Source organism: Aliidiomarina haloalkalitolerans, from assembly GCF_003987315.1.
GTDB classification, from domain to species: domain Bacteria; phylum Pseudomonadota; class Gammaproteobacteria; order Enterobacterales; family Alteromonadaceae; genus Aliidiomarina; species Aliidiomarina haloalkalitolerans.
In genome coordinates this window covers 57,672-115,342 of record NZ_PIPI01000004.1, presented here as the reverse complement: position 1 = coordinate 115,342, position 57,671 = coordinate 57,672, and the positions used below count along the sequence as shown (strand labels likewise).

Genomic DNA, 57,671 nt, shown 5'->3' with positions numbered 1-57,671 from the left:
GATCAGTTCTGCTTGCGAACGGGCACGCCTCAATCCAACCATAAACACCTCATCCTCTCTGCTGCGGACTCGCCCCGCAACTAAACATGCATGGTTGCTACTATAGCAAAGGCATGCGGACAAATGCAGTGACAGTAAGCTTAGGCTTCAGAATATTTCTGCATAATTAATAATCAACAAAAAGCCGTGGCGACTTCAAAATCTGCGGTGTATACTTGTTTTGCTTGTAAGCAGCTCGTTTTGAACGCTGGAACGATATCTTCTTGGAAGTCCTCGTCTATAGCCTCTCAATCTAGCTGTCGAACAGCATTAAGTTCGCTGGCTTATCGTCAGCAGTTTCATTTTAAAGAAAGTTAGGAAAGGCTATGTCTGATATCGTTACTGGTACCGTTAAGTGGTTCAACGAATCGAAAGGTTTTGGGTTTCTTGAGCGCGCCGGCGGTCCAGATGTGTTTGTTCACTTCAGCGCCATTCAAGGTGACGGTTTCCGCACTCTGACTGAAGGCCAGAAAGTTCAGTTCACTATCACGCAAGGCCAAAAAGGCCCACAAGCTGAAAACGTAACTGTTGTTTAGTCATGTCATTGTTTGACATGACCGTTTTAACATCAGTCAGTCAACAACGTTTACAGACAAACAATTCAAATAATGGTCGGCGTTCAGCCGACCATTTTTTTATGCAGTGTCACCACTCTTCCCGGTCAAGAATGCGACCAAGCGCTCAGCGACGCCATTAACAATCAAGTAGAAGGCAGGCACGACGAATAGAGTCAGCAGCATCGCACTGAGCAGGCCACCAACCACGGTTAATGCCAGTGGGTGCATAATTTCTGCACCTTCGCCAATACCTAGCGCCAGCGGCAACATGCCGAGCACGGTCGTTAGTGTCGTCATTAAAATAGGTCGCAAGCGCACACTCGCCGCTTGCAGCACCGCCTCATGCATCGACAGTTGCTCGTCGCGACGACCTTTCTCAATATATTCAACTAGTAATATGGCGTTATTGACGACAATCCCAATCAACAAGACCACGCCGATAAGTACTGGCGCTGACAAGGCTGTGCTTGTCAGTTTTAAGATGCTAACAACACCAACTAGCGCCAGCGGTGCGGCAGTTAAAATCACGAAAGGATTGGTTAAACGCTCATATTGCACCGCCATGACCACGAACACCAAGAACAGCGCCAAGAGAACCACAGTTCGCAACTCGCGATTGGTTTCTTGGATGGTTTGCCACTGACCGGCATAAATCAAACTAAATGACTCCGGCAATTCGAAACCTTTCATGCGGGCGTCGACTTCTGCCATGATACTGGCCACGTCATTGACTGCCGTATTGATATCACCATTAATTCGAACAACTCGATTCTGATTTTCCCGCTCAATATGGGCTGGCCCCTCACCAAGCTGAAAACTCGCAACATCACGCAGCAATACCGGCGCACCTTGCACGCGATCAAGCAGCAAATTGCCTAAGACTTCTTCGTCATTGACCTGATCGCGCGGTAAACGCACGCGCACATCGTATTCATATTGACCATCGCGGAAGTACGACGGTACGGCACCGTCGACCGCGAGTCGAACCGCGCGACCAATTTCCGAGACCCGTAAACCTAAATCTGCGGCACGCTCGCGATCGACAATAATGCGCATCAATGGGCTTTGATCTTCACGGCCTACTTCAACCCCTTCGAGCCCCGGAATACCTTGCAGCAGCGCTGCTATCTCGCGCGCGGTTTCGCGTAATTCACGCAATTCATCACCGACGACACTAATTGAGAAGTCCGCGCCACCTGGGCTAAATTGCAATCCGCGAATGGATGGCGGGCGCACACTGATACGGGCGCCTGGCAAGTCTAAAGCGTCGAGCCGCTGCTGCGCTTTGGCAACCCACTGCCCTGCGGTCATGTCCGGTCGTTCGCGCGCAGGCGTAAGTTGAATTCGAATATTACTGGTACCGGGCCGTTCGTTAATAATACCGCCACCTAAATGACCACCAACCAAAGCGAACATGGTTTCAACGTGCGGCATATCCATGATGACTGCTTCAATTTGGCGTGCCGCCTCGTCAGTTTCCAGCGGCGGAGTTCCGCTCGGTAGCACCAGACGCACACTCACGCCTCCGTCATCAACTTGCGGTAAAAACTCGTTCCCTAAGTCGCTACCAACATTCACAATCACAACCACACCGGCAATAGCGGCAGCGACCACCACGTAGCGCCAGCGCAGAAGTTTCGCTAATGCTTTGACATAAATGGTTTGTAACCAGCCAATAAAACGCGCAAACCCACGAACGAGCCAACTGTTTTCAAAACCGCTTTGCCAACTGATTTTGGCAAGCAAGGCCGCTAGTGCCGGAATAAGTGTCAGCGCTGCGGCCAAGGTCGCTAATATCGCGAAAGAAATGGTTAGAATTAATTCTCGGAAAATCATCGAGGCATAGCCGGTGATCAACAAAAACGGTAAAACCGCAGCTAAATTGGTTAAGGTGCCTGCTGTGATTGCCGAAGAAACTTCAGCCGCACCTTGTTCAGCGCTTGCATCAATGCTCTGCGATTCATCCTTTTGGTGGCGGAAGATGTTTTCTAACATGACGATGGCGTTATCGAGCAGCAGCCCAACCCCAAGCGCAAGCCCGCCTAAACTAATGACATTGAGAGTGAGGCCACTGGCGCCCATGAGGGCAAAGGTCGCAAGGACAGCAACAGGAATGGATAAACCGACAACAAAACTTTTGCGCAAAGAGCCTAAAAACAGCATAACCATGAGCATCGCTAAAACACCACCTAGAACGGCGGCGGTACCGACACTACTAATGGCGCCACGAATGAAGTAAACCGGATCGTCAATCGGTTGAAAGCGAATATCGGCAGGTAAAAAGCCGCTTCGGTCCAATTGCAGCATAAGACTTTGCACGGCTTCGACGACATCCACCGTATTCGCTTCCGGTAACTTGGTCAGCGAAACCTGCACCGCAGGAGTACCGTTTAAACGTGAAAATAGACGTTGCTCACGAAAACCGTCACGAACTTCTGCGACTTCACTGAGGCGAATACGTTGGTCGGAGCCGGGGACTTGTAGAAGCAGATTAGCGACATCAGCCTCTGAGGTCAGCATACCATCGGTTTTTGCCATCACATCAAAACTTGCGGAAGTCATCCAACCTGCCGCCACGTCGACATTTTCCATCGCTAACAAATCGACAATATCCTGCATGCGCAAGCCGAAAGCGCGGAGGCGCTGCTGGTCGACAATGACTTCCATTTCGCGCTGCAATCCACCCGCGACTTCGACACCTGCAACACCATGAATTGACACCAGTTGCGGCGTCAGCTGATTCACCACCCAGTCACGCACAGCGACTTCACTGCGCACCGTTGAGCTGAAGCCTGCTTGCCAAACTGGGTCTTGTGACGGATCGCGTTTATACAGGCGCGGAGGTTCGGCATCAGGAGGTAATTGTGTCCGTGCTAACTCAAGTAGTCGTCCGGCATCCTGAAGGGCTAGGTCGAGGTTGGTACCAAGCTCGAAATGTAAATTTACATTGGTTCTTCCTTCTGACGCTCGGCTATCAATGAGCACCAAGTTCTCGACGGCGGCGAGATTTCTTTCGAGCACGCGCGTCACTTGCTCTTCCATCACCTCAGGCGCAACGCCTGGATGATTCACAGTAACTGTAATTTGCGGGTATTCAATATGCGGCAGGAGGTCGACCGGTAGGCGCTGAACGAAGAACAAACCGAGGACAAGAATAACGGCTGTCAGTGACAGCGTACCGATTGGGCGACGAATGGCCTGACTGCTGAGCCCGCGCATCCGCTAACCTCGCCAATTCACAATGCGCACGCGGGTGCCGTCGCGCATATCAATCGGATTGGTTGCTAAGACTACGGCACCAGCGTCAATGCCATCGACCACTTCAGTCCACTGGCCACGGGTAATGCCAGTTTGAATGATCACGCGCGTCAAACGGTGATCGATCACTTGATAAACATAGCGGTCGGAGCCATCTTCACCAATCGCTGCTGCGGGCACCGCTAGCGAATCTGGACGTGAGTCAACAATCAAGGGTAAACGCGCCAAAAAGCCCGGGCGAACACCGCGTTCGTAACTATCACTCGGCAGCAATACTTCGACATGAATTAAACGACTCTCGGCATCTGCCGCAGGAAAAATACGACGAATGCTGCCGGTGATGATTTCATCGGGCAATGCGTCTAGCTGCACCGGCACTTCCTGCCCCACGGCCAAATGCCGCACATCGCGTTCGGAAACGCCCGGTAAGATCACTAACTCATCCATTTTCGCGAGCACAAACAATGGCTCCCGTGGCTCAACCGCCTCGCCTTCCTGAATATAGCGCGCAGTGATCACGCCGTCTGTGGGCGCGGTAATAACACCAAAAGAAAGTCGTGTTTGCCACAAATCCCGTTCTGCGGTAGCAGCGGCATAGCTAGCTTCCGCTCGCTCTAGTTCCGCCCGCGCAATCGTTTGGGTATCGCTGAGTTGACGAATACGCTCAAGTTCTAACCGCGCTTCTTGGGCTCGGGCTTGCGCACGATTCAATTCCGCTTGCTGCTCAGCGACATCGAACTCAGCTAACCGTTGACCTTGCGTGACATAGTCCGATTCTTCAACAGCAATCGAACTCACCATACCTTGTGCCCGACTATTGAGATTAACAACAACACGCGGTTGCACTGTCGCCGACAAATTTAATTGTCGAGACAGATCTCGTGGCACAACTTCGTAAGCTGCTATCGGCGTTCTAGGTTGTTCACCTGCAGAACTATTTTGCTCAGTTTGCTCGGAGCAAGCAGTCAACAAAAGCAAGGTTGCTGCTGCGCTAAGCAGAGCAATATGCAGAGCTAGTCGCCGAAATTTTTGCGTTCTACCTTTTAATATGGTCATAAACTCATTACATCGGTTTGCAGGAAATTGTTCAATTTTTTTAGACCTGTGCACCTTGCAACACGATGAGTTGTGTATTTGCGGTGACATTGACCTGCTCGTTTAACGGCGGATTCATCACAGTTCGGCCATCGGGTTGTTGGTAACCGAGTAACACGGCCTGCTGAGCGAGTGCATGTTCACGCAATTCCGCAATGGTCACCGAGCGCTGCAATGCGGGTGGTGCGTAGCGAATGCCCATGCGCGCTCCCTCGGAACTGAGTAGCTGCTCGTACACCGTATGCAGTTGCGGATAAACCGCGACTTGAGCAAGCACATGCGAAACCACCACGGAACTGACTAACACTTCGTTATGGCTGTGGTCGACATAGGCTTCATTGCTCGGGTCGTGTAGCTCGACCATGATGTGCGGACGGAGGTCTGGGTTACCCTGCGCCAGCAAGTAATCGAGCACCATGAATGCGACAATACTGCGAGCGTCGGCTTCCTCGCCTGTGCCTAGACGGTCACTACTAAACAGCATCACCGCGTCATATTGATGGAGCTTCAATTCTTTTAGCACGGCTTCAAGGGTGTAGTCTGCTTCGCGCCAATTGATCTGTAACGGCATTTCGTCATCGGCATTTAATCCCCAACGCTGCTGTAATTTTCGCTGGCGCTCGTCAATACTCGATGTCGACACCGACGTCACTGCGAATTCAGTCCGCTGATCGGCAATAAACTGCTCGAGAAGCGCTGGTACACGGTTGTTCCAGCCGAGTAGCAGCACCTTGCTTTGGCGTGGGCGCGGCGGTGTTAACAGCAACTGCGGCGTCGCGATTGGTTTATGCGTCGCTGAGCTATTACGATGTTGAATGTCGCGAACCCGACCGGCTAAATAAAGAATTTCATCACCGGCTTTAAGTATAAAATCTGCCGGCGGCGCCAAATAGGAGTACTGCTCACCATTCTCTTCACGCAAGACACCACATGGCGTCACGTACAAAGCGCTGGCATACACCTGTTGCCACTTTTTACCGACAAAGTTAGCCGCTGTAGCAGGAATAAATTGCGGCTGATCCGCATCGACTAGCAATGCATTCACGGCACCTGAAAGCCCTGGATACAAGGTACTACGCATCAAAATTCGTGCAATTAAGAGATCGGATGCTACCACTTCTAGCGGCCCACTGTAGGTGTGGCGAGCAATTGCAATTTTCTGTGCATCCTGTAACTCGATGATCACTCGCGGCGGTAAGTTCGTTAGCTGCCTTGCTTGCAATGACAACAACACTTTGATGGCATCGGCGTCCGCGCTCAAGGTTTGCTCTGCAAAATTACCTCGCGACGGCACAATAATGGTTTGCGCTTGCTGAATGGCCACACGCTGCAGATGGTCTGGATTGAGCAATGAGCCGGACCGCAATACCACACGGCGACGCTGTTTGGTCGACCAAGGTTGCGCGAGAACCTCTTCACTTGGACCTTCGGTAATATTATCGGCTAATACGGCGATGCGATTGACTAAAGTCGCGGGAACTTCTGGGTGAATCAACTCATTAACCACCGGAATTGAGCGCGATGTCCAACCGAGAATAACCGTGTGTTGGCGAAACGAAACCGGTGTCTGCCCAAGCTCAAACTGACGCATTTGCCGAAAGAGCCATTGGGTCATGATCGCGACCAGAGTACCCATGAACAACACATAGCCGGCGACGGTGAGGAGTGTGGAGATAATGCGACGAGAAGTGCCTTCATCGTCACCTAGGTAACCCGGATCGGTTAAACGTAAAAATGACCACCACAGCTCTTCGGCGATGCCTGCGTCACTGCGCGCAAACACAAAAACTAAAAGGCCTCCAAGGACAGCTACTGCAACAACGACTCCCCAAGCTAAGAGTAATTGCAAAAGCGCACCGCCACCGAGCATACGCTCAAGCCAATATTTCAATCGTCCAACCGTACCTGAACGCAAACTCATGCTGATTTCCTTAAGATTTTTCGCTTGACGATCAGTTTAGCAGGAAAATTAATCATTCAATTGCTAGTTTCTTAATTAATCTGGAGGCTCGCCAGATTTCAACTTGTGATTTCATTTCAGGGTGCTAGTGTAAATAGGTACTCAACCAGAATAATAAACGGTTGCCACAAGAAGGAGTCTTTGCATGACCGCAAAAAGCAATTCGCGTTGGAAGTCGATGCTGCTGATGCCGGTATTTATTCCCGCCGTCGCTGTCATTACCTTGTTAGTGATTGGCACATTGTCGAACCCGGAGTTGGCCGGTGAGTTTTTCTCAGCCACCCTTGCTCGTATTACCGAAGATTTCGGTTGGTTCTATATGCTTGCAGTTGCCCTGTTTTTAATGTTTATCGTCATCGTTGGTATTTCCAAATGGGGACGAATCAAGCTAGGGCCCGATCACGCTGAACCGGAATATAGTTTCTTGTCTTGGTTCGCCATGCTGTTTTCCGCCGGCTATGGTATCGCCCTGCTCTTTTTCGGTGTTTCCGAGCCGGTCTTGCATTATGCCAGTCCCCCAGAAGGCGCGGCACTCACCGTTGACGCCGCCAAACAAGCGATGCAAATCTCCTATTTCCACTGGGGTTTCCATATCTGGGCTATCTATGGTCTGGTGGGCTTGGTTTTGGCCTATTTTTCGTTCCGCCACGGACTACCACTGTCCATGCGCTCGACGTTATATCCGATCATTGGCGAAAAAATTCATGGACCAGCTGGTCATGCCGTCGATACTTTTGCGATTCTCGGCACCATGTTCGGTATTGCCACCACCTTAGGTCTTTCGGTTATTCAAATTAACGCTGGCTTGAATTACCTGTGGCCCGGAATCCCGGTCTCCACAATTGTCCAAGTCATTGTCATCTTTGTCATCACCTTGATGGCGATCGCCTCCGTTGTCGCGGGTTTGGACAAAGGGGTCAAACGCCTATCTATTGTGAATATGACCTTGGTCATGTTCTTGTTGCTATTCGTATTCTTTGCCGGACCTACCGTCCATATTCTTGAGACTTTCTTGCAGAACACAGGTAGCTATCTCAATTACATTGTTGAGCGTACCTTTAATTTGCAGGCCTATAGTCGCAGTGACTGGATCGGCAACTGGACCTTGTTCATCTTTGGTTGGACAATTGCTTGGGCACCATTCGTTGGTCTCTTTATCGCCAAAATCAGTCGTGGCCGCACCATTCGCCAATTTGTCTTTGGCGTCATGTTAGTCCCAACCATCTTTACCTTTTTCTGGTTCTCAGTGTTTGGTGACACCGCGTTACATATGATCATGAACGAAGGTCTCGACACGCTGATTGCTGACGTACAGGCTGACCAAGCCATTGCGCTGTTCAAACTGTATGAGAATTTACCAATGACGAGCATTCTCTCGTTTGTCACCGTCGTGCTGATCATGACTTTCTTTGTCACCTCGTCTGACTCAGGCTCGCTTGTCATCGATTCGTTAGCCTCTGGCGGTCGTATGGACACGCCTGCCTGGCAGCGCGTATTTTGGGCAAGTTCAGAAGGGATTGTCGCTGCCGTGCTGTTACTTGCCGGCGGACTCACTGCCCTGCAAACTGCGGCTATTGCCAGTGCACTACCTTTCGCCATTATCATGCTATTAGCGGCCGTTGGCATGTGGCGAGCGTTGGTTATTGAAGGTCACCAATTCGACAGTTTGAAGAGCGCTGCAAAAATTCACCGTCGTGGCGTTCATTCTGGTGCCAACTACTGGAAAAAGCGCTTAGCGGGCCTGGTTGACTATCCGAGTAAAGCCAAAGTCGAAACCTTTATTCGCGAAACCTGCAAAGACTGTCTCGAAGAAGTACGAGCAGAGCTTGAGTCACAAAAATGGCAAGCAGAAGTATCACTCGAAGAGGATCCGACTCGAGTTGTTCTTCACGTCGACCGTGCTGACGCTGATTTCACCTACGAAATCCGCATTCGTGGCTATGCCCGCCCCGAGTTTGCGATGTTGCAGAAGCGCACAGAAAGTGACGAATACTTCCGTGCTGAAGTGTTTTTACGTCAAGGTGGTCAGGCGTACGATGTCTATGGTTTCGAAAAGGCTGATATCATCAATGATGTACTCAACCAATTCGAAAACTACTTGGCATTCCAGCACCACTCACCAAGTTCGTTACCTTGGGACGTGGCACAACATGACGACGACCTCAATATTGACGAAGAGCCTGAGGTGAAGAGCTAGGCGCTGCTGCGCTGCGAACCTTGCGGCTGATGCGCTTAGCGTATTAGCTGCTTGGTTGAGAGCCTAGCTGCTTGTTAGCTGCGGTTGGAAGCGAGGCTGCTCGTTCTCAGAGTATATGAGGCATGGATGCCGATTATAAGCCCCCAGGGAGGATGGGTTTACGGCGTCTCTGAGAATGAGTAGGCCGATTCCGAACCAAGCAGCTAACAGGCTAAACGGCGCTACAACTTAGCCCAACCGGAGCTTATGGTAGTAAACGATAATCGCCAAATGCTGGGTAGGTTTCAGCAAGGTAATCTTCGGTTTTCCGTAGCTCAGTTAGACGTTGGCAAAAATTTTCGCTACGTGCTTCGATGTCTGCGCCCCAAGCTTCCATTTCGGTTTCAAGGTTCGCCGCCATGGTTTCCATGCGTTGCTCGAAGTCTTCGATACCGCGTTGCCCACGCAAAAGCATGCGACCAACCATCATCATCATCGTACCTTTCGCATTGGTGATGAGGTCTTCCATTTCTTCTTCAATGGTTTCACCAATTCGGTCGCCAAATGCGTCTAATTGTGAGCCCTGAACAACAAACGTGCCGTTGTCCTCATATGCGATGGAGGCTAAATCACCACGCAAACGATCAGTGAGTTTGTCCATACGGCGAACTATCCGATGCCGCTTACCGAACATTTCACCAAACGTCATGGTTAATGCGTAATTCGTCATTTCAAGTGCCTCGTCAATCACTTGCACGACAAACTGAGTTTGTTCCGCAAGGCCGTCTTTGTATGCAACAAAGTGAGCACGGTCAGCTTCAGCAACGTCGATTGCTGCGCCATTAACAAACACTTGGCCATCTGCGTGAATACGAATCACTTCAGCTCCAGCGTCGCGTAACGTCAGCGCTTGCGGGCTGATATATAAGTCTTTATCGAGGGTCATATTACAGCTTTGACCGTCGATAACATGAAACGCATTGGTGCTCGATTTCTTCACCGGCGCTGAAGGCGCTTCAATCGCTGGCATGCCGCTTAAGCCACTAACTAAAACCATTGCACTGATCATCTTAATGTCTTCATTCATTTTTAAGAATTGTTTTCCTAAGTGAACACAGCAAGCTTTATGCCAAAATCTGTAATTCTTTGTTTTAACTAAAAAAGCCACGGTTGCTCACCGTGGCTTTTAGTCAATTTCACTAACCAATAGTGATTTCTATCACATTCGTTAGGTCAGCTATCACAGACCAATTTGCGCTTTACCTTGGTTAAACACAATATCAACCGGAATGTTGGCAGCCGCCAAACGGTCAAGATCAGCTTGTAACTGTTCACCGACGCCACCCATGTCACGGAATAAAGCTGCAACACCTTCATAGTCACCGTCGCCTTGCAAGCGCAAAATCAGTTCCGACAGGCTATTCATGGCGTTACGCATATTTTCCATATCGACACTGTAATAGCCGTTTTCGTCATGAATAAACGCGCCCTTCTCAGCAAAATAGTTAAAGCGAATCATGTTGGCTTGCCCATGCGCACTTGACGCACCGAAGCGCACGGAGCGGAAGATTCCAGCAAGGAAAGTTACATAATAGTCTTCCAGTTGTCCTTCGGTTAGCACGCCAGCTTCGAGCAACTGGGTAACCATGTATAAGCCAAGAATATCCGCTTTGCCTTCTTCTAGCGGCGCTGCGTATTCACGCAAAGCTTGTCGCACTGTGCTGCGGCCATCAATGGTATTCTTGATCCCGAGTCCGTGAGCGACTTCATGGAACATGGTGTTCGCGAAGAACGCATCGAAGGTAATGTGATCACGCTGATCGGGATGAATCAGCTCATCTGCAATCGGCAACAAGATTTCGTCGAACTTGGCCCGCATTGCATTTTTCAGCTGTGAACGGCGAGTGCCTTTCGCCAACTGTACTTCTTCATCATTCGGTAGGTTCACGGCAATCGTTTTACTGCCTGCGTTGGAATGACCTGCGTAGTACACAATGTCATAAGCATTAAGCTGAGCTTCTGCGCCTGGCTCTTCAGCTTTATATTCGTCGGCAACTGGTAAACCACGTTGCAACGCTGGTAGATGCTCTGCATAGACCGCAAGACGCTCGCTCCACTCGAGGTCTTTGACTAATACATAAGCCTCAAACCCTGCCTTGTAACCGAACAAGCGATCTTCATAGGTTTCAATCGGACCAATAATCACATCAATCACACTGTCAGTGACATCCATCCAAGCATAATCAGACGGCTGATAGTCATCGGTTAAGAACGCATCGGCACGCATGATTAAGTACTCTGCGAATTTCTCATCATCAGCCACTGCAGCCGCAGCACGCAAAATTGCGGCTGCTTTTTCCAGTTGTTCGCGATATTTCTCCGAGTAAGCCACAGTATATAGCTCACCCGCGTCGTTACGACGTACCAAAGTGTATAAGTCATCCTTACCGGCAAGTTCGGCTGCATCGAACTCTTCACGGGTCATATCGGCTGGGTAATAATTGGCGCCAGCAGGCTTGGGTCCATAACCTTGCAAGAATGGCTGCATATTATTTAACCGGTCCCATGGGCCGTAGTTAATTTCGGCAAATTGACGCACTTGTGGGTCTGGAATACGCGCCAAAAATTCCTGACGGTCACCAGGGTAAGCCTGCATCCAAAAGAGTTCATCCATAATATCAGCAGCATCAATTAAGAGGCTCACCAGCTCTTTTTGTGCCTCAGATAAATGTGAAATATCGACACCCATTTCGACCGGAACATAGATGTCGAGGCGCTCTTGGGCCGATGGCATTAACACATAAGCTTCTGGTTCAGCTGACACGTCTGGGGTTTGCGGTGCTTGCCCGCAGGCGGTTAATAACAGTGCTGCGCCAACGGCTATTGCAGCACTAGAACGAGCAAATTTAGCTAGTGTACGCATGGGTTTTTCCTCTTGGTTGTTCCCATCTTCTATTTGTAATCACAACTCCTGCATGATACACAAAAACAACACGAAATATACGGGGGTTGGCGTGACAAAAATGACAACGATTCTAGTAATACTCATCATCGCTGTTGCGGTTTGGTGGTGGATTTGGTTAAACCCGTACAGTTTTAACTTCTCGGAAACCACGCTCGAAATCGACCAAGAAGCGGAACACCGGGTGTTTGCCTTCGGAACTTTAACCAACCCATTGGTTCGAACCATTGTCATTCGTGCTTATGTGCCAACTGAACCTGCGGAGCTTGAAGGTTATCGTCGCTATCGGTTAGATTTGTTGCCAGAAGACGATGCAGTGACCGAAGGACGAATTTTTTACGTTAACGCCACCCAATTGCGTCGTCTCGACCGTTACGAACGGGTTGGCGTACGTTACGAACGCTATTTGTATTACCTCGCTGATGGTAAACCAGCTTGGGTTTATCGACGCATCAGTGAGATTAATCCGCCCATCGATGCAGCTGACATGGAGTAATTGAGTATGGCTAAACCGGAACTGACGACCCCACCACAGCGACACAATGCGGAGGGTAACGAGCGGGCGGTCGGTGTTGAAATCGAATTCGGCGATCTCAGTTTGGATGCGACGACTGACGTTCTTTTAAAGTTTCTCGAGCGTCACTGTGACAACTGCGAAGTAAGTGCTCAAGGACGCTATGAAAAAACCATTCAAGGCGACGCTGCTGGTGATTGGGTTATCGAATTTGATTACAGTTATCTGAAGAAAATGGGACGTGAACAAGAACAAGATGATTTTCGAGCGGCCGCAGAGAAAAGCCTCGCTTGGGTTGCCGAAAGTGTGGTTCCTGTTGAAGTGGTAAGTCCGCCCTTGCCGCTTTCGCGGTTAGCGGAAGTGGAAAACTTAATGGATGATTTGCGTGCAGCGGGTGCCCGCGGCTCATCTGACAGTTTAGCCTATGCATTTGGTATGCAACTCAATCCAGAGCTACCCAGGCTCGATAGCGATACGATCATGGCGCATATCAAAGCATTTTTGTGTTTATACGACTGGCTGTTGGCACGGATTAACCCAGATATTTCTCGTCGTATCAGTAATTACATTGACCCTTTTCCAAACGAATATCTGCAACTGGCTCTCAACTCAGATTATTGGCCAGATTTAGAAACCTTAATGGATGATTACCTAAAACATAATCCAACCCGTAACCGCGCCCTCGATATGTTGCCGCTATTTCGGCATCTTGACGCGGACAAACTTGTTGCCGCTGTTGATAGTAAACTCGTCAAAGCCCGTCCCACTTTTCATTACCGTTTACCAGGGTGTGAAATTCATGACCCAAACTGGGGCTTGCATAGTGTTTGGAATGACTGGATAAAAGTGGAACAATTAGCCGCGAATAAAGAGTTGCTCGATAATTGTGGTCAAGCATTTCTAAAAAATCACAGTAAGTTATTTAGTAGCTTCGGTAAACAATGGTTACAACAGCTAGAGCAGGATTACCTGCCGCAACTTGACGAACGGACCAAGAAGAAATAAATGCTTAAACTCTCGGATTTTTTAGCCGTCTCGCGAGCGAAATTCCTAACGCTCACCCTTGTCTGCTTATTACTTGCACTTGCTGTCGGTTACTATTATTCCGGTTGGCCGCCACGCAGCACGCTGTTTTTAGTCACCGTTGTGGCGATTTTTGCTCATGTAAGCGTGAACGCTTTAAACGAATACATGGATTATCGCAGCGGGCTCGATTTCAAAACACGGAAAACCGCGTTTAGTGGCGGTAGTGGTGCGCTCGTCCGCAACCCGAGAATGGCTCGCTGGGCGTTAATACTAGCCCTAGCCAGCTTGCTTATCGTAATGGTCGCTGGCCTAACCATCGCAAACGAATACAGCTTTAGTTTACTTTGGCTCGGTATTCCAGGTGTCTTACTCATCCTGCTGTACACCAAGCCGCTCAATCAAGAGCCTGTCTTATGCTTGATTGCGCCAGGCGTTGGCTTTGGATTATTAATGACGCTTGGCGCCGCTTGGGTGTTTGCGCGGGAGCTCAATTTGATGATTTGGGTACTCGCCGTGGTGGTGATGTTGTTGGTGAACAACTTGCTGTTGCTGAATCAATTTCCAGATTGTGAAGCGGACGAGTCAGTCGGCCGTTTTCACTTTCCAATTATGATTGGCCGTCGTCGCAGCGCTTGGCTTTTCTCTGGTCAGTTAGTACTCGCTTACGCGATTGTCATCGTTGCTGTGTGGAATCAAGTCATTCCAGACTTAAGTATCCTCGCACTCTTTTCTGCGCTTCTAGCACCAAAATTAATCAAAGGCGTGCATCGATACGCCGATGACATCCCACAGCTCGTGCCGTTTTTAGGGCTCAACGTGGCACTCATCCACGCCTTTATTCTGCTACTCGCATTGGGGATTGCTTTGGACTAAAAGCAGCATTAAGAATCCGTCGGCATATACCGTGACCAAAAGTCTTGCATCACAGCCCTTGCCTCTGCATTGGGCAACATACCGCTCGACAAATAACCATGGCCAATCGTGAGTAATCCCCAGACGGTCGACGACTCATTCAGGTTGTACTCACCTAGTTTCTGCAAAGCCTCGACAAAGCGCTCTTCAGCAACCAAGGCACCAAAGATAACCCGTATTTCAGTCATGCTAGGTTGAGTACCAACAAGACTAATGGCCTCGTCGACATAACCAGCATCGATAAAGTCTTGAATGACAACAAATGGTGAAACCCGCCATGAACTGAGCAGCTCATCAAGTTTAGTGGGGTCGTTAAACAACGCTTGCAAATGACGTTGGCCACGCTCTTCTTCCCCAAGCATCCCGTATGCATAGCCCAAAGCGTAATGGAACTCAGGTTCTGGAATTCGCACTTCGTCATCGTTGATCTTTGCGGCTATATCGATCAACTCGATGGCATGTTGCTCGAGGCCTTGGTCAAGCATCTCCGCACTAAACGCACATAAAACCTCAGTGAAATAGTCGGGGTTCTGCAAATAGCTGTAGGTTCGAGCGAGAACATCTCGTTTTACCTCGGCGAACGTGCTTTCGTCACCCAGAGTGGCAAAAGCTTTTAAAAACGGGATGGACAAACGGACGTTAATCAACTCAAGCCCTGAAAACGAAGCCAACTGACGGTATGCCCGTAACAACGCATCACGCGCCTCGTCAGCACGCTCAAGCCGCAACGCCTGCTGCACTAAATCATTAAAAGAAATTATATTCCGGTAAAAGGTAAACTGATCCTCATCATAAAGCGCGGAAAATGCCCTATCAAACCCATCGAGAACAAAGGTCACCGCTTGCGATTCTCGATTTGCGAGTAAGAGCACGGAAACCCACTCAGCTGTGAATCCAAGCAACTCAGTTTCCATCAACGATAATTCATCGAGTAGACGCTGAGCCGCATAGCGATCATCGCGTTGCAAATATCGCTCAATCAGGATCAAGCTGAAGCGGGCAATATAATACGGCTCGTCGATTTGCTCTAAATGCCGTTCTACGGCGAGGAGGTTATCTTGCTCAAGGTAGAACTCCACCAGCCGTGCCCGCGAATTATCATCAATGATATGGAGTTCAAATAAGTCCTCAACGTGGTCGCGCAATTGCTTCGTGCGTTCTGTGTTGGGTGTGAATTGACTGACACGCAGTAAACGAAGATAGAACGTCCACTCATTTTGCGCGAAATACGGCTGTAAGCGGCTGATGTCATCAAAAGCCGCAAGTAAATTGTCAACTTCACGGTCGACAATCTCAGGTGCCGTTTCACTATCAATCAATGCCGCGGCAAATTGTAAAAGAAACATCGGACTGTTCTGTCGAAAATCGCTTTCAGCGAAGATAGTTCGCGCCAGCGCATAGGGATGTAAACGCGGATCTTCAAGGGCTTCGCGCAGCGAGCGTCGCTCAGTTTCAGTTTCGATAAGACGAACTTCCGCTGCTGCTGTATCGTGTTTTTGTAGCACCTCAATATCGGCATTCGAGCCCATATCTGAGCACGCTGATAAAATTGAAATCAGCGTGGCGTATGCAAACAAGCGAGATGTCACCTTAACGCGGCTCACAACGCAGAACCTCCCGATTCCATCGGCATATAGCGAGACCAATGTTGGGCCATGAATTCGCGGGCTTCGGCGTTTGGCAGTTGTCCTTGTTTGAGATAACCGTGAGCCACTTGCAGTAACATGACAATATCAAAGACCGGATCGATGCGTTGCTGAGTAATCACTTCAAGCGCTTCAAGATAGCGTTCTCTGGTAATCAATGCGTCAAACACCATCCGCGAATTTGTGAAACTCGGCGACCGACCGATCAGCGCTTGTACTTCCTCAATGTAACCTGCGTCGAGTAGATGAGTGAGCAGGACATTTTGACCGATCTCTAAAGACGTCATGAGCTGCTCTAACAAGGTGAAATCGTTCAAGAGCGGTTGTAAATAGGTTGCGCCTTTCTGTTCGTCACCCAATACACCATACGAATAGCTCAACAGAAAATACAGGACTTCTGGGGCAACGCGTTGTTCTTTATCGTTAAAGAGTGCGACTTGATCAATAAATTCGAGGCCCGCAGACTCTAACTCAAGCTCCTGCATGATGTTACTGAAGCCAAAGACGATTTGGGCGAAATTCTCGCTAGTTTCCAATAGTGCATATAACCGAGCAAACAAGTCCCGTCTCGCTTCGGCAAAAAGAGCGTCGTCATCAAGTGCTTTAAAACCTTGTAAATAAGGTAATGCACCGCGAAGCAGGTACCAGTCACCCGGTGAGTTTTCCAGCCCATAGCGATACCCCTGCACCAATGCTTCGCGTGCTTCCGTTTCGCGTCCGAGTGCCTGCAGGTTTTTAATAATCGTGGTGAAATTGTGCGCATGCGTAAAGAACATGCGTGGCGTATCGGACGTGAGTGTAGCGAGAATAGCGTCGCGACGGTCGAGTAAAAATGCAATTGCTTGCTCGCGACGGTTCGCATCCAGCAGAACTTTAATCCAGTCATCAATGAAATAATCGACCCCTTCCAGATCGCGACTGAGTTGGTCGATCAACAACTGGGCAGCACGTTCTTGCTCATGTGCAACATAGCCCTTAATTAACGGTAAGCCGAGTATAAATCGACCGAACCGGTCTTCCACTCGGTCATAATGACGGCGAGCATCGTCAAGCTGACCTCGTTCGATGTAAAAATCAATCAACTCGCCACTCGCATTGAGATCAAACGTATTCACTTCGGCGTAGTTTTCAATCTGTAAACGCAATCGCTCGGTGCGTTCGTGGTTGGCTGTCTGTTGGCTGAATCGCAACATGCGGATATAAAACATCCACGGACTTTGCGCGTAAAACTCTTGCTGACGACTGATCTCATCGAACTCCTGAATGAGTTGGTTAAGCTCCTTTTCGACTAAGTCAGGAGCTACTTCAGCGTCAAGTAACGTGGCCGCGAATTGGAATAGAAATGTTGGCGCCTGCGCTTTTAGTTCACTTTGCTCAAACATGGCTCTTGCCAAGGCATACGGATGCAAACGCGGATCGTCAAGCGCTTCACGCAACGAACTGCGGGAAGTCGCCGCTGCCAGTTGTTCCATGTCGCTACGCAATTGTTCTTGCTGTAATACTTCAATATCCGCGTCCTGAGACAAGTCAGAGCAGGCAGGTGTCAAAGTTATAGACAGTATCGCAAGACTGATTGGTAGGATTTTTTTCATCGCAGGATTCCTTGCTAAAATTATTCGTCCATTGGCATGTAACGTTGCCAGTTCAGCGCCATCACTTCCCGTGCTTCTGCGTTGGGCAGTATTTCTTGTTCCAAATAGCCTTTGGCAACCATTAATAGGAAGAATGCTTCGTTTATTGCGTCCATATCGAGTATCGCGATTTGCTCTAATGCGTCAACAAAACGTTGATCAGCAGTTAGTTTTTCAATCAGCATGTATTGCAGCCAGAATGAGTTGGTAGCGCCAATATAATCTTTTATTTCGTCCACATATCCAGCCTCAAGCAAATATTCCACGGCCTTCATTGAACTCGACAAAGTGCTCTCAAATAGAGTTTGAAACCGATATGAATCGTTCAATAAAGGCTGCAGATAGTAGTCACTGCGCTCAGAGTGGCCTAGTGCGCCGTAAGCGTAACCGAGGGAAAATGCGAACTCTGCAGCTGGAATCCGTTCGTTGACATCGTTATAGCCAGCAACCACATCAAGAAACTCAAGGGCAAATTCTTCTATCTCAAGTGCTTGAGTATTAAAAACAAAATTCGCCATGAACGAATGAAAATCGTCCTCTTCGAGGTTCTGGTAAATACGATTGAAGACCCAGTTCTTTACTTCATTAAAGAGTACCGGCTCGCCGAGCGCTGCAAAACCCTTTATGTATGGAAGTGTCGCCTGTAATAAATACCAAGACTGAGGTTCATGTAAAAGTGAATAACGATAGCTTGTCAGCATTGCTTCTCGCGCTTCCTCGTGTCGACCTAACTCTTGCAACAGGGTCGTTCGTGTTAAAATCTCATTCGGTAACGAATAGAAGTAATGATCATCGGCGCCGCTGAGTTGTTCGAGAATCGCCTGTGTTGAATGTAAAACAAAATCAACCGCTTCTTCGCGGCGGTCTGCGCGAAGCAAAATAGCCACCCAATCTTTGATAAATTGCTGCAACCACTCCGGCTGCCGTGCTGTGTTATCAATTAACCGTTGTGCCTCATAGTAATCACCGCGTTCGAGGTGCGCATCAATCAACTCAAGCGAAAAGCTAGTGCGGGCGAAGCCCTCACCTAAACGCTCAAGGTGATACTCGGCGCGGGCAAGGTCGGCCCCTTCAAGGTAGTACTGCAGCAGCTCGATATTAGAGAACGACTCATTTCCCTCCGCTTCAATCAACGCTTCCACTTGCAAACGTAATTGCTCGGTACGCTCATGGTTCGCTGTTTTCGAGCTCATTGCGAGTAAGCGCATGTAAAAGATCGACGAGTACTCAGCAAGAAACTCGTTTTGACGACTAATTTCTTCAAATGACTGCAAGAGCTCTTCAATTAAATCGTCAATTAGGTCTGGCGCGGCTTTAGCATCGAGCAAAGTCGCGGAAAACTGCACTAAAAAGGCAGGCGTTTCAACACGAGCACCGCTTTGTTCAAAAACAGCGCGGGCTAATGCATACGGATGTAAGCGGGGATCTTCAAGAGCAGCTCGCAACGTATTGCGTGCAGTATCGGCTTCTAATCGTTGTAACTGTGAAATTTGCTCGGTTTGCTTATGCAATATTTCAATTTCTGCATTCGAATTCAAATCCGAACAGCCATTGAGTCCAACAAGTAATGGCAAAGCCAAGGCAGCACAACGCAATGCCTTGGCTTGAGGTTTAACACCAGAAAAATTATCGCAGGTCGAACGTGCCTGCTGCACCAGGGAAGACCACTGGGCTTTCAAAACCATCCTTGCTAACACTGGCAACTCCGAAGAAGTAATTGTCGATCACGACGTTCCGTAAAGTAAACTCAGTTACATTACCCACGTCGCGACTAAATTGCCAGTTCGGCGCATCGGTATAGCGCCAATAAATGCGGTAGCCAGCAACATTGTCTGCATCTTCCTCGCTGGCAGGCGCCCAACTAAGTGTCGTGTGAGGTTGTACTGCACCGCGAATTTCAACGTTACTCGGTGGCGCTGGTGCCCATGCCATGCTCGCTAGCGTCACTGCATTTAACGCCGTGAGTTTGGCGGCATAGTCGAAGTCGACATATTCAATAGTATCGCCGAAATGGCGTCCGTCTTCGTTGCGTAAGTCTTGATGCTGGCGGTCATAGTGCTCGTTGGTTTCCATAATACGTACACCCGGAAAGCCGACATCATTAAACGGACGATGATGCCCGCCACGACCAAATCGGTCTAAACGATAAACAACCATGACATCCAAATTCGGGATATAACGGTCAGCCATCCAAGATATATAACGAGCTAAGTTACGGCTAGGCGAGTCGACTTCACCACCAGTAAAACGGCGGCGGCGAGCATCTTCTTCAGTCTCGTTCATGCGCGTGCCTTCAGCAAACACCCGGGCGGTGGTATTGTCGATCACGCCATTAATTCCCGCGATGTTACCGATCATGTCGTTGTTTAATACCGCATGTAAGCGCCAGCCTTCCTCAAGTGCTTGTCGGGCCAAAATCTCACCACCAAACAAGCCTTGTTCTTCACCGGCAAGGGCAGCGTACACAATCGAGCCATTAAATTCATACTGGCTGAGAATTCGTGCTGCTTCTAAAGTCCCAGCAACACCAGAGGCGTTATCATTCGCACCCGGAGATTCTGAGGTATAGTCCATGACATCTGTGACACGCGAGTCAATGTCACCCGACATCAGAACATAACGTCCCGGGTCGGTCTTACCACGTTGAATAGCAACAACACTGACCACGTCTACAGGGTTGGGAATCCGCGGAGTTCCTTCAATAATATCACTGCTATAGTAAACTTCTAAGCAACCGCCGCAGGCTGCTGAAATACGTTGAAACTCATCATAAATCCAACGTCGGGCAGCACCAATACCATACGTTTCGGACTCGGTTTCCGACATAGTGTGACGGGTGCCAAAATCCACTAGAGTTTGGACATCACGGCGTAAGTTCTCAGGATTTGGCGCTACGGCGATATCATGGAGCTTCGTTTGATCTTTATAGCTAACCGCTTGGGCGTGAGCAGAGCTTGCGAATGCCGAGCCCAAAAGTAGTAGTCCCGTGGTGGCGAGTACAACAGGGTTAATCACTGACTTTTCAATGCATTTCATGGATTGCCTCATTGTCTTTCGTACAAATGATTCATTACTTGAATCGAAGTTGTCTAATTTTTCTGGCGAAATATGTCGCAAACTGGCAAAGTCACCATATAACAAAAAGAGTCCAAACCAATAGAGGAAAACCCTGTGTTTACGACCAAACTACGAATTTTTGCAGGTGTAACGCTGAGCGCCTCGCTATTTCTTGCTGCCTGTTCACCAGCACCTGAAGTTGTACAACCTGCTGACCCAGCATGGACAAACGCCGCCACAGCACAACAACAGTTAGAGTCCGGAGCTCTCACCAGTGTCGCTTTGGTGGAGCATTATCTTGCTGCGATTGCCGCGAACAATGCACAGGGATACGAAATTCGTGCGATTATCGATGTTAATCCAGAGGCACTAACGATCGCAGCTGAACGCGACCGCGAACGTGCAGCGGGTCAACTCCGAGGGCAATTGCATGGTTTGCCGGTCATCTTAAAGGCGAATATTGCGACCGCCGATAGCATGCCAACAACTGCTGGCGCGGAAGTCATGCAAGGCTTTACAACTGCAGTTGATGCTGAGCTCGTGCAACAATTGCGCGATGAAGGTGCCATTATTTTGGCCAAAGCCAACCTTTCTGAGTGGGCAAATTTTCGTGGTCAGAACTCTATTTCCGGGTGGTCTGGACTCGGTGGCCAAACTCGCAACCCGCATGTTTTAACCCACAATCCGTGTGGCTCAAGTTCAGGCTCTGGGGCGGCTGTTGCTGCCGACTTCGCGTTACTCGCAATCGGCACCGAAACGGACGGCTCAATTATGTGTCCGGCATCAATCAATGGTGTCGTCGGAATTAAGCCAACGCGAGGAACGGTTTCAGGGCACGGCATCATTCCAATTGCGTCGGCACAAGACATTGCTGGTCCTATGACCCGTTACGTCTACGACGCAGCTCTCTTACTTGATGCCATGATCACACCCGACGCTGCTGACCAATTCGGTGTGTCATTAGCACGCGCCAGTCAAGCGCCATACTCCGGCGAGCCGGTGGTATTAGTACGCGCTTGGGACGAACGTTTCACTGGCGTCAAAGAATTGACCGACCGCACCGCGAACTTGCTGCGCGCACAAGGTATCGAAGTCATTGAAGTGCCAGAGTGGCGTTTACCGCCAGAACTTGGTCAAGCCGAATTTGAAGTATTAATTTACGAGTTTCAACGGGATCTCAATGCCTGGCTTGCTGAATTCGGAGCTCCCGAACAAGCGCAAGATATGAACGCCATTATTGCCTATAACCAAGCGAACGCTGAGCGGACCTTAGCGCTGTTTGGTCAGGAGTATTTCGAAGCGGCTGCTGCGCTTGACTTAGCCGAAGCTGAAGCGAGCTATTTGCTTGCTTTGAGTACCGGTCGCGAACTTGCCGAAGCACACCTTGATCAATACCTGAAAGAGCTTGGCGTAGCCGCTATTATTATGCCGTCTTATGGGCCTGCATGGCCAATTCCACCCGGTGAAGGACCCGGCTATAGCTTTGGCACCTCAACAGCGGCGGCCGTTTCTGGTTACCCATCGATCACTGTGCCATCCGGTCGCGAAGATGTGCGCCCTATCGGCTTAAGCATAATCGGTTTACCATATAGTGAACCACAGCTGCTGAGCCTCGCCACCCTCATTGAAGACGTTGTCGGTGGCTTCCAACGCCCGCAGTTTTTACCTGAACTGCCATCAACCGACGCTGAATAACTTATTCATAGCGAGAGTGGGCCAATACCCCACTCTCGCTGACGATAACTCTGTCGTTTACTGGTTAAAAACCGAATTATTTTAGGAACTTAAACTTAACCGTTAGTGTATTAAATATTAATAAACGCTAATATACATGACCTCGATCAAAGTTCATTAAAGTCCCTTGATTTATAGTGGGTTTGTCATTTTCGCAACCCCTCTCGGAGGCAGTATGGACTTTGCCCGCCGCGCAATTCTTGGTCAAATTGCAAAGCTAACCGCTGGCGCTGCACTTGTGCCGCTTGCCAGCATCACCATGTCATCATCTGCGGTCGCTTCACCGATCAATAGTCAACCAGCGCGACGTGAAGGCGACGCGAGCAAGCGCTACGGCATGCTCATTGACCTGCGTCAGTGTATCGGCTGCCAAGCTTGCACAGTGTCTTGCCATATTGAGAACGAAGCGCCATTAGGCAACTTTCGCACCATTGTTTCTCAATACGAAGTCAGCAATGAAAGTACTGGCGATTTCGCTACCATGATGTTGCCGCGCTTATGTAACCAATGTGAGAACCCTCCATGTGTGCCTGTCTGTCCAGTGCAAGCCACATTTCAGCGCAAAGACGGCATCGTTGTCGTCGACAATGAAGCCTGTGTTGGCTGCGCTTATTGTGTTCAGGCGTGTCCATACGATGCTCGGTTCATAAATAAAAAGACGCAAACGGCCGACAAATGCACCTTCTGCGCACATCGTCTCGAAGCTAACTTACTGCCTGCTTGTGTCGAGTCATGTGTTGGCGGTGCCCGCATTATTGGTGATATGCGTGCCCCCAGCAGTCAAATTAGCAAAATGATTGCCCAACACCGCAGTGAGCTAATGGTTTTAAAACCAGAGCAAGGCACCCTACCGCAAGTTTATTACCTCGGTATGGATGAACGCTTCTTATCACGGCCTCAGGCCGAACCTGCCCTTTGGGATGTGCGTGATATGGACGGCAAGGAGATTGGTTATGAATTCCTCGATCATTGAAATCCTCACCCCGCGTTATGAATTAGCTTGGTACCCTTGGGCCGTGCAATATTTCTTTTTAATTGCAATTTCATACTCCGCGCTATTGCTCAGTTTACCGGGCACCATAGGTCGCGGCCAGTTGGCTCAACGCTGGCAGCCGATGGCTCGTCTGGCCTTATTAATCACGTTAACCTGCACCTTGGTCGCACCGGTTGCATTACTCGCGGACCTGCATCAACCCATGCGTTTTTGGCACTTCTACACCAACGCAACACCAACCTCATGGATGTCGATTGGCAGTATCTTGCTACCGCTCTACTTGATTAGTGTTTTGGCGTATGTTTGGCTTGCCTGGCGTCCCGCGCTCCAAAAAGCAAGAGCAGGCAGCGGCTTCCGCCCTAGTATAGCGAAAGTACTCAGTTTCGGAGATTGGCAAGCGAGTCGAGCTATCCTAACAACGGTCGCCTTGGTCGCCACACTTTTTGCCTTCGGCATTATGCTCTATACCGGTGCCGAAATTGCCATCATTAAAGCTCGACCATTGTGGCACACCAATTGGTTGCCGATCATGTTTGTCACTACCGGCATGGTCGCTGCTGCTGGCCTCGTTATACTGCTAAATCGTTGGATGTCACCAGAGCGAGAAGGTCGTGAGGACATCAACCGCCAAGGCCTTAAAGTTATCCTCATTGCGATGCTGATTTCAGCATTAGTGGCAACCGCCTGGTTCGTCAGTGGTTTTTCAGGCCACAGCGATTCTGTTGCCGCCGCACTTCAGTCGATTCAGGCAAATAGCGATTGGCGACTTAGCGCCATTTGGGCGCTAGTCGCTGGTGTGACCTTGTTCGTTTTAGCCGGCTTAGCACTCAAGGCCGGCAACCAAGCAAGGTCAGTATTGAACTGGGCTTGGATTGTCGGTCTGCTTGCCTTGCATGTGGGTTGGGCATTCCGTTGGATGGTTTTGATGGAAGTGCAAACCGTTGCCAAGAACACTGCCGGCTACTATCAACTGGTGGTCGAGCTCGGCTCTTATGGTCTCATGGGTATTATTGGAACGTTCGGCCTCTGGCTTGCCGCCCTGCTGCTCATCGATCTCTTTATTCCTTGGCAAGGTAAAGCTCAACTGGAGGCGCAACATGGATAAGAATCGTCGTAATTTTCTGAAAGGCGCAGCAGTCGTCGGTGGCACAACCGCCTTTGCCGCAGGCTATTCGGGACCGTTACAGAAAATTGGTAAGGGCGCCCTCACAGGCAGTGCCGGTACCAAAGCCAAAGACCGCATTCACGGTAACTCACTAGCACCTGAATACATAGTTGACCCAGCCTCAGGCAAAGTGCAATTGAACCCTGAACAACGTATCGCCTTTACTGTGTGTTACGGCTGTACCACCAAGTGTGGTGTACGGGTTCGCATTGATGACCGTGAAAACAAAGTTCTGCGAGTCTCAGGTAACCCTTATCATCCGCTTTCTGCTGACCAGCATCTGCCGGAAAAAACACCAGTGATGGAAGCTCTGCGCAACTTAAGTAACTTTCAAGATCAAGGCCAGCTCAACCGTTCAACTGCTTGTGCGCGTGGCAATGCCGCCATGGCGCAGTTAACCAGTGAACAACGCGTAACTGAATGCTTAAAGCGCGTTGGCCCGCGTGGCAGTCAACAATGGCAATCGATTCCATTCGAGCAATTGATTGAAGAAATTGTCGTCGGTGGCAATCTCTTTGGCGAAGGTGCTGTCGAAGGCCTGCAAGATATTTATGGCCAAGAACCACTCGACCCGCATAATCCGGAATACGGCCCTAAGTCAAATCAGTTGTTAGTGATGGAAGCCACTGATTATGGCCGCTCGGCTATTCTCCAACGCTTTACCATGAATGCTTTTGGTACACGTAACTACGGTCACCATGGTTCCTATTGTGGTCTGGCTTTCCGTATGGGTTCAGGCGCAATTTTTAATAACCTCCAAACCAATACGCACAGCAAGCCAGATTACAATAACGTACGTTTTGCCTTATTTGTCGGCACAGCACCGAGCCAAGCGGGTAACCCGTTTAAGCGCCAAGGTCGATTACTCGCTGAAGCGCGGGCAAAAGGCAAACTGGAGTATATGGTGATTGACCCGGCATTGAATGTCGCTGCTAATCATTCAAGTGGCGATCGTGCTCGCTGGGTACCGATTAAACCTGGAACGGATACCGCACTAGCAATGGGCTTAATTCGTTGGTTATTAGAAAACCACGGCTACAACCAAGCCTATTTGGAAATTCCCGGTAACTACGGTGCAAACCTAGCCGGTGAACGCGGCCATTCAAACGCTAGTCACTTAGTCATCGAGCAAGATGGGCATCCAAATCAAGGTAAGTTTCTACGCTTATCCGATCTTGGCCAAGCTAAAGCAGGCGACGACAATGATTATCCGGTAGTGATGGACGCTAACGGCGAATTAGTTAGCTCAGAGAGCGTCCGAGCTGCACAACTCTTTGTTGACCAGATTATCGAAACAGCCAACGGTTCCGTTCAGGTAAAAAGCAGTCTAACGAAACTGCGCGAACAAGCGACTGCCCATGATTACACTGTGTATGCCAAAGAAACTGGTATTCCGGTGGAAAAAATCAAGGCGATGGCAAAGCGTTTTGCCGAGCATGGTCGTCAGGCTGTGGTCGACACCCACGGCGGCATGATGTCGGCGACCGGCTTCTACGCTGCTTTTGGCCTGAACATGCTGAACGTGCTTGCTGGCAGTATCAATCAGCGTGGTGGTATGGCCGTCGGTGGCGGTGTCTTTAATGGCAATGGCACAGGGCCGCGTTATAACCTCAGTGATTTCCCTGGGAAAACTGGCCCACGTGGCTTATTCCTATCACGTTCACGCATGCCTTACGAAAACTCGTCAGAATATCGCCGCCGCGTTGAGGCCGGTGAAAATCCGTATCCTGCCAATGCGCCGTGGCGCCGTCTTGCACCGCCTTTATTAACTGAGCACCTGCTCTCTGGCCTCGAAGGTTATCCTTATCGAGCGAAAGCTTTAATCAGTTGTATGGCGAATCCGCTATACGGACAAGCAGGATTAACCAAGATCATCGCTGACAAGATTTCTGATCCAAAACGCTTAGGTCTCTTTGTTGCAGTTGATGGTTTTATTAACGAAACCAATCGTTACGCTGATTATATTGTTCCCGACTCGGTCATGTACGAAGTTTGGGGCTTCACCGGTGCTTGGCGCGGAACCTTAACGCAAATGACAACTGCCTGTTGGCCGGTTGTTGAGCCACGGCAGGTGAAAACGAAAGACGGTGACCCCGTTTGTCTTGAGTCATTCTTTATCAACGTGGCGAAACGGATGAAGCTTCCTGGCTTTGGTAAAGATGCACTCAGCGACGCCAATGGTAATCGTTACGACTTCGACCGCCCGGAAGATTACTATTTACGTGCCGCAGCGAATATTGCCTTTCAAGGGCAAGCGCTGCCAAAAGCAAGTGCCGAAGACATCATTGCTGGTGGCGTTGAGCCGCTCATGGACCGCATTACCACGATATTGAAAGCCGAGGAAGTCGGCCCCGTTGCTCACTTGTACTCACGTGGTGGCCGCTTCGAAGACGCGAGTGAAAGCTACCAAGGCGATAAAGTCAAACATGCTTGGACCCGACCACTGTGTGTTTATAACGAGGACGTCGGCACCACCATCGACAGTTATAACGGCCAACGCCACTGCGGTGTACCGTCTTTCCAGCAAGCGCGTTTCTGGGATGGCAGTTTAATGCGTGATCATTTCAGTGAACAAGACTGGCCACTCTTAGCGTTCTCGTTTAAGTCTAACCTGATGAACAGCTACTCAGTGGGTATGGAACGCTTGCGTATGCTCAAGCCCTACAATCCGGTACTGATGAATCGCAAGGATGCTGCGCGCTTTAACATCAAACATGGCGACACCATCGAAATTGAGAGCCCAGGTGGCAAAGTCATTGGTTTAGCGTTAGTCAGCGATAGTGTTGTGCCGGGCGCCTTAGGTATCGAGCATGGCTTTGGCCACACTGAACTTGGTGCTGCTGAGCATACCATCGACGGTAACAAGCAGATTGGCCATCAATGGCTCGGCGCCGGTATTAACCTCAATGACCTCGGCTTCCGAGATCCAACCCGCAAACAAGCAGCAACTTGGTTGGAAAATGTATCCGGCGCCTCAATTCGGCAGGGATTACCGATACGAGTCCGGGCAATCTAGATAGCGCAACAACTATGAATAAGGCCAGCTATAACGCTGGCCTTCTTTTTGTCTCTTATAACGCCGTCTCAGTTGCATAAAAAAGGCCAGCTTAAGCTGGCCAACTGAGGAAGAAAAGGATTTAACGCTCATAAGTTGTGGCGGTAGCCCCAAGTTAGGCGTAGACCAATACCGACGGCGTTCTCGCCCCCAGTGATGTCGCGCTCAGTACGCCGAAAACCGGCATGCACAGCAACGTTCCGGTTAAAACGCTGAGCAACGCCTAAGGCGTAATATTCACCGTCGTTATTTTGGATGCCGTCGTCCATAAACTGGCCATAGCTTGCCGACCAATTGCGTTGACCGTCGTTATAAGTACCACTCAAAAACAAGAACTCGCCATTCTCGAGCCCTTCGTCACGGAACTCATACTCTACCGCAAAGGTAAATTGTTGATAACGCGTCCGCGCGCCCACTTTCGTTCCTTGTCGTTTACCTGCTCCGCGGTTTCCAGCGTCAATATGGGCGATCGCTAATTCAACATTTTCATGAATTGGGAAATTGATCGAGCCAGAGAATGTACTGTCGCGTTCAACACCCTGCGGTGCCGGTTGGCCATCGTTATTGGAGTAAAACGCTCGATAAGTCACACCATTTCGAACCAGTGTGTAATCAACCGCATCATCAATGTAAGCGCCAGCGCCTAACGGACCACCTGATTTACCCATGTTTGTGCGTGCTTGCAAGAACGTGGCAACAAAGGGGTCCCATTGTAAAGTATTCAATTTATACGGGGACTCCAGTCGACCCGCTCGCACCATGCCGAGGTCACCCGCTATACCGACATAGCTCTCCCGATACTTAGCACGGCCATCTTTTAAGCCGTCCATATCGTAGTTCCAACCATGGCGCGCAAAAACACGAACACCGTTGTCGAATTTGTGTTCACCGTGCAAAAACACAGCACTCCAGTTGTGGTTATTATTAACGCCGTTACCCCAAGAATCGGTAATGTACCAGTTGTCCTTACCGCGAGCTTCGGCAGCGCTGCCGTCAACACCCACCAGTTCGGTTTGCACCCGGGCCGTGACTTCAAAAAATGTACTCGACTGCTCTTCTTCATCGGCTACAGCGGTATGAATCGCGCCAGCAAGCAACGATACGGCGAATAACGGGGCGACAAATTGTGCGGTTCTTAGCTGACTCATAGCGAGCTCCTCTGCTTTACTCATTCAATTTAAATAAGTATAAGCAAATTCTAATTTATTGAGTTGATCTAAATCATAGCACCTCTGACAAGAGAGGAAATAACCGTTTAAAAAATAATGACTTAGATAAAATAAAGCCTCAAACCTAGTGGGCTTGAGGCTTCGTTGCTGAATGTACTAGCGATTATTCGCTGTCGAATGGCTTAGGTCGCGGTGTATTCGGTCGCGACGGCGGCAGCAATGGAATAGTGATTTGTGGTTGGTCGCCAGTCAGCGTTTTCATAAAGGCCACCATGTTATCGATGTCTTCTTGCGGCAGTTCTCGCCCCAGCTGCAACTTCGCCATAATATCGGTCGCTTCTTCAAGCGTCCAAACGGCACCGTCGTGGAAGTAAGGATAAGTTTTATCGACGTTCCGCAAGGTTGGCACCTTAAAGGAAAATCGATCCGCGTCTTTGCCAGTTACTTCATAACGCCCCATGGAAGGATTCTCGGTCTGATACTCCTGCACCAAGCCCATGCGGTGGAAATCTCTACCACCGACTGCTTCGCCATAGTGACAGGCTGCACAACCGATTTCCTTGAAGGTTTTATAGCCCCTGAGTTCTTGGGCAGTAAGCGCTTCATCATCACCCAACAGCCACTGGTCAAACCGAGAATTTGGCGTGACCAAAGTTTCTTCGAACACTGCAATCGCGTCTGTCACATGATCAATGGTGATATCGCGCGTTCCGTAGATACCTTCAAATAAATCAACATACTCTGGTATTGAACGAAGAACTTCGATTGCCAATGTATGTGTGTATGCCATTTCGAGTGGGTTATCGATTGGACCCGCAGCTTGCTCAGCTAGCGTTGCAGCTCGTCCATCCCAGAACTGAGCCAAGTTTAAACTTGAATTCAACACAGTTGGCGAGTTAATCGGTCCTTCTTGCCAGTTGTGACCAATCGACGTGGGCAAGTTGTCTGTACCACCACGGCTCAAGTTATGGCATGAGTTACAGGAAATAAAACCTGAACGAGACAGACGCGGTTCGAAGAAAAGCATTTTGCCTAATTCAACTTTTTCAGGCTCGGTTATGACAGCCGGCTGTATCGGCTGAATAGGCTCATTACGCACACTTTGATAGGTTTGTGCATCGAGGGCATTTACTGCGACCGCAGTCGCTCCAAAACACAGCACTCCAATCAATGCGGTTAGGTTCGATTTCTTCATTGTGCGCTCCTCTAGGGACTCAATCTAAAATCAGTTTATCCACATTAAAATAAAGGACATTGACGCACATCAAACTGACTAATTTGTATACTGATAGTCGCTATCAAATTGGCGATGAAAAACCGCCACTTGGCGCAAATGTTAAATAGCTGTAATCCAAAATAAGCAAATTCACTTATACTTATCGCAAGAATACGAAACATTTCGTTGCAATTTTGTAGGGGCAGAACCCGCGACTTCTGTTGACTTTATTTGCTGCTCCTGTGACATTGCCAATTCTAAAACTAGATAACGGAAGAGCCGTTATTTAAGCGTTAAGTTTATTTGGGTTAGAACCCAATGAAGGAGCATATATGAGACTGTCGTTACTCTGCGTTGGCCTCGCTTTTGCGTTTGCAACGAGTAGCTATAGCCCGACTATCACTGCCAACGAAATGGCCAACCCGATTGCGGGAAGCTGTGCTGAAGTCAGTTGTGAAAAGGAAATGCGTCAATTGCTGCGGCTAGCGCGTGGTGGTAGCGGCGATGCGGCCGCGATTGTTGGGATGGCTTACGCAAGTGGCGACGGTTTAGAGCAGAACGACAAAGAAGCAGAGCGCTACATGCGAATTGGCGTGCGCTACAACAGCCCGGTCGCAATGTACATTCTTTCTGACTGGTACTTAAATGGCCACATTGTCGAGCAAGACGTTGAAGAGTCTGTGCGTTTACTCGACTTAGCCATTCGCGGTGAGTACGCCCCTGCTTTGTACAAACGAGCGCTACAATTAATTCGTATCAATGAACCAGAAACGATTGCCGAGGGCGTTGAATTACTCGAGCAGGCTGCGGACAAGAACCTCGTTAGCGCCATGTTTGCTCTGGCTCGCTTAAAACACACAGGTGTCGGTGTCGAACAGGATTTATATGGTGCGGCGGAGCTTTATCGTCAGCTGATCATGGCAGGACATACCGATTCTCGTCATCATGCCCGTCAAATTAGTCGCGAACTGGCTCAGCTAGACGGTGAAACTGACAATGACGAAGTTATCGCACGATTGCTTGAGGCTGAAGGCATGGAACGTATTAGTGTCGTCGGCTCACAAATGAACGTCCATGGTCGCCTCGGCAATTTAGCCAACCGGCTGGCCGCAACGGGTCGCTATGATAGCCGTTCAATCGGCAGTCGGATTCGTGGCGTTAGTTGCGAAGACACCGGAACTAACTGTGGCTCAAGTCGTCCTGAAGCTGGCCAAAGCTCATTGAACGAAGTGTTAACTGGGGTTGTTGAATAGCCTTAAGTTTGACATGCATTCGACAGAAGTTTGACATACATAAAGCGCACTGACTGAGTCAGTGCGTTTTCTTTTCAATAAGTTACGAATTAAATTCGTCCGCTATCTTCCGGCAACTGACGTTGTTAAATTATTCACTGCCGCTATACTTACTAATTCCGCAAAATAAAAGAATAAGGACTGTCCATGAGTTCACCTGAGCAGCACGACAACGATCCCATGAAACCTGACGGGTTAGTGAACCCAATCGATACAGACTACCAAGTCGGTCAAGACAATGTCGTTGTCAAAGTTGGACCTTTTGGCCTTGATATCCACAACCGCGTTTTTGCAATTTCTGGCCTAGCCGTCATCTTGTTCGTCGCCATCACGCTTATTTTCCGCGAACAAGCGGAACCTTTGTTTTCAAGTACACGCGATTGGTTAACTGGAAACTTAGACTGGTTCTTTATTGGCGCTGCCAATATCTTCGTTATTCTCTGCTTGGTACTTATTTTTACCCCGTTGGGCAAAGTAAGACTGGGCGGCACTGAGGCTGACCCGGACTTCTCATATCTCAGCTGGTTTTCCATGTTATTCGCCGCAGGCATGGGCATAGGTCTCATGTTTTATGGTGTTTCTGAACCGATTTCGCACTTTAGCACGGCCTTTGCCGGTGTTGAGGTCGGCAGTGATGGCGCGCGTACTGACTGGGCTCCTCTAGCCGGCGCTGCAGGTGATCCTGAAGCAGCCGCACGCTTAGGGATGGCTGCAACCATTTACCATTGGGCATTACACCCGTGGGCGATTTATGCTGTGCTCGCACTCGGCCTCGCTTTGTTCTCTTTCAATAAAGGCTTACCTCTCACCATTCGTTCAATTTTCTACCCGCTACTTGGTGAGCGCGTGTGGGGTTGGCCTGGTCACATTATTGATATCCTTGCTGTTCTTGCGACGTTATTCGGCCTCGCAACGTCGCTCGGACTTGGCGCTTCGCAAGCAGCTGCTGGCCTAAATCACTTATTTGGGATGCCCGAAGGTGTCGCCATGGAAGTCCTCTTGGTGATCGGCATCACAATTATTGCCCTTGTTTCGGTCATGGCAGGACTTGAGGCAGGTGTGAAGCGCTTATCTGAAATCAATATGACGCTTGCTGCTTTGCTCATGCTGTTCGTTATTATCGTCGGACCAACCTTGGCTATCATCACCGGCTTCTTCCAGAACTTAGTGAGCTACTTACAGTATTTACCCGCTTTAGCAAATCCGGTTGGACGCGCTGATGCAAATTACAGCCAAGGCTGGACAGCCTTCTATTGGGCTTGGTGGATTTCTTGGTCACCGTTTGTTGGTATGTTTATCGCCCGCGTTTCTCGTGGTCGCACCGTGCGTGAGTTCTTATTAGCCGTGCTATTGATACCATCGTTAGCCTGCGTCCTCTGGATGACTGTATTCGGCACCACTGCGATACAGCAATTTATCGGCGGCTATGAGGATGTTGCCAATGCCGCACTGCCGTTACAGCTCTTTACCATGCTCGACGTCTTGCCGTGGGCACAAATCACTTCGTTTATCGGCATTATTCTCGTCGTGGTGTTTTTTGTCACCTCATCAGACTCGGGCTCTCTGGTCATTGACACCATTGCTGCGGGCGGCAAGGTCAACGCGCCAACACCACAGCGTGTATTCTGGTGTACGTTCGAAGGGCTTGTTGCTATCGCACTGATTCTTGGGGGTGGTTTGATCGCCTTGCAAGCGATGGCAGTCTCTGCCGGTTTACCATTTACCATCGTGCTCCTGATGAGCTGTGTGGCGTTGGTGAAAGGGCTCAGTTCTGAACCTCGAATCGATAGTTAACCAAGTACATGCACGCAGAACAAACCGAAATACTGCATTTCCTCGAGCGCTTCGCACCATTTAACATGTTGCCACGCGAAGAGCTCGAGGTCGTTGCAACATCCATAAGTGTTGGCTACGTACGAGCGGAGCAAACAGTCCTCGAATACAATCAAACGATTGACGATCTTCATATCATTCGCAGTGGTGAGGTCGAGGTTTTGCATAAAACCGGCGAGCTCTACAACCGACTTACTGAAGGTGGTTATTTTGGCGAGTTTGGACTATTGCGCAAAGGCCGCGTGCGTTATCCGGTCCGTACCCTTGAGGACACCTTGCTCTACTACTTGCCGCGCGATGTATTTACACGTCTGTTTGATGAGTATGACGACTTCGCAGAAGCGGTCGAAGTCGAAGAACATCGACGCGTACAATTTGCGGTGAAGCAAGACCAACCAAAGCACGACTTGCTCAGCGAAACCATCGATACACTTATCAGCCGCGAAACCGTCACTATCGATGCAAGCAATACCATTCGCGAGGCCGCGGAGTTAATGACCAACGAAGAAGTCTCGTCATTACTTATCATGGATGGTGAGCGCTCACTTCCTGTTGGCATTATTACTGACAAAGATCTCCGCAAACGGGTGTTAGCTGTTGGACGTTCAGACCAAGAGTCTGTCCATACCATCATGAGTAGCGACCTTGTCTTCGTTCAATATAACCAACGTATTTTTGAAGCCATGCTGCTGATGCTGCGCACTAATCTGCATCACTTGCCGGTGCTTAAAAAAGGTCAGTTACTCGGTGTAATTGCTCTATCTGATGTGGTGCGTCACGAGTCAAAAAGTAGTTTGTTTGTGGTCAGTAGTATCTTCAAACAAAACAGCATTGAAGAGCTGCAAACACTTAAAGCCGATGTGCAAGCGAGCTTTGTCCGAATGGTCAATGAAGATGCCAATTCAAGAATGATAGGCGCTTCTATGGCGTCCATTGGACGTAGCTTCAAGCAACGTTTGCTTGAGTTAGCCGAAGCAAAGTTAGGGCCACCACCTGTGCCCTATTGCTTTATTGCGCTCGGGTCGATGGCTCGAGACGAACAAGCGATTGTCACCGACCAAGATAACGCCTTAATTCTTGACGATAGTTACCAACCTAGCCTGCACGATGAGTATTTCGTCGAGCTTGCGCAATATGTCACTGATGGGCTTGATGCATGCGGCTACCCGTATTGTTCTGGTGGCATCATGGCAACTAACCCAGAGTGGCGACAGCCCTTGTCAAAATGGCGGGAATACTTTACTGATTGGATTGAAACACCGACACCCGAGCGCCTTTTGCACAGTAATATATTCTTCGACTTAGATGCTATTTGGGGTGAAAAACACTTCGCTGACGAATTAAACCAACTCATTCAGAAGAGTGCGCCTCGGCATAAGCGCTTTTTAGCAAGCATGGCAAAGAATGCTGTGCAACGCACGCCGCCCCTCGGGTTTTTTAAAGATTTTGTGATGGAAAAAGACGGCAAACAAAATAACAGTATCAATATGAAACGGCGCGGCACGGCCCCGCTGGTTGATCTCGTGCGCGTGCACGCTCTGTCGATTGGTTCAACGCAACGTAATACCTTTGCCCGCTTAGAAGATATCATCGAAGCCAATATCCTGCCCCATGGTCGCGGACCTGACTTGCGTGATGCTTACGAACTGATTGCCATGGTTCGCATTCGACAACAAGCACGAGCGATCGCTGCGGGTGAGGAACCGGACAATAATATTCATCCCGATCAACTCTCCGATTTTGAGCGGAAGACATTAAAAGATGCGTTCCAAATTTTAAGTCATGCGCAAAAATACCTGCGCTTTCGTTACTCAATTCATTAACGATGAGCATGCCATTGAATTGGACTGAACGTTATCAGCATTTAGCTGCAAGCGCACGAGACTCGCGTTTACGTGAGTTTTATCAAGCCGGCATGGTTGCTGCAAACACGCCTATTGCCGAAGCGCCTCTGATTGCAGTTGATTTCGAAACCACCGGGATGGACGCACAGACCCATGGCATTCTGAGTATTGCTATGATTCCGATGACCTTGCAGCGCATTGAACTTCATGCTGCTAAGCAGTGGATCGTTCGCCCTCACGATCCATTAACCGAGAGTTCTGTTGTTATTCATGGAATTACCCATGGAGACATTGCCCAAGCAGCTGATATCACCGACTATTTGGAAGAGATTCTGAAGTTCGCAGCAGGTCGCACGTGGGTTGTGCATTATCGTGGAATCGAACGGCCTTTCTTACAGCAAACACTCCTGAACCGCATTGGCGAAAGTATTGAGTTTCCTGTCATCGATACCATGCAAATTGAAGCACAGCTGCGCCGAAAGCCGCTAACAGCTTGGCAACGATTACTGCAACGAACGAACTTGAAACAGTACCCACAACCTTCGATTCGTTTAGGAGATAGTCGTCAGCGCTACCGGCTACCCTACTACCCTCCTCATGACGCATTAACTGATACGCTGGCCTGTGCCGAGCTGTTGCAAGCGCAGATTGCGCATCACTACAGCCCGGACACACCGATTGGCCAGCTTTGGTATTAGTCTGCAGCCACTTCTTCTAAGTAATCAACCAATTGCACCGCAGTTGCGTCTTCGAGAAGGATAATCGCTAACTGCCGTAAACCTTGATTTAAGCGGGCAACACCATTCATGTTTGCGCGCTGCACACGCCCATTATGGATGGTATAGAAATTCGGATATGATGCGCCGTTCGCTGCATGAGCAGTGTGCAACATGAGTAACTCAGCACCGCCTAACTGCATTATCCGGTAATCATACTGAAAACCGTTTTGCGTCAGCGTGATCCGTTGGTAGTCAGAGTCGACCGTAAATTGGCCTGATTGATAAAGCTGTGGACTGGTCGCTTGCACAATTTCGTTACCAGTCATTTGACTAAATAACTTCGTCGCATTCGCTAGCCCTTGGCTATTCGGGTTAAAGCACACACTTTCGTTCACTGTATTGCGAACCAATATAAGCTCTTCGGGAAAATCGAAGTCATTCAGTTCCGCTAAACCCAACCAAGGGTAAAGCGCGATATTGAACATGTCGCCCGAGGTTTCAACGACTTCAAACCGGACTTCGTGTTCGACGCCGGTCGCTTCACTGATTAACCGATAAGCATCACTTTCGCCGGAGATCGCTTCAATGAGTCGGTAGCTATTGTCGTTGGTATTACTGTTTACCCACTTGTTGTCTTGCAAATGCCAACAACGTTGGTCAACTGGCCGGAAAAAGTCGGAAAGCGCGCCTTTATTAAAGCGAATACCATTGGTTGTCTCTGTCACCCATGCAATTTCGTCAGCCCGCTCATTGTAGACATCGAAGCTTTGACGACTGCTGGTTAAATGAACGAGGTTACCTTCGGTGAGAAAGTTATCTTCAGCAAACACCCGCTGTGACGAACTGAGCAGTTGACGCTCACCCACATAACCAAGATGCATTAAACGCGCTTGCATGGTTGCTGAATCGGCACCGGCGAAAATCGCCTGCAATGCGGCTAAATGATCGTCTGTATAGGCTAATGCTTCTTCTAGCAATGGAAATACGCGATCATTCCCCGTCGCCAGCGCTTCCATAGTCATGACAGTTTCGCCACTGAATAACTGATGGTAAGCGTCATTCGGTGAGTGGAAATAGTTACTGCTAATCATCAAGCGTCCAATGGCATAGCGCTCATTCTGTTCGAATGAACTCAAACTCGCCTCATAGAGTCTCGTCTCAAGAGTCGTTAGCGGGTTGATGTGGCCATTGTAATGGCCGCGCGCTGCCAGCACGATTTCGCCGTTTTCATTGACTAACGCAGAGTCTGCCGCGTTCGCAGCGTCCATGTCAGCAGGAAAGCGCGCAAGAATAAAATGCTCAGGAAAAGCAAACGGCGACTCGACCGTTAAATTAAAACGGCCATTCTCAGCCGTGATTGCGGTCGGACTATCGTCATCACATTGCAAGTCACGCGTGGTATCAATACACACTTCTGCGCCAGCGACTAGGCCGTAATAATGCACGAGGCCATTTAGCGTGTAACTGTAGGTTTGATCGCTGGCTTGTCCTGGGTCTTTTGCTGGTTCAATTAGACCAACAGGTGCATCACCACCGCCACCAGAACCGCCGCCAGTGCCGCCATCATTGCCAGGGTTGTCACTCGAAGATGAACCACCGCACGCAGCTAAAGAAAAAGCGACAAGAGTCGCTAGTAATGAATATTTTGCTTTATTCGACATGAATTTCTCCATTTAGACCAAGCGATACTCCATGCATCGCACTGCTTTTATAAAAAAAGGCGAGTCGAGCTCGCCTTTTAGAGACTGGATATTTAACTATGCAGTAACAAGAAGATACGCGACTGCCAAAATTAGAACAGGTGCCACGACCGCTGCAATAAAGTGGAAGACTTTCGCAAACCAGACCGAGCTTTCTGCTTCGACTTCCGCTTTAATGCGTGGCCAGATAATCCAGCCAACAAAAACTGCAGCAAACATACCGCCTAACGGCATTAACAAGTTCGACGCAACATAATCCATGATATCAAACGGATTACGGCCGAAGATGCTGACATCGGCAAAAACCCCGAACGAGAGCGCTGCCGGAATACCGAGAATTAAGTAGTTTGCCGAAGCAACGATAATCGTGGCCTTCTTACGCGTTAAATTATACTCATCAATTAAGAAGGCTACGGCCGGTTCGAGAATTGAAATCGAAGACGTCACTGCTGCGAACAACAACAGTAAGAAGAAGAGAATGGCAAAGAACTGACCACCCGCCATTTGCGCAAACAATGCTGGCATCGTAATGAAGGTCAAGCCTGGGCCCGCTGCTGGATCTACACCGAAAGCAAATACCGCAGGCAGAATCATAATGCCGGCGAGCACCGCGGCAAGAATTGCAAGCGACGCAATCCATAGGCTCGAGTTGACAATTTTTGTGCCTTTGCCCAGGTACGAACCATAGGCAATCATCAAACCAGCACCGACCGACAATGAAAACACTGCCAAGCCGAGAGCTTCTAAGAACATATGCACGGTGAGCTTTGACCAGTCAGGGGTCACTAAATAAATAAGACCGTCGATCGCGCCTGGCAAGGTTAAGCTGCGGAAGGCGAGGAAAATCATGAGAATGAACAAGACCGGCATTAAGATCTTACAAATCCGTTCGATGCCCGACTGTACCCCGGCAATAACGATAGACACGGTAATACTCAAGAACACTAACGTATAAACCATTGCGGCTAACGGATTACCAATGAAGCCGACAAACATGTTCTCAAGCTCGGCGCCATCGGTTGTAAGAATGTCCCCGCGAACGGCTTCGAATACATAGGCGATGGCCCAGCCGCCGACCACGGAATAGAACCCGAGTATTAAGAATACGCACAGCACCATCATCCAGCCGACGTAGTGCCATTTGCCACCACCTAGCTTACGCAACGCCGACGTTGCGGACCGCTTTGAAATCCGGCCGATCATCATTTCCGACATCATCATGATGATACCGACTGTGAAGACACAAGCTAAATAAACGAGAAGGAAAACACCACCACCGTTTGAACCGGCGACATAGGGGAATTTCCAAATTGCTCCGAGGCCAACAGCTGAACCGGCAGCTGCGAAGATAAATCCAATCTTCGAACCCCAGTTACCGCGGCTATCCGTTGTTACATTTGTCATGTGTAGTGCTCATATTGTTATAGTTTTTAAGGTGAAAATTTTTGCAGCGAAAACATTAAACAGTTTTGCGCTGAATAACTAGCCCTGTGCAGTTCATTCACCGAGGGTACTACACAAGTGGCCGAATAATCTACTGCCGATTGGCTGTAAAGCGCGTCATCAGACGACTTTCATAAAAATTCAAATCGCCTAGCGACGCATAGCTGCGACCCGCTCATCTGCATTTGCTCGCCGGGCTGCATTCGCGACTTCAACATCGACAACGGTCTTACCAATTGGAGCAAGCGCAATGCCAGCCAGTTTAATATGTTGAATTGCAAACGGAATACCGATGATTGTAATGGCTAAAAAACAAGCCGCGATAACATGCCCAAGCGCGAGCCAAAAACCAGCGAGAATAAACCAAATAATATTACCAAGGGTACCAAAGGCGCTGGTACCAATGTCACCACGTTGAGTTAATTCGCGCCGATTAATTGCTTCGCGTCCAAATGGCAAGAACGCAAATTTGCCAAGCACGAAACACGCGCGCCCCCAAGGAATCCCAATAATCGAGACAAATGCCAGCAAAGCGTAGAGCCACCACGCTAAGCCCATAAAAAAACCACCCAGAATAAACCACAGAAGATTGCCGATTGTGCGCATGATTGCTGCCTCTTGTTATTTTATGCCTACAACATAAACCAAGTTCAGCCTAAAACGCACGCAAAAAAATCCCCACTCGAAAGTGGGGAGATTAAAACTTACCAGCCATTAGGCAAAGGTTTATCCTCGTAGAGAAAAATAAAGCCTTTGATTAATCGGTAAGCAACCCAAACTGCATTGCCAAACAATATGACAAAACCAATCAGAATAGGCGTCGTAATAATGCCCACTACCGTTATCCCTAAACTGATCCAAAACGTATGAATTTGCCAATTGAAGTGAGTAGCCACCCATGAGTCGGCAACTTCATTACGTTTCAAATAGTTGAGGATAATTCCAGCCAGACCGCTGACCAAAGTGATGTAACTTGCCGCATATAGCGCATAGATCACCATGGTTAACGTTTTCGGGTTCTTCATGTGTTCTGCAGCATCGCGAACAACATCCATGTTCTTTCTCCTTGTGTTGAGTACAGCTTATTTAGAGGATTAACTAACACCGACAACGACTTCCCAGTGCTTAGATGTGTTCGAGTATAGACATTTGATTTTAAAAATACATAGCAGATCAGTGCTTTACGCAATAGCTTACAAAAGTACTTTGGAACACGTCGAAAAATTCACCGACAAAGAAAGACTAATAGCCGAAAAAACGAGATAATGCGGCACTTTAACGGCTCTAAATTTGAGCCTCAATTCAGCGCAGAAAATTGGCAGCAGCATGGAAATTAAAGTTAACTATCTCGACAACCTTCGTCTTGAAGCAAAATTCGACGATTTCACCGTCATTTCAGACCAACCTATTCGCTATAAAGGCGATGGTTCAGCACCAGGTCCATTTGATTATTTCCTTGCTTCGTCCGCCATGTGTGCCGCGTATTTTGTGAAGGTTTACTGCTTGTCGCGCAATATTCCGACGGAGAATATTCGTTTAGCACAAAACAATATTGTCGACCCAGAAAACCGCTACAAGCAAATCTTTAAGATTCAGGTCGAGCTGCCAGAAGATATTTCTGAACGTGATCGCGAAGGGATTATTCGTTCGATTGATCGATGCACCGTAAAGAAGGTGGTGCAGGAAGGCCCTGACTTTCAAATTGAAGTGGTTGAGAACCTCGATGAAGATGCGCAAGCACTGCTGAGCTTGGCTCCCACTGGTTCTGAGCGCACTTATATTGAAGGTAAAGACGCACCGCTCGAAGACACCATCGCCAATATGAGCAAAATTTTGGCCGACCTTGGCATGAAAATCGAAATCGCGTCGTGGCGCAATATTGTACCCCACGTCTGGTCATTGCATGTACGTGACGCGGCCTCACCAATGTGTTTTACCAACGGCAAAGGTGCAACCAAAGAAAGTGCGTTGTGCTCAGCGTTGGGCGAGTTCATCGAACGTTTGAACTGTAATTTCTTCTACAACGACCAATTTTGGGGTGAAGACATCGCCAATCGCGAATTCGTTCATTACCCGAACGAGCGCTGGTTTGCCCTCGAAGAAGACGATTCGCTTCCGGCCGGCCTGCTCGACGACTATTGCTTGAGTATTTACGATGCCGAAGGTGAGCTCTGCGGATCGCATCTCGTCGACACCAACTCAGGCAACAGCGAACGCGGTATTGTCGCGCTTCCGTATACGCGCCAGTCCGATGGCGAGACCGTTTACATCCCGTCGAATCTGATTGAAAACCTGTTTTTAAGTAACGGTATGAGTGCCGGCAATACGCTTGCAGAAGCGCAGGTGCAGTGTTTATCGGAGATTTTTGAGCGGGCGGTGAAAAAACAAATCATCGAAGAGGAAATCGCACTTCCGGATGTTCCTGCTGAGGTGCTTGCGCGCTATCCGCATCTGGTCGAAGGGATTCAAGCGCTCGAAGCCCAAGGCTTTCCGGTGTTAGTAAAAGACGCGTCCTTAGGTGGCCAGTTCCCTGTTGCTTGCGTGACATTGATGAACCCGCGTACCGGCGGTGTATTTGCTTCATTTGGTGCCCATCCTAGTTTTGCGATCGCACTCGAACGCAGTTTGACCGAGCTTCTGCAAGGCCGCAGTTTTGAGGGCTTAAATGACTTCCAGCCGCCGACATTCAATTCGATGGCAGTGACCGAGCCGAATAACTACGTTGAACATTTTATTGATTCTTCAGGCGTTGTTTCTTGGCGATTCTTCAGTAGTCAAGCCGACTACGAGTTTGTTGATTGGGACTTCTCAGGAAGCAATGACGAAGAAGCTGCAACCTTGTTTTCGATTCTTGCTGACCTCGGCAAAGAAGCGTATATGGCTGTGTATACCGACCTCGGCGCTCCGGTCTGTCGCATTCTAGTGCCGGGCTATTCGGAAGTGTATCCGGTGGAGGATCTGATCTGGGACAACACTAATGTCGCGTTGCAGTATCGAGAAGATATTCTGAATTTGCATCAGTTAGACGACGATGCACTCGCTGATTTAGTCGAACGACTGGAAGAAAGCCAGCTGGATAACTACACCGATATCGTCACCCTAATTGGCATTGAGTTCGACGAAAACACGGTATGGGGACAACTCACCGTACTCGAACTAAAGCTACTCATTTACTTGGCTCTGGGTGAACACGAAGCAGCACTAGAGCTCGTCGAAGCATTTTTACAGTACAACGACAACACCGTTGAGCGCGGCTTGTTCTATCGAGCCATGCAGGCGGTATTGGAAATCGAGCTTGATGAGACACTGTCACAAGACGAATTCGAGCGCAACTTACGACGTATGTTCGGTGACAGCGTCTACGAAGCCGTGCTCGGTTCGGTCAAGGGCAGTGTTCGCTTCCATGGCTTAACACCGACAAATATGCAGCTCGACGGCCTCGATCGGCATTTACGCTTGATTGAGAGCTATAAAAAGCTACACACCGCACGAGCTAGAGCTGCCGGCTTGGCATAAAGCGGTACTAGCGTTTGAAGCAGAAACTAGCGTCTAAAGCAGAAACTAGCGTTTAAAGCAGAAACTAGCGTCTAAAGCAGAAACTAGCGTTTAAAGCAGAAACTAGCGTTTCAGGCCCCACCAATATAAGATAGCTCTAATATTGGTGGGAGGTTAGATATGCGATTTACTGTCATAGGTGCTGGGTTTGCTGCTCTGACAGCAGTTAAAACGTTACGAAAACTAGCGAAAGATGCTGAGATCACGGTCGTGGCTCCGCAAGCAGAGCTCGTTTATCTGCCAAGTATTATTTGGCTGCCCGCAGGCCTGCGAACAGCTGAAGACCTCAAGGTTAACCTCACCAATTTCTTCAAGAAAATGCGCGTGAACTTCATTGCCGGTCGTGTCCAAGGTATCTACGACGGCGGCCGCAGCGTGCATACAGAAGATGACGTCATACATAACGACGCGTTGATTATTGCCAGCGGTGGCCGCTTTATTAAAAAGCTGCCGGGAATCGAGCATGTGATTACACCCTGCGAAGGCATTCCGTCTGGTGAAGCGATTCGCGACCGTCTCGCGGCTATGCAGTCAGGCACCATCGCTCTCGGTTTTGGTGGCAATCCAAATGAACCCGCCGCCATGCGCGGTGGCCCGATGTTCGAGTTTGTCTTCAATATTGAGTGCTTATTGCGTCAACAAGGTCGCCGCGACCAATTTAAGTTGGTGTTCTTTAATCCAAAAGATAAACCGGGGGCACGTTTAGGCCCTGACGTCCCGAGCAAACTCGTCAGCCTGATGCAGAAGAAAGGCGTCGAAACCCACTTAGGTCACAAGATTAACGGTTTTACTGCCAACAGTGTGCAAACTGAAGGCGGTGACATTGCCGCTGACCTGATTCTTTTCATGCCTGGTATGACTGGCCCTGCGTGGCTGGATAACACCTCGCTACCAAAATCTCCTGGCGGCATGATTGTGGCCAACGAACACACCCAAGTTGAAGGCTTTGAGCATGTTTACGTTGCCGGTGACGCAGGTAGCTTCCCCGGCCCAGACTGGCAGCCCAAACAAGCCCACGCCGCCGACATTCAAGCGAAAGTCGCCGCGACCAACGCAGTGCGTTTACTGACAGACGAATCCGCTCATTTAGAGGTCATCCGTCATGAGCTCGTGTGCATTGTCGACACCCTCAGCCATGGCATTTTTATTAAACGGAATGAAAAGGGTTCACGCTTTTTACCACCGCTACGTATCATGCACTACGCCAAGCGCTTCTTTGAAAAACAGTATTTGCGACAGTATCGGGGTTAGAAGTCAGCGATTAGGTCGTGTTTTTCGGGATGAGGTAATTTAAAGACTTTAAACGGCTATAGTTGATGTTAGGCTTAACGCGATTTAACTATTCTTTGTTCTTCGCGTGACGCTCTAACACCTCATTTTGTGCGGCGATGGCTTTCTCAATAACTCGATTGTACACGCGTTTCTTTTCACGCGAACTAGCGTTGCGCACAAAGTCCGAGAGCGTTGAATTTGATTCAGCCTTAGTTCCCAATAATTGTGCCAGCATAATTAACCTCTTAATTCATTCCTAACATTTTTCATACCCTTTGCAAGGGACACTTATAATATCAGCGACTCAAGCTCATTTCGAGTGTATGTTTTCGGCAAGTGATGCTCAATTGCCGTAACGTTATCGTGGTACGAACGGGCGCCGCCTTTATTCGATTTGATTAAAAGATCAACTCTTATGCGACCTCCAAATTCTTGCTTTAGTTCCCGTATTACTTGTTGAGCCCCTAAAAACTGGTGGATGAATATGTCTGGTAAGATCCTTCTTCCCTCTTCTTGCTCGCGAACTTGGACAAACTCCCAAGCAAGTTCGGGAGGTTGATGCACGAACAAAATAAGCACTTCTCTCCGTTTCCGCAATGCTCGCACAATGTTTTTGCGCGCAACTTCAACACTAGATAAAGTGCCGTCGAGCAAGAACGATTGATTATTTTTGAATGCTAGGTCCAAAGTACGCTCAACCACTAGCGACACTGCTGATTGAAATAGAAAAGAGTTATCACCCGTATAGCGGGGGAAGTAAGTGCGTTAATCATCAGGATCAAGTCTGATTACGTTGTTGGCTTCAATTTCGTCTAAGAAAGCTTTCGATGCCTCGGTTTTCCCAGCTCCTAGAGAACCACTCATGAATACTGATACAGGGTTAGCATCGGGAGGATAGCGCTCTTTACTCGTCAGCTGCTTTGCAAGTGCCGTTCTATTCGCCTTAGTATAAACAACAGCCCCATTGCTAATTTCTCGTTCCTCTGGCGTCATCTAGTTCCTCACAAAGTTTTTAATCTGGGTCTCTTTTATTTATAGATTAAAACGCTATTGTGTGTCTCGCTTCAAATTAGCGTTTTGCAACAGGATTTCACTCAAGTACTTGGAGCCGTGCTGTTCTGCGAATTTGACCGCTTTTTCTGACGCATTTAAAGCGGCTGTATAGTTGTCATTCATAGTGTAAGCTGTTGCTAGGCTATCCCATAATATTTCCGAGTACGGGAACGATTGTATACCTGCCTCTAAGATTTCAACGCCCCAAGCGAGTTGCCCTTCATAGGCTGCTTTTAGTCCGTAAACATTGTACTGATGGACTGACATCGGCAGGTTGTAGTCAGCAATTTCAGCGTAGTCTGCATAATAACTGTGGAGCTGCTCGAGCGATTTAACCTCGATCTGAGGAACCGCATTGAAACCCCGAAAGACTGATCGAAGCCCCATTACATTGCCAATTAACGGTGTTGAGTCATGTGTTTCATCAGGAAACCGACGCAGTTCCCATGTTAAATTGGTGTTAGTCAGTTTTCCGATCGCTGCTTCCAAATAATCAAAGCCCTCGGCCATTTCGTCCGGCTCACTGGCCATACTTGCAAACCAGCGAACCTTGGAAATTTCAGCAGTTAGGTTGGCAAGATCATTCAGAATAACGAAGTCGTCCCACCACAAGCTAGGGCTGATTGAAATGGCTGCTTGTATTACATCTGCATGATTTAGCGCGAGGTACGCCGAGTATAATCCGGAAAGCGAATGCCCGGTAACGGTCACGTGCGACGCAATCCGATAGTCTTCACGCAGCTTGGGTAGCAATTCTTCAAACAAGAATTTTGTGTAGTTTTCCGCACCACCCGAGCGACCGGCGAACTGTTCTAATTCTGTCTGGGTGAAATTCAATAGTCGACTATTCGCACTGACACCGACCACGATCATGTCTGGGATTTCAGCGAATGTGCTCATAAACTCAATGTTGCCCGCAATGTGATTAAACTGTGTTGAACCATCCATGACCAAAAGCAACGGATATTCATAGTCTGACGAATGCCGATACGTTTCAGGTAACGCAATCCTGATGGTTGTCGTTTCGCTCAGTCGCTCAGAATAAAATTGGAATGACGTGCTTTCGGCGCACACTGAAGAAAAAAGAAAGACTGAGAGGGTTAGTGCTTTCAGTAACACTTTGAAAAATTTGCACACGCTAATTTACCTTTGGCGTTACTTTTAGAGGGAGTTGAAGAGTAACACAGTGTAGCGGAGTGAAACCAAGTATTGCTGAGATTTGAGATTGGTGGCCCCTCCCAGATTTGAACTGGGGAACTGGTTCGGGTTACAGAGAGTGAGGCGGGTGCTCTTTCTTGGCTATTGCTGAGATGGTGGCCCCTCCCAGATTTGAACTGGGGACCAACCGATTATGAGTCGGGTGCTCTAACCACTGAGCTAAGGGGCCATTTCTTTGGAGTGCACTTTTGTGCGGCGGCAAGTATAACCAAATCTGTGCCAACAAAAAAGCGCCCGCAGGCGCTTTTTCAATCACTTGCGTGATTATTCGTCTAAGAAGCTTTTCAGCTGCTCACTGCGACTTGGATGACGCAATTTGCGTAATGCTTTGGCTTCAATTTGACGAATCCGCTCACGGGTTACGTCAAACTGCTTACCTACTTCTTCCAAGGTATGGTCAGTATTCATGTCGATACCAAAACGCATACGCAAGACTTTCGCTTCCCGAGCGGTTAAGCCACCCAGTACTTCACGAACGGCGTTCTGCAAGCTTTCAGAAGTTGCTGCATCGACTGGCAAATCCAAAGTCGTATCTTCAATGAAGTCACCCAAATGCGAATCTTCATCGTCACCAATCGGTGTTTCCATTGAGATTGGCTCTTTGGCAATCTTCAGTACTTTGCGGATCTTGTCTTCTGGCATCGCCATACGCTCAGCCAATTCTTCCGGCTGTGGCTCGCGACCCATTTCCTGCAGCATTTGACGCGAAATACGATTCAGCTTGTTGATCGTTTCGATCATGTGCACTGGAATCCGAATGGTCCGCGCTTGGTCGGCGATAGAACGGGTAATCGCCTGACGAATCCACCAGGTTGCGTATGTCGAAAACTTGTAACCACGGCGATATTCGAACTTATCGACGGCTTTCATCAAACCGATGTTACCTTCTTGGATTAAGTCCAAGAACTGCAAACCACGGTTGGTGTATTTCTTCGCAATTGAAATAACCAAACGTAAGTTAGCTTCAACCATTTCTTTTTTCGCACGGCGAGCTTTTGCTTCACCAATCGACATGCGACGGTTAATGTCTTTCACTTTCGCGATCGACAGACCGGTTTCTTCAGCGATTGTGCGCAGTTTTGACGTACAACGCTCAATTTCTTCACGCATTTCGCTTAACGTTGCGCTGTAATTAGAGCCACTGTCGACTAACTTATCGAACCAAGACATGTTGGTTTCGTTACCAGCAAACGCTTGTACAAATGTACGCTTCGGTACTTTCGCATGCTCAATGGCCAGTTTCATGATCAAGCGCTCTTGAACACGAACGCGGTCCATCATTTCCCGCATGTCTTTTACTAAGCGGTCAAACTGCTTCGGCACTAAGCGGAATTGCTTAAACAACTCGCTCAGTTTTTCAATTTCTTCTTTCGCTTTCGCGTCTTCACGGCCGCGCGCTTTAATCGCTTCACGGGTCACTTCATACTGGGTCCGCAGCTCAGCGAATTTTTCTCGAGCTAATTCAGGGTCAACACCGGTGTCCGCTGAATCGTCGTCAGCGTCGTCTTCGTCTTCATCTTCGGCGTCGTCATCTTCGTCTTCAAGCTGATCTTCGCTCAACTCAGAGCCAACGTGTGTTGCGCTGACAGGCGCGTCTTCCACTTCGTTCGGGTCAATGAAACCAGAAATGATTTCAGTTAAACGAATTTGCTCAGCTTCAAATGCATCCCACTGTTCGAGTAGAAAGTTAATCGCTTCTGGATATTCAGCAACGGAACATTGGACTTGGTTAATACCGTCTTCGATACGCTTAGCGATTTCGATTTCGCCTTCACGTGTCAGCAGCTCAACCGTACCCATTTCACGCATGTACATGCGCACTGGGTCGGTGGTACGGCCGATTTCACTTTCTACCGTTGCCAATGCAGCGGCAGCTTCTTCAGCTGCGTCTTCGTCTGCTGCATCTTCGCTCATCATGAGATCGTCGGCATCAGGGGCATTTTCGTAGACTTTAATGCCCATGTCGTTGATCATGCGGATAATGTCTTCAATCTGATCCGAATCAACGATGTCTTGCGGTAAGTGGTCGTTGACCTCAGCAAAGGTTAAGAAACCTTGCTCTTTACCTTTCGCAATAAGTAATTTAAGTTGCGACTGACGAGTCTGCATACGGGCGTTTACCTCAGTAAAGAAGATTGTGAATTCATGCGGAATGACCGCACATTATAACAAAAAACCATGGATTCAACCAGTTCAAATAGTATTTTGAATGTATTTTTTCTGGTCAGTTTCGATTTCTTGCTTACTTACGCTTCATTAAGCGTAGCAGCTCATTCAATTCTTGTAGGCGTTCACGAGTTAATTCTGCTGCCGGCAGCGCCTTTAGCTCTTCGTAACGCTGTTCTAAGTAGCGGTCAATTAAATAGCGATAGGTTTCACTAAATTCATTTTCGAGGTTTTCCTCATGAACTTGATGATCCCAAGTTGCAAGTTCGCGTAAGCGGGCCTCAAATTTTGTGCCCCGCCATTCTTCGAGTGCTTGTGCGGAAGTTAAGCCTTGCGCTGCGGTTTGGCGATGTAATGCCATAAACACTTTCATGCCGGGCAGATTTAATTGCCCAAGTTCTTCATGCACCGGGACTAGTTGACCCAATTGCGGGTGCTGAATGAGCAAGCCGATTGCACGCGATACGGGCGTCATTTTATCTCGCTTTGGTGCGTCTTTGCGGCTAGCGGTTTGTTCTTTGGCTGGCAACAAACGTTCTATTTCCGAAGTTGTCCGGCCCAGTCGATGGGCCAAAGTTTCGGTTAATAGGTCACGATAGAAGTCGCTGGCAACTTTGCCGATGAGCTGTTTTGCCTGACCGACTAACTCTGCTTTACCAGCGTCCGTGCGCAAGTCGAGTTGCTCGGTTAAGTGGTCAAAAAAGTACTCACGAAACGACTGGGCGTTGTCGAGGCGCTGTTGAAAACCTTCGGCACCTTCAGCACGCACGATCGTGTCGGGATCTTCCCCGTCGGGCAAAAACAAAAACTGGAGATCGGTGCCATCGCGTAGCAACGGCAAGGCATTTTCGAGTGCACGCCAAGCTGCATCGCGACCAGCGCGGTCACCGTCAAAGCAACAAATAACTTGTTTGGCTTGGCGGAACAGAAGCTGCAGATGATCGGACGTTGCAGCGGTACCAAGAGCTGCCACGGCATTGGTCACACCAAATTGCGCGAGAGCGACCACGTCCATATAACCTTCAACGATAATCACCCGGTCAAGGTCGCGATGCTTTTGGCGCATTTCAAAAAAGCCGTAGAGTTCCCGGCCTTTATGGAACAGTCGCGTTTCCGGCGAGTTCAAATACTTCGGCTCACCTTTGTCGAGCACACGACCACCGAAGCCAACCACACGGCCACGACGATCACGAATCGGGAACATAATACGATCGCGGAAAAAATCAAAACGTTTACCACGATCGTTTTCGGTAATCATTTTCAGCGCCAAAAGCTGTTTTTGCAGGTCAGGTGTGCGTCCAAACTCGCGAAGCACGGCGTCCCACTGTTCAGGTGCATAGCCGATGCCAAAGTCGCGCACGATCTCGCCACTCAGCCCGCGCCCCTTCAAGTACTCAACCACACGCTCACGGTTCGGATGTTCACGGAGCTGGTTTGAGAAGAAACGCGCACACTTTTCCATCAACTCAAAGTCGTCTTCGATTTCCGCACGGTCACGCCCTGGCTTAGTTCCAGGGCGCTGCTCACGCGGAACTTCAAGACCTAACATACTCGCCAGTTCTTCAACGGCGTCAGGGAACTCGAGGCCGTCGAACTCCATAATAAAATCCAGCGCGTTGCCGTGCGCACCACAGCCGAAGCAGTGATAAAACTGTTTGTCGGGAGCAACAGAAAACGAAGGTGTTTTCTCGTTATGGAAAGGACAGCAAGCTTGGTAGTTGCGACCGGCTTTTTTCAGGCGCACACGACTATCGACGACGCTGACAACATCAGCGCGCGCGACGAGATCTTGAATGAAATCTTTGGGAATGAATCCTGCCATGCGCTTACTTTACTCTGCCCTGTGATGAAATGAAACAGCCATTGTAGCTGCTTTTCTCGAACTGGCTAGTCAATTTCTAAAGCAATTGGCACTTGCAATGCACAATAAAAAAACCGTGCGATTGGCACGGTTCTTTTAATGTTCGACAGAATTACTGTGACGGTTGACAGTCGGGCTTGCTCTGCAGTGCGACCAAGCTGTAATTCCGAACGCAAATTCGAAGTTAACTCCGAAGGTAACTCCGAACGTAATACCGACGGTATTACCTTACAATATTTCTTAGTACAGGCGAGTGCGACGAGCGTTTTCGCGAGCTAATTTCTTCGCGTGACGCTTAACCGCTGCTGCTTTCTTACGCTTGCGCTCAGCCGTTGGCTTTTCGTAGAACTCACGGCTACGAACTTCAGACAACACACCTGCTTTCTCACAAGAACGCTTGAAACGACGCAGAGCTACGTCAAATGGCTCATTTTCTTTCATTTTAACTGCTGGCATTAGCCTCTCACCTCAAAAATTCATTTAGTACGCAGGCCATCAATTGGCCATGCAGGATAAAATTGGTGCTGAATTTTAAACAAACAAAGCGCCCATGTAAAGCCTAAGATCAATTTATTCAATCTAATTCGGGTACTGTTTCACCACGCTTGGCATAAAATGTTTCCACGAATTGATCAAATTGATCGTTTTCGATCGCATCTCGCATACCTTTCATGAGTGATTGATAGAAATGCAAGTTGTGAATTGTGTTCAAGCGCGCACCTAAAATCTCGTTACAACGGTCAAGATGGTGCAAGTACGCACGTGAATAATTTTGACAGGTATAGCAATCACACTCTGGGTCGAGTGGCGCAGTGTCAGTGCGATGGCGGGCATTGCGAATTTTAATCACGCCTTCGCTGGTAAACAGGTGACCATTACGCGCATTCCGTGTTGGCATAACGCAATCGAACATGTCGATGCCGCGGCGCACCGCTTCGACGAGATCTTCCGGCTTGCCAACGCCCATCAAGTAGCGCGGTTTATCTTCCGGCATTTGCGGGGCAGTGTGCTCGAGAATACGCATCATGTCTTCTTTTGGCTCGCCAACCGACAGCCCGCCAATTGCATAGCCATCGAAACCAATAGCGGTCAGGCCATTCAACGACACATCACGTAAATGTTCGTACATGCCACCTTGAATGATACCGAATAAGGCCGCTTCGTTATCACCGTGTGCCGTTTTTGAACGCTCTGCCCAGCGCAACGACAATTGCATGGAGTCTTCAGCTTGTTTTTCGGTTGCTGGGTATGGCGTACATTCGTCAAAAATCATGACGATATCTGAGCCCAATTCGCGCTGCACTTCCATCGACTTTTCTGGTGTCAGAAGAATCTTTTCACCATTAATCGGTGAGCGGAAGGTGACACCCTCTTCCGAGATTTTACGCAAATCACCGAGACTAAAAACTTGAAAACCGCCTGAATCAGTCAGAATCGGTTTGTCCCAGTTCATAAAGTCATGTAAGTCGCCATGCTGACGAATAATCGACGTACCCGGCCGCAGCATTAAGTGAAAAGTATTACCTAAACAAATTTGTGCACCCGTGTCGGCTAACTCTTCCGGACTCATACCTTTGACCGTGCCGAGCGTGCCTACTGGCATAAACGCTGGCGTATCGACCGTACCGCGGGCAAACTTCAATTGGCCGCGACGTGCTTTACCGGTTTTCTTTAGTAACTCAAACTTCATGTTCAACCTTTTAACTGGTTACGCCGACGCCTGCTCTGGCGCGCGGTCATTGCGGGTGATAAACATCGCATCACCGTAACTGAAAAAGCGATATTCGTGGTCGATGGCAGCTTGGTAAGCGCCCATAACCTGCTCTTTGCCAGCGAAGGCGGAAATTAACATAATTAAGGTCGACTCGGGTAGGTGAAAGTTCGTCACCATGGCGTCGATAACCTTAAACTCATAACCTGGAAAGATAAATATGTCGGTTTCGGCAGCGAACTCACCAATTTCGCCGCCGTTTGCTTTCGCTGCAGATTCTAAGGAACGGACTGACGTTGTGCCCACTGCAACAACGCGCTTGCCTGCTGCCTTGGTTGCTCGAATTGTTTCGACAACGTGCGCCGGTACTTCTGCGTATTCGCTGTGCATTTTGTGCTCGCGAATGTCATCGGTGCGCACCGGTTGAAACGTGCCAGCTCCCACATGCAATGTCACGTAGGCAGTGTTCACGCCTTTTTCCTGCAAACGCTGCATAATGGTTTCATCAAAATGCAGTCCAGCGGTTGGCGCTGCAACAGCTCCCGGCTTTTTGCCATACACTGTTTGATAACGCTCACGGTCACTGGCTTCATCAGGTCGCTCAATGTAGGGAGGTAACGGCATGTGACCATATGCATCAAGCCATTCCAGCACGGTTTTTGCTGGGTCAAAATGCACTTCGAATAATGCGTCGCTGCGCTCACCGATCTCGGCTGCCACAGCTTCTTCTAAAAGCAACTTAGTACCTGCTTTGGGGGCACGATTCGCTCGCACATGAGCAAGTACGCGATGGTCATCAAGAATCCGTTCCACCAACACTTCTATTTTTCCACCCGACACTTTTTGGCCCAGCATCCGCGCCGGAATCACTCGCGTGTCGTTAAAAACTAATAAGTCGCCCGCTTCTAATAAGTCAGGGAGGTCGCGGAACTGGCGATGATTCACTTCACCAGTTGGGCCTGAGAGCGTGAGCAATCGGCTGGCACTGCGATCAGGTTGAGGGTAGTGCGCAATGAGGTGGTCAGGCAACTCAAAGTAAAAATCAGACTTGTTCATGTCACTCCAATAAACTCAACGCGGCCAATGTGGCCGCGAAGATTCATCTACACGCTGTGGCGTCAACCGTCAAACGAAGAGCAATGGTGCTGTTCGTCGTTAGAAGGTGTACACCAAGGTTACCGCAGTTTCTGTATCCAGTTTGTCCGGAATACGGCCGTCAGCTTGCTCATACACCGTTGAGTTATGCGTAAGAGTCAAAGACAAACGCATCGCTAAACGAGAGTTAATATTCGCGGTTAATGCGCCAACAGCGCGCGAACGCGTATTGTCGTCACCAATTTCAGTCGAAATCAACTGGGTAAAACGAGCCGTTTCACTAATCGTCCACTGATAGTTTGCTGCCATACGAACAATCATGTCGCCGTCAGTTTCACCCGTGTCGCGACGTTTATCGAATGAATAACCCGGACCCACTTCAAAGTCGGTATACATATTGTCGTTAAAGACATAACGAGTACCGTAACCGGCCGCGATGGTTGACTGATATTCGAAACTATTCAATGCGTCGTCTTCGTACGAACCGTAGATAAACACTGAAGAATGCGAAGACGAAGCAAACTTGCGGTTACCTTGGGCCGACAAAAACAGGCGGTCGGCGTCAACCACTGAAGTGCCTTCATGAGTTTTACGCTCTTGACGGTAATAGTCCATGACGGCACGTTGACGCCAGTTCAAGGTATCGCGTTCAAGGTCGAGCTTACCTTTCCACGAGCGCGAGTCAGTGTTACCCGAGCGGATTAACACACCCACTTCGGCGCTAGCACGCCATTTACCGTCTTGCGCAGCTGGGTCCATATCTTGAATATCATCGAACATAAACGTTGATGACATCGCTGTCCCGGAGAAACCGATCAAGGCTAAGCTAAGTAGTTTTAAGCGCACGCTAACTCCTTGTCTTTTAAAACATTATCAGACCCATTGCGGTGATCTGAGGATTTTAATTTGGTGTGAAGTGCAACCCTATTGCCGCTATTTTAACGGAAACAAGGCTCAATTCGTACCCTATAGATGAAAAAGCCACCACCAGTTTTACAAAACCAGTGGTGGTGATCAGCGAATGTGCGACTTATTTAACCGTCGCAGTCAGCAAGCCTTTTTCGTATTTGATGAACATTTCTTCGAGAGAAATCGGCTTGATCTTGCTCGCATTGCCCGCGGTACCGAAGGCTTCATAACGCGCTTTACAAATGTCGTACATTGCTTTCGTTGATTCAGCTAAATATTTACGCGGATCGAACTCAGCTTTATTCTTCGCTAAATAACGGCGAATCGCTCCGGTTGACGCTAAGCGCAAATCGGTATCGATGTTTACTTTGCGAACACCGTGGCGGATGCCTTCCTGAATTTGCTCAACTGGAACACCATAAGTTTCTGGAATCTCGCCGCCAAATTCATTGATGATTGCCAACCAGTCTTGTGGCACAGACGAGCTACCGTGCATGACCAAGTGAGTGTTTGGAATACGCGCGTGAATTTCTTTAATCCGCTCGATTGCTAAGATGTCGCCTGTTGGTGGACGGGTAAACTTGTATGCACCGTGTGAAGTTCCACAAGCGATCGCAAGAGCGTCAACTTGGGTTTCTTTGACGAAATGTGCCGCTTCTTCTGGATCAGTCAGAAGTTGATCGTGAGTCAGGGTCCCTTCTGCGCCAACTCCGTCTTCTTCCCCTGCTTGACCGGTTTCTAACGAACCTAAAACACCAAGTTCGCCCTCAACCGAGACACCACAGGCGTGCGCCATTTCTACCACACGGCGAGTCACATCAACGTTGTAGTCATAATCTGCTGGCGTCTTGCCGTCTTCACGCAATGAACCGTCCATCATCACCGAGCTAAAACCCAATTGAATGGAGCGCTGGCATATTGCTGGCGAGGTGCCGTGGTCCTGATGCATAACAACCGGGATATGCGGAAACTCTTCGATAGCCGCTAAAATTAAGTGGCGCAAGAAAGGGGCACCAGCATACTTACGAGCACCGGCTGACGCCTGCACGATTACCGGGCTATCAGTGTCATCTGCAGCCATCATGATGGCACGCATTTGCTCTAAGTTATTTACGTTAAATGCTGGCACGCCGTAGCCGAATTCAGCAGCGTGGTCGAGCATTTGTCTCATTGAAATCAATGCCATTTGCGAGGCTCCTTTATACTTTTAATTGATTCGCTAACGCGAGATTTATAATTTATTCGCTGCCGCGAGCTTCTAAAATTGCAACGGCCGGTAATTTTTTGCCTTCCAAGAATTCTAAGAACGCACCACCACCCGTCGAAATATAGGAAATTTCGTCGGCAATACCATATTTGTCAATCGCTGCAAGGGTGTCACCACCACCCGCAATCGAGAACGCAGGACTACGGGCAATGGCGCGCGCCAGCACTTCTGTACCCTGACTAAATTGCTCAAATTCAAACACGCCAACGGGACCGTTCCAAACGATTGTGCCGGCATTTTCGAGCATTTTCGCTAATTGTTCTGCTGTGTCTGGGCCGATATCAAAAATCTGATCATCACCGTTCACTTCAGTAACCGCTTTGACGGTGGCCGTTGCGTCAGCACCAAATTTGTCACCAACAATGACATCCGTCGGTAATGGGATTTCTGCACCGCGAGTCTTCGCTGACTCAGCTAAACGCGCTGCATCTTTGACTAAATCCGCTTCGTACAGCGAGCGTGCAACATTATGTCCTGCAGCTGCAATAAACGTATTGGCAATGCCACCACCAACAATCAGTTGGTCGACTTTACGCACGAGCGAGTTCAATACCATCAGCTTGGTCGAAACTTTCGAGCCACCGACAATCGCCACTAACGGGCGCTTAGGGTTCTGCAGCGCTTTGCCCAAGGCATCGAGTTCAGCGGCTAACAAAGGACCTGCACATGCGATCGGTGCATATTGGGCAACGCCGTACGTTGACGCTTGTGCACGGTGCGCGGTACCAAAGGCGTCCATCACAAACACGTCACACAATGCGGCCATTTTTTTCGCTAAAACTGGGTCGTTTTTCTTTTCACCCACATTGAAGCGAACGTTTTCGAACACCACAAGCTCACCGCCAGCAACTTCAACGCCGTCCAAATAATTACTTTCGAGGCGAACCGGAAAGTCGAGTGCCGAGGCCAAGTATTTAACGACTGGCGCTAACGAATATTCAGCGTCATAAACACCTTCTTCAGGACGACCTAAATGCGACATGACCATGACTTTAGCGCCCTGTTCAAGTGCACTTTGCAGCGTCGGTAATGCTGCCTTTAGGCGCGCATCGGAGGTCACTTTGCCATCTTGTACCGGCACGTTTAGGTCTTCACGGATTAACACGCGCTTACCGCGTAAATCCATATCACTCATGTACTTCACAGTCATTTCTTAGTCCTTGCAAAAATGCATTGAAAGCAGTTTAGTCTAATCCGGCTAACGTCGCAGCTGACTCGAGCATTCGATTGGCAAAGCCCCACTCGTTGTCACACCAGCACAATACTTTGACAAGTTGCTTATGGCTCACGCGTGTCTGCGTACCGTCAATGATACTTGATCGGGCGTCATGATTAAAATCAGACGACACCAAAGGTAATTCAGTATATCCAAGAATGCCGGCAAGATCTCGCTGAGCCGCATGACGCAGAGCAGTATTTACAGTGGCAATGTCCACTTCAGTTTGCAACGTCACACTTAAGTCCATCGCCGTAACGTTGGTGGTTGGTACGCGCACTGCAATCGCCTCAAAGCGACCGGCAAATTTCGGCAAAATACGTTCAATACCTCGAGCCAATCGCGTATCCACAGGAATAATTGATTGCGAGGCTGCACGCGATAACCGCAGGTTATCATGATAGGCGTCGATCACTTGCTGATCATTCATTGCCGAATGAATGGTTGTAATGGTTCCGCTGTCGACGCCGAAAGCATCGTCGAGCGCTTTAATCACCGGCACAATACAGTTTGTGGTGCAGGAGCCATTGGAAATAATTCGATCGCTGGCGCTCAGGTCACTATTATTGATGCCTTGAATGAGCGTGAAGTCGACATCTGGCGAAGCCGGGTGGGAAAATAGCACCCGCCGCGCGCCTGCCGTCAAATGAGCTTGGCCTTCTGCTCTGCTGGAAAATACACCGGTACATTCCAGCACAACGTCAATGTTGAGTTCACGCCACGGTAGGTCATTCAAATCCCGCCGATGTAACACTTGAACTGCATGTTGGTTGATCAACAAGGTGTCATTTTTGTCACTCACGTGCGCCGCAAAGCGACCATGAGTCGAGTCGTATTGCAGCAAGTGCGCCATGGCCGACGTACTTGCTAACTCGTTGATAGCAACAATCTCAATGCGCTGATCCCAACCAGACTCGATCCAGGCTCGCGCAATACTTCTGCCAATACGCCCGAAGCCATTTATCGCAACGCGAATCTTTGCTTGCTGCGGCTGTCCAGTTGGAACCATTTCACTTCCTTTCATTTAAAGCGATTGAGCGACTTTCACCACGTTTTCAACAGTGAAGCCAAAATGACGGAATAATTCTTCCGCCGGAGCCGACTCACCAAAGCTGGTCATACCGACGACTGCACCGTCAAAGCCGGTATACTTGTGCCAAAAGCCAGCAATACCCGCTTCAATGGCGACACGGCGACGAACCTGCGGTGGTAAAACGCTATCACGGTAGGCTTTATCTTGTTGGTCGAATACGCAGGTTGATGGCATTGAGACCACCCGCACTTTCTCCCCATTTGCAGTCAGCTGCTCCGCCGCTTGCATGGCTAATTCAACTTCCGAACCTGTCGCAAT

At 49.0% G+C, this 57,671-nt stretch carries 43 protein-coding genes, 1 tRNA gene and 1 pseudogene (2 of these 45 cut by a window edge); 15 read left to right on the top strand and 30 right to left on the bottom strand.

The features are described 5' to 3' along the window. A protein-coding gene (locus tag CWE06_RS07330) for a cysteine synthase A (protein ID WP_126792673.1) crosses the window boundary here: on the bottom strand, positions 1 to 42 show its 5' end (the start). 1,029 nt of this gene lie to the left of the window's left edge; 42 of the gene's 1,071 nt are visible here — the first part of the coding sequence; its start codon is at positions 40 to 42; its stop codon lies beyond the left edge, outside the window. 323 nt (positions 43 to 365) lie between these two features. On the opposite strand from CWE06_RS07330, the gene CWE06_RS07325 reads away from it, so the two are divergent. After that, complete coding sequence (locus CWE06_RS07325) at positions 366 to 575, top strand: cold-shock protein (protein ID WP_126792671.1); 210 nt, start codon at positions 366 to 368, stop codon at positions 573 to 575. A 99-nt stretch (positions 576 to 674) separates the two neighbouring features. On the opposite strand, the gene CWE06_RS07320 is transcribed toward CWE06_RS07325, so the two are convergent. From CWE06_RS07320 to CWE06_RS07310, 3 genes are read right to left on the bottom strand one after another with little or no spacing between them, the layout of a single operon-like run. Further along, the gene (locus CWE06_RS07320) at positions 675 to 3,815 is read right to left on the bottom strand and encodes an efflux RND transporter permease subunit (protein ID WP_126792669.1); all 3,141 of its coding nucleotides are present in this window, start codon (positions 3,813 to 3,815) and stop codon (positions 675 to 677) included. A 3-nt stretch (positions 3,816 to 3,818) separates the two neighbouring features. Then, positions 3,819 to 4,910, bottom strand: a complete 1,092-nt coding sequence (locus CWE06_RS07315) for an efflux RND transporter periplasmic adaptor subunit (RefSeq protein ID WP_126792667.1) — start codon at positions 4,908 to 4,910, stop codon at positions 3,819 to 3,821. A gap of 40 nt (positions 4,911 to 4,950) precedes the next feature. Continuing rightward, on the bottom strand, positions 4,951 to 6,870 hold the full coding sequence (locus CWE06_RS07310) for a potassium channel family protein (protein WP_126792665.1): 1,920 nt from the start codon (positions 6,868 to 6,870) through the stop codon (positions 4,951 to 4,953). Between the two features lie 184 nt (positions 6,871 to 7,054). Between CWE06_RS07310 and CWE06_RS07305 the strand changes: the two genes are divergently transcribed. Then, positions 7,055 to 9,106, top strand: coding sequence for a BCCT family transporter (locus CWE06_RS07305; RefSeq protein ID WP_126792663.1), 2,052 nt, complete (start codon positions 7,055 to 7,057; stop codon positions 9,104 to 9,106). A 244-nt stretch (positions 9,107 to 9,350) separates the two neighbouring features. On the opposite strand, the gene CWE06_RS07300 is transcribed toward CWE06_RS07305, so the two are convergent. Continuing rightward, entirely contained in the window at positions 9,351 to 10,172 is an 822-nt protein-coding gene (locus CWE06_RS07300; RefSeq protein WP_126792662.1) for a DUF2884 family protein, read from the bottom strand. Positions 10,173 to 10,325: 153 nt separating this feature from the next. Further along, entirely contained in the window at positions 10,326 to 12,008 is a 1,683-nt protein-coding gene (locus CWE06_RS07295) for a dipeptidyl-peptidase 3 family protein (RefSeq protein ID WP_126792660.1), read from the bottom strand. Positions 12,009 to 12,108: 100 nt separating this feature from the next. Here CWE06_RS07295 and CWE06_RS07290 point away from each other — a divergent pair, with 100 nt between their 5' ends. The 3 genes from CWE06_RS07290 to CWE06_RS07280 are packed head-to-tail and all read left to right on the top strand — an operon-like array spanning position 12,109 to position 14,460. Beyond that, entirely contained in the window at positions 12,109 to 12,543 is a 435-nt protein-coding gene (locus CWE06_RS07290; protein WP_157981154.1) for a gamma-glutamylcyclotransferase family protein, read from the top strand. Between the two features lie 6 nt (positions 12,544 to 12,549). Beyond that, positions 12,550 to 13,566: an amidoligase family protein gene (locus tag CWE06_RS07285; protein WP_126792656.1), complete on the top strand. Its 1,017-nt coding sequence runs from the start codon at positions 12,550 to 12,552 to the stop codon at positions 13,564 to 13,566. Next, on the top strand, positions 13,567 to 14,460 hold the full coding sequence (locus CWE06_RS07280) for a prenyltransferase (RefSeq protein ID WP_126792654.1): 894 nt from the start codon (positions 13,567 to 13,569) through the stop codon (positions 14,458 to 14,460). It begins immediately after the preceding gene. An 8-nt stretch (positions 14,461 to 14,468) separates the two neighbouring features. Here CWE06_RS07280 and CWE06_RS07275 read toward each other — a convergent pair whose 3' ends face one another. Genes CWE06_RS07275 through CWE06_RS07260 form a run of 4 tightly spaced genes read right to left on the bottom strand, consistent with a single transcriptional unit; the run spans position 14,469 to position 20,824 of the window. Beyond that, complete coding sequence (locus CWE06_RS07275; protein WP_126792652.1) at positions 14,469 to 16,103, bottom strand: hypothetical protein; 1,635 nt, start codon at positions 16,101 to 16,103, stop codon at positions 14,469 to 14,471. Continuing rightward, positions 16,100 to 17,737 (bottom strand): hypothetical protein, encoded by a 1,638-nt coding sequence (locus CWE06_RS07270; RefSeq protein WP_126792650.1) that lies wholly within the window; start codon positions 17,735 to 17,737, stop codon positions 16,100 to 16,102. Before CWE06_RS07270 ends, CWE06_RS07275 begins: the two co-directional genes overlap by 4 nt. Before the next feature lie 20 nt (positions 17,738 to 17,757). Continuing rightward, positions 17,758 to 19,473, bottom strand: a complete 1,716-nt coding sequence (locus tag CWE06_RS07265) for a hypothetical protein (protein WP_126792648.1) — start codon at positions 19,471 to 19,473, stop codon at positions 17,758 to 17,760. After that, a complete protein-coding gene (locus tag CWE06_RS07260; RefSeq protein WP_420808525.1) occupies positions 19,403 to 20,824 on the bottom strand; it encodes a M28 family metallopeptidase in 1,422 nt (473 codons plus the stop codon). The genes CWE06_RS07265 and CWE06_RS07260 overlap by 71 nt, the downstream gene beginning before the upstream one ends. A 123-nt stretch (positions 20,825 to 20,947) precedes the next feature. On the opposite strand from CWE06_RS07260, the gene CWE06_RS07255 reads away from it, so the two are divergent. The 4 genes from CWE06_RS07255 to CWE06_RS07240 all read left to right on the top strand — a co-directional run bounded on the left by CWE06_RS07255 (position 20,948) and on the right by CWE06_RS07240 (position 27,742). Beyond that, positions 20,948 to 22,528: an amidase family protein gene (locus CWE06_RS07255; protein WP_241972509.1), complete on the top strand. Its 1,581-nt coding sequence runs from the start codon at positions 20,948 to 20,950 to the stop codon at positions 22,526 to 22,528. Between the two features lie 214 nt (positions 22,529 to 22,742). Beyond that, positions 22,743 to 23,540, top strand: coding sequence for a sulfate reduction electron transfer complex DsrMKJOP subunit DsrO (gene dsrO, locus CWE06_RS07250; protein WP_126792644.1), 798 nt, complete (start codon positions 22,743 to 22,745; stop codon positions 23,538 to 23,540). Beyond that, positions 23,521 to 24,666, top strand: coding sequence for an NrfD/PsrC family molybdoenzyme membrane anchor subunit (nrfD, locus tag CWE06_RS07245; RefSeq protein WP_126792642.1), 1,146 nt, complete (start codon positions 23,521 to 23,523; stop codon positions 24,664 to 24,666). The genes dsrO and nrfD overlap by 20 nt, the downstream gene beginning before the upstream one ends. After that, positions 24,659 to 27,742, top strand: coding sequence for a molybdopterin dinucleotide binding domain-containing protein (locus CWE06_RS07240; protein WP_126792640.1), 3,084 nt, complete (start codon positions 24,659 to 24,661; stop codon positions 27,740 to 27,742). Before nrfD ends, CWE06_RS07240 begins: the two co-directional genes overlap by 8 nt. A gap of 128 nt (positions 27,743 to 27,870) precedes the next feature. Here CWE06_RS07240 and CWE06_RS07235 read toward each other — a convergent pair whose 3' ends face one another. Both CWE06_RS07235 and CWE06_RS07230 read right to left on the bottom strand, forming a co-directional pair. After that, entirely contained in the window at positions 27,871 to 28,929 is a 1,059-nt protein-coding gene (locus tag CWE06_RS07235; protein ID WP_157981153.1) for a porin, read from the bottom strand. A gap of 184 nt (positions 28,930 to 29,113) precedes the next feature. Then, positions 29,114 to 30,145 carry a cytochrome-c peroxidase gene (locus CWE06_RS07230; protein WP_126792636.1) on the bottom strand — a complete coding sequence of 344 codons (1,032 nt, stop codon included), beginning with the start codon at positions 30,143 to 30,145 and terminating at the stop codon, positions 29,114 to 29,116. Positions 30,146 to 30,498: 353 nt separating this feature from the next. Between CWE06_RS07230 and CWE06_RS07225 the strand changes: the two genes are divergently transcribed. The 4 genes from CWE06_RS07225 to CWE06_RS07210 all read left to right on the top strand — a co-directional run bounded on the left by CWE06_RS07225 (position 30,499) and on the right by CWE06_RS07210 (position 35,833). Continuing rightward, a complete protein-coding gene (locus CWE06_RS07225) occupies positions 30,499 to 31,419 on the top strand; it encodes a tetratricopeptide repeat protein (protein ID WP_126792634.1) in 921 nt (306 codons plus the stop codon). Positions 31,420 to 31,638: 219 nt separating this feature from the next. Next, the gene (locus CWE06_RS07220; protein WP_198679069.1) at positions 31,639 to 33,252 is read left to right on the top strand and encodes a BCCT family transporter; all 1,614 of its coding nucleotides are present in this window, start codon (positions 31,639 to 31,641) and stop codon (positions 33,250 to 33,252) included. A gap of 8 nt (positions 33,253 to 33,260) precedes the next feature. Further along, positions 33,261 to 35,114: a DUF294 nucleotidyltransferase-like domain-containing protein gene (locus tag CWE06_RS07215; RefSeq protein WP_126792630.1), complete on the top strand. Its 1,854-nt coding sequence runs from the start codon at positions 33,261 to 33,263 to the stop codon at positions 35,112 to 35,114. A gap of 8 nt (positions 35,115 to 35,122) precedes the next feature. Continuing rightward, positions 35,123 to 35,833, top strand: coding sequence for a 3'-5' exonuclease (locus CWE06_RS07210; RefSeq protein ID WP_241972508.1), 711 nt, complete (start codon positions 35,123 to 35,125; stop codon positions 35,831 to 35,833). Here CWE06_RS07210 and CWE06_RS07205 read toward each other — a convergent pair. The 4 genes from CWE06_RS07205 to CWE06_RS07190 form a co-directional block, all read right to left on the bottom strand. Then, positions 35,830 to 37,515: a hypothetical protein gene (locus tag CWE06_RS07205; protein WP_126792626.1), complete on the bottom strand. Its 1,686-nt coding sequence runs from the start codon at positions 37,513 to 37,515 to the stop codon at positions 35,830 to 35,832. The two genes, CWE06_RS07210 and CWE06_RS07205, sit on opposite strands and share 4 nt — an antisense overlap. 96 nt (positions 37,516 to 37,611) lie before the next feature. After that, positions 37,612 to 38,958 (bottom strand): sodium-dependent transporter, encoded by a 1,347-nt coding sequence (locus CWE06_RS07200; protein ID WP_126792624.1) that lies wholly within the window; start codon positions 38,956 to 38,958, stop codon positions 37,612 to 37,614. Between the two features lie 189 nt (positions 38,959 to 39,147). Further along, positions 39,148 to 39,603, bottom strand: a complete 456-nt coding sequence (locus tag CWE06_RS07195) for a YccF domain-containing protein (RefSeq protein ID WP_126792622.1) — start codon at positions 39,601 to 39,603, stop codon at positions 39,148 to 39,150. A 98-nt stretch (positions 39,604 to 39,701) separates the two neighbouring features. Then, a complete protein-coding gene (locus CWE06_RS07190; protein ID WP_126792620.1) occupies positions 39,702 to 40,052 on the bottom strand; it encodes a DUF4870 family protein in 351 nt (116 codons plus the stop codon). A gap of 271 nt (positions 40,053 to 40,323) precedes the next feature. Between CWE06_RS07190 and CWE06_RS07185 the strand changes: the two genes are divergently transcribed. Together CWE06_RS07185 and CWE06_RS07180 are read left to right on the top strand one after the other, a co-directional pair. After that, a complete protein-coding gene (locus CWE06_RS07185; protein WP_126792618.1) occupies positions 40,324 to 42,513 on the top strand; it encodes an OsmC domain/YcaO domain-containing protein in 2,190 nt (729 codons plus the stop codon). Between the two features lie 159 nt (positions 42,514 to 42,672). Next, positions 42,673 to 43,803 (top strand): NAD(P)/FAD-dependent oxidoreductase, encoded by a 1,131-nt coding sequence (locus tag CWE06_RS07180; protein WP_126792616.1) that lies wholly within the window; start codon positions 42,673 to 42,675, stop codon positions 43,801 to 43,803. A gap of 88 nt (positions 43,804 to 43,891) precedes the next feature. On the opposite strand, the gene CWE06_RS12430 is transcribed toward CWE06_RS07180, so the two are convergent. The 14 genes and pseudogenes from CWE06_RS12430 to tkt form a co-directional block, all read right to left on the bottom strand. Further along, positions 43,892 to 44,059 (bottom strand): hypothetical protein, encoded by a 168-nt coding sequence (locus tag CWE06_RS12430; RefSeq protein ID WP_198679065.1) that lies wholly within the window; start codon positions 44,057 to 44,059, stop codon positions 43,892 to 43,894. Between the two features lie 53 nt (positions 44,060 to 44,112). Further along, positions 44,113 to 44,817 (bottom strand): annotated as a pseudogene (locus CWE06_RS07175) (zeta toxin family protein). A 54-nt stretch (positions 44,818 to 44,871) separates the two neighbouring features. Further along, positions 44,872 to 45,951, bottom strand: coding sequence for an alpha/beta hydrolase (locus tag CWE06_RS07170; protein WP_241972516.1), 1,080 nt, complete (start codon positions 45,949 to 45,951; stop codon positions 44,872 to 44,874). 237 nt (positions 45,952 to 46,188) lie between these two features. Continuing rightward, positions 46,189 to 46,264, bottom strand: a tRNA-Ile gene (locus CWE06_RS07165). A 95-nt stretch (positions 46,265 to 46,359) separates the two neighbouring features. Next, positions 46,360 to 48,204 (bottom strand): RNA polymerase sigma factor RpoD, encoded by a 1,845-nt coding sequence (gene rpoD, locus CWE06_RS07160; RefSeq protein WP_126792614.1) that lies wholly within the window; start codon positions 48,202 to 48,204, stop codon positions 46,360 to 46,362. A 133-nt stretch (positions 48,205 to 48,337) separates the two neighbouring features. After that, complete coding sequence (gene dnaG / locus CWE06_RS07155) at positions 48,338 to 50,083, bottom strand: DNA primase (RefSeq protein WP_126792612.1); 1,746 nt, start codon at positions 50,081 to 50,083, stop codon at positions 48,338 to 48,340. 279 nt (positions 50,084 to 50,362) lie between these two features. Continuing rightward, the gene (rpsU, locus tag CWE06_RS07150; protein WP_126792611.1) at positions 50,363 to 50,578 is read right to left on the bottom strand and encodes a 30S ribosomal protein S21; all 216 of its coding nucleotides are present in this window, start codon (positions 50,576 to 50,578) and stop codon (positions 50,363 to 50,365) included. Positions 50,579 to 50,696: 118 nt separating this feature from the next. Then, positions 50,697 to 51,812 (bottom strand): tRNA guanosine(34) transglycosylase Tgt, encoded by a 1,116-nt coding sequence (gene tgt / locus CWE06_RS07145; RefSeq protein WP_126792609.1) that lies wholly within the window; start codon positions 51,810 to 51,812, stop codon positions 50,697 to 50,699. Between the two features lie 18 nt (positions 51,813 to 51,830). After that, positions 51,831 to 52,889, bottom strand: a complete 1,059-nt coding sequence (queA, locus tag CWE06_RS07140; RefSeq protein WP_126792607.1) for a tRNA preQ1(34) S-adenosylmethionine ribosyltransferase-isomerase QueA — start codon at positions 52,887 to 52,889, stop codon at positions 51,831 to 51,833. A 99-nt stretch (positions 52,890 to 52,988) separates the two neighbouring features. Beyond that, the gene (locus tag CWE06_RS07135; RefSeq protein WP_241972507.1) at positions 52,989 to 53,774 is read right to left on the bottom strand and encodes a DUF481 domain-containing protein; all 786 of its coding nucleotides are present in this window, start codon (positions 53,772 to 53,774) and stop codon (positions 52,989 to 52,991) included. A 184-nt stretch (positions 53,775 to 53,958) separates the two neighbouring features. Further along, positions 53,959 to 55,023, bottom strand: coding sequence for a class II fructose-bisphosphate aldolase (fba, locus tag CWE06_RS07130; protein WP_126792605.1), 1,065 nt, complete (start codon positions 55,021 to 55,023; stop codon positions 53,959 to 53,961). A 52-nt stretch (positions 55,024 to 55,075) separates the two neighbouring features. Further along, the gene (locus tag CWE06_RS07125) at positions 55,076 to 56,254 is read right to left on the bottom strand and encodes a phosphoglycerate kinase (RefSeq protein ID WP_126792603.1); all 1,179 of its coding nucleotides are present in this window, start codon (positions 56,252 to 56,254) and stop codon (positions 55,076 to 55,078) included. Positions 56,255 to 56,288: 34 nt separating this feature from the next. After that, complete coding sequence (epd, locus tag CWE06_RS07120) at positions 56,289 to 57,329, bottom strand: erythrose-4-phosphate dehydrogenase (protein WP_126792601.1); 1,041 nt, start codon at positions 57,327 to 57,329, stop codon at positions 56,289 to 56,291. A 15-nt stretch (positions 57,330 to 57,344) separates the two neighbouring features. Next, positions 57,345 to 57,671, bottom strand: partial view of a transketolase gene (gene tkt, locus CWE06_RS07115; protein WP_126792599.1) — the 3' portion only. Its footprint extends 1,665 nt past the window's final position; the window shows 327 of its 1,992 coding nt (coding positions 1,666-1,992); the start codon falls outside the window, past its right edge; the stop codon is at positions 57,345 to 57,347.

Coding starts and splice junctions, on each gene's coding strand:
- CWE06_RS07325 (WP_126792671.1), top strand. CDS start 366: ATGTCTGATATCGTTACTGGTACCGTTAAGTGGTTCAACGAATCGAAA.
- CWE06_RS07320 (WP_126792669.1), bottom strand. CDS start 3,815: ATGCGCGGGCTCAGCAGTCAGGCCATTCGTCGCCCAATCGGTACGCTG.
- CWE06_RS07315 (WP_126792667.1), bottom strand. CDS start 4,910: ATGACCATATTAAAAGGTAGAACGCAAAAATTTCGGCGACTAGCTCTG.
- CWE06_RS07310 (WP_126792665.1), bottom strand. CDS start 6,870: ATGAGTTTGCGTTCAGGTACGGTTGGACGATTGAAATATTGGCTTGAG.
- CWE06_RS07305 (WP_126792663.1), top strand. CDS start 7,055: ATGACCGCAAAAAGCAATTCGCGTTGGAAGTCGATGCTGCTGATGCCG.
- CWE06_RS07300 (WP_126792662.1), bottom strand. CDS start 10,172: ATGAATGAAGACATTAAGATGATCAGTGCAATGGTTTTAGTTAGTGGC.
- CWE06_RS07295 (WP_126792660.1), bottom strand. CDS start 12,008: ATGCGTACACTAGCTAAATTTGCTCGTTCTAGTGCTGCAATAGCCGTT.
- CWE06_RS07290 (WP_157981154.1), top strand. CDS start 12,109: ATGACAACGATTCTAGTAATACTCATCATCGCTGTTGCGGTTTGGTGG.
- CWE06_RS07285 (WP_126792656.1), top strand. CDS start 12,550: ATGGCTAAACCGGAACTGACGACCCCACCACAGCGACACAATGCGGAG.
- CWE06_RS07280 (WP_126792654.1), top strand. CDS start 13,567: ATGCTTAAACTCTCGGATTTTTTAGCCGTCTCGCGAGCGAAATTCCTA.
- CWE06_RS07270 (WP_126792650.1), bottom strand. CDS start 17,737: ATGAAAAAAATCCTACCAATCAGTCTTGCGATACTGTCTATAACTTTG.
- CWE06_RS07260 (WP_420808525.1), bottom strand. CDS start 20,824: ATGAGGCAATCCATGAAATGCATTGAAAAGTCAGTGATTAACCCTGTT.
- dsrO (WP_126792644.1), top strand. CDS start 22,743: ATGGACTTTGCCCGCCGCGCAATTCTTGGTCAAATTGCAAAGCTAACC.
- nrfD (WP_126792642.1), top strand. CDS start 23,521: ATGAATTCCTCGATCATTGAAATCCTCACCCCGCGTTATGAATTAGCT.
- CWE06_RS07240 (WP_126792640.1), top strand. CDS start 24,659: ATGGATAAGAATCGTCGTAATTTTCTGAAAGGCGCAGCAGTCGTCGGT.
- CWE06_RS07235 (WP_157981153.1), bottom strand. CDS start 28,929: ATGAGTCAGCTAAGAACCGCACAATTTGTCGCCCCGTTATTCGCCGTA.
- CWE06_RS07230 (WP_126792636.1), bottom strand. CDS start 30,145: ATGAAGAAATCGAACCTAACCGCATTGATTGGAGTGCTGTGTTTTGGA.
- CWE06_RS07225 (WP_126792634.1), top strand. CDS start 30,499: ATGAGACTGTCGTTACTCTGCGTTGGCCTCGCTTTTGCGTTTGCAACG.
- CWE06_RS07220 (WP_198679069.1), top strand. CDS start 31,639: ATGAAACCTGACGGGTTAGTGAACCCAATCGATACAGACTACCAAGTC.
- CWE06_RS07215 (WP_126792630.1), top strand. CDS start 33,261: ATGCACGCAGAACAAACCGAAATACTGCATTTCCTCGAGCGCTTCGCA.
- CWE06_RS07210 (WP_241972508.1), top strand. CDS start 35,123: ATGCCATTGAATTGGACTGAACGTTATCAGCATTTAGCTGCAAGCGCA.
- CWE06_RS07205 (WP_126792626.1), bottom strand. CDS start 37,515: ATGTCGAATAAAGCAAAATATTCATTACTAGCGACTCTTGTCGCTTTT.
- CWE06_RS07200 (WP_126792624.1), bottom strand. CDS start 38,958: ATGACAAATGTAACAACGGATAGCCGCGGTAACTGGGGTTCGAAGATT.
- CWE06_RS07195 (WP_126792622.1), bottom strand. CDS start 39,603: ATGCGCACAATCGGCAATCTTCTGTGGTTTATTCTGGGTGGTTTTTTT.
- CWE06_RS07190 (WP_126792620.1), bottom strand. CDS start 40,052: ATGGATGTTGTTCGCGATGCTGCAGAACACATGAAGAACCCGAAAACG.
- CWE06_RS07185 (WP_126792618.1), top strand. CDS start 40,324: ATGGAAATTAAAGTTAACTATCTCGACAACCTTCGTCTTGAAGCAAAA.
- CWE06_RS07180 (WP_126792616.1), top strand. CDS start 42,673: ATGCGATTTACTGTCATAGGTGCTGGGTTTGCTGCTCTGACAGCAGTT.
- CWE06_RS12430 (WP_198679065.1), bottom strand. CDS start 44,059: ATGCTGGCACAATTATTGGGAACTAAGGCTGAATCAAATTCAACGCTC.
- rpoD (WP_126792614.1), bottom strand. CDS start 48,204: ATGCAGACTCGTCAGTCGCAACTTAAATTACTTATTGCGAAAGGTAAA.
- dnaG (WP_126792612.1), bottom strand. CDS start 50,083: ATGGCAGGATTCATTCCCAAAGATTTCATTCAAGATCTCGTCGCGCGC.
- rpsU (WP_126792611.1), bottom strand. CDS start 50,578: ATGCCAGCAGTTAAAATGAAAGAAAATGAGCCATTTGACGTAGCTCTG.
- tgt (WP_126792609.1), bottom strand. CDS start 51,812: ATGAAGTTTGAGTTACTAAAGAAAACCGGTAAAGCACGTCGCGGCCAA.
- queA (WP_126792607.1), bottom strand. CDS start 52,889: ATGAACAAGTCTGATTTTTACTTTGAGTTGCCTGACCACCTCATTGCG.
- fba (WP_126792605.1), bottom strand. CDS start 55,023: ATGGCATTGATTTCAATGAGACAAATGCTCGACCACGCTGCTGAATTC.
- CWE06_RS07125 (WP_126792603.1), bottom strand. CDS start 56,254: ATGACTGTGAAGTACATGAGTGATATGGATTTACGCGGTAAGCGCGTG.
- epd (WP_126792601.1), bottom strand. CDS start 57,329: ATGGTTCCAACTGGACAGCCGCAGCAAGCAAAGATTCGCGTTGCGATA.